Raw genomic sequence first — 57,671 nt, 5'->3', positions numbered from 1 at the left:
ATGATCTTTTGGAAAAGTGAGTTCTCATTTTCCTTTGTCATTTCCATCGTAATAGCACCGCTCATATTAACTGTTCCAGCGAATAGTTCATCATGTAACTGTTTAGTTACAGGAATAGACTCACCACTAATTGCGGATTCATCAATTGCAGTATTGCCACTTACAACTTTCCCATCTGCGGGGATTCGTTCACCGGGTTTTACAATAAGTTGATTACCTACAACTAACTCGCTCACCGAGATTCGTGAAGTAGTGCCATCACTATTTAATCGCAATGCCTCTTCGGGCTGAAGTTCCATGAGAGATGAAATTTCCTTTTTGCTTTTATTCATTGTGTACGTTTCAAGAGCACCACTTACTGCAAATATAAAAATTAGGATTGCTCCTTCTGTCCAATAGCCGATGATAGAAGATCCGATTGCTGCTAATATCATCAGCAACTCTACATTTAACTCTTTTTCTTTAAATGTTTCTACTAAACCTTCTTTGGCTTTTGCATACCCACCTATTACAAATGCTAGTAAATAGAAAATGATCGATGCTGTTTCTTGCTGTGCGTTACTTAATAGCCATGCAATAAGAATCAGTACCCCAGAAAAAAGAGCTGCTACCAATTCCACATGAGACATTAAATTCGAAAGAAATAGTGGGTTAGATTTTTTATTAGTTATCGTTGTCATATAAAAACCTCCTTGATAATGAATTTCAATATTAATAGTCCTTATAAATGAAGAAAATGGACTTCCGAATAGGAAACCCACTTTATATTCATTACTAATTTATAATTATTATAATCTAGTGGTTTTTATAAGTCAACAGATTGAATTAACTTTAAAAAAGCTTAATATTAGTTCGAAGCGAGCGTATTGATGCAGAAACAAGAGAACACTTTTCGCAAGCAATAACAAAGCCTCCTTGACTTGTATTTTTAAGTCAAGGAGGGCTTAGTGCTAATGCTATTTTGTTTTAATCGAACATTCTACTTTAGACACTACAATTGATTAAAATAAAAAAAGGTGATTTCATATATAATAGTTTGTTTTTTAGTTTCATAAGTACTTATGAAATTAACTGAATCACATTAGCTAAAAACTTTTTCTTTATAAGCAGAAAGCTTTTCTAATGAAGACTTGTCCACGTCAGCATGTAAGCTATTTCCATGAGAGTCCATTGTTACAACTGCTGTGAATTTCTCAACACGAAGATGCCACATTGCTTCAGGGATTCCAAATTCCATCAGATCCACACCATCTACACCTTTAATACAATCTGCATAATACTGAGCAGCGCCGCCAATTGCATTTAAATAAACTCCGCCATGTTCGGAAAGAGCAGCAAGTGTTTTTGGACCCATTCCACCTTTTCCGATAACTGCACGGATGCCGAATTTTTTCATAATATCACCTTGGTAAGGCTCTTCACGTATTGACGTAGTTGGACCTGCAGCACGTACATGCCAATCACCAGCATCATCTTTTTGCATAACTGGACCACAGTGATAAATAATTTGTCCATTTAGGTCAACTGGTGCATCATGGCTCATCAAGTGGTGGTGTATTGCGTCACGGCCAGTATACATACGACCAGTTATCGATACGACATCCCCAACCTGTAGTTCACGAATTTGTTCTTCTGTGATAGGAGCTTGTAATTCCACTATTTTTTTTGGAGCTTCTTCTGAGGATTGGTCCTTGAACTCAATTTTCTCTCCATCTTGGTAATGCCATTCGATAATTTCACCAGTTGTTGGGTTAATATTAATCGCCATACGACGGTACGCCCAACAATTGTAAGCAACAGAAACATAGAAACTAGCAGGGATACGGTGCATGACGCCAACTTTACAGCCTAGTAAAGTCGCTTCACCACCGAAGCCCATTGTACCAATACCTAATGTGTTAGCTTTTTCAACTATATATTGCTCTAATTTTGCTAGATCAGGATTTGGATTAGTATCTTCCACATGACGGAATAATTGTTCTTTTGCTAAATCATAACCAGAAGAACGGTCACCACCGATTCCAACCCCGATGAATCCAGCAGAACAGCCTTGTCCTTGGGCCTGATAAACAGAATGTAGAATACATTTGCGAATCCCGTCTAAGTCACGACCAGCACGACCTAAACCTTCTAATTCAGTTGGTAGGCTATATTGAATATTCTTGTTTTCACAGCCGCCACCTTTTAAAATTAGTTTCATTTCGATATAGTCTTTTTCCCACTGCTCAAACTTTACAACAGGGAGCCCGTCTCCTAAGTTATCTCCACTGTTCGCACCAGTTAAAGAGTCAACTGCATTAGGACGAAGCTTTGCATCTTTAGTAGCTGTAGCTATAGCGCGCTTAATAGCAGCTTTAATTTCTATTTGGTTTACGCCAATAGGTGTTTTAATCTTGAAAGTTGGTAAACCAGTATCTTGGCAAATAGGAGAAACATTATCATCGGCCATTTGAATATTATTTGTAATCGTATCCAGACTCATCGCAGCACGTGTACCAGCATTTTCTGCTGCTTTTGCTTTTTTGATCGCACGACGAACATCTTTCGGTAAATTTGTAGAAGTTTCGGTAATCAAATCATAAATACTTTTCTCTAATTGCTCCAATTGCATGATGCAAACGCTCCTTTGATATGTATATAGGTAACAAACATTACAAGTATACTATTTTATTAGGATGAAAAAAAGAGTTGTCGGGGGAATAAATACTTGAGAATACGCTTTTGTGGTAGATGCGACACCGGAAAATTCATTCATCCATCCACATGAGAAGCGTAGTCATCCACGCACGGACCCATCGAACGCCGGAGGAACTGTAGTAGCGCCCGAGCGTTGTGGTTATCCGCTCGAGAATGGCAGTCATCCGCCCGCGAATCCGTCGAGCGCCCGAGGAACAGGAGTATGCGCCCGAGCGTTGTGGTTATTCGCTCGAGAATGGCAGTCATCCGCCCGCGAATCCGTCGAGCGCCCGAGGGAACTGTAGTAGCGCCCGAGCGTTGTGGTTATCCGCTCGAGAATGGCAGTCATCCGCCCGCGAATCCATCGAGTGCCCGAGGAACAGGAGTATGCGCCAAAGCGCAGTGGTTATCCGCCCGAGAACAGTAGTCGTACGCCAAAAACAAAAAAGTTCGGAATGAAGTCATTCCGAACTTTTCGATTATTCTTTTGTGTTTTTAAACTGCTCCATTTTTAATTCAAGGTCATCCATCATTTGGATTAGACGGTCTATATCTTCAAGTTCAGTTGTCTCGGGCTCGATTGTGTCTAATACTTCTAAAAACATTTGTAGTCGATCTTTTAAATAGGATACTTGTTGTTCTGGATTTGAAATATGATTACCCACAGAAAAACACCTCACTTTATATGTATAGGATAAAGGAATTTTCAAAGAAAAGATAGGTCTAAAGAGTTAATTTAATGATTTGTGTATTTACAATCTTTACAATATTCTGTTTATATGATAAATTATCTTTAAGATACATAGAAGGGAGGCCGTAGTGAATAGTCGACCATTCTAATCAGTAGAAGGAGGGTGTTTAGACATTTCACCGGCAAACATGCCGAAAATGCAGTTATGAATATACAAGTGAATAATAGTTATATGTAACGGCTCAGTCCACTATCTTAAAAGATACCGGCTGAGCCTTTTGTTGTGTAAATATTTATATTAACAAGACGTATTCTCTGCTAAACTAATGCTATTAGATAATTAGTTTGGATAAAAAGAGGTATTACTATGCATGAATTTACAGTAGAAGAAAAAAAACGTTTCAGTATTTTAGTCATTATTGTTTCCATATCTGGTTTTTCACAAGGAATGTTGCTACCTTTAATATCTGTTATTTTTGAACAAGACGGGATTAGTGCAACCTTAAATGGGTTGAGCGCTACTGGATTATACATAGGTACATTATTAATTTCTCCGTTTATGGAACCTCCATTGCGAAAATTTGGCTATAAGCCGATTATTATTATCGGTGGGCTTTTTGTTATTGTGTCCTTAATGCTATTCCCTTTGTGGAAAAGTGTAGCGTTTTGGTTTGTTTTGCGGTTATTGATCGGAATTGGTGATCATGCACTTCATTTTTCTACGCAGACTTGGATTACTAGCTTTTCCCCACAGCATCGATTAGGTAGAAATATAGCTATTTATGGATTATCGTTTGGAATTGGTTTTGCGGTAGGACCTCTATTCGTCCAGTTGGTCGAAATTTTTGAAGGTTTACCATTCATTATTTCTAGTATTCTTTGTTTATGCGCTTGGGTCCTTGTGTTCTTCATTAAAAATGAGAAACCAGAAGTTTTTACTGATAGTGCGTCGTTATCAGGGACATGGAAACGATTTGGAGCAGCACTTGCAGTTGCTTGGATAGCATTTATTCCCCCTTTTAGCTATGGCTTTTTAGAATCCTCTTTAAACGCAATTTATCCTGTGTATGGACTTCGAAATGCCTTGGAAATTAAAGATCTATCTTTTATACTTGCAGCCTTCTCTATAGGCGGTGTCGTTTCACAGCTACCGTTAGGAGTATTAAGTGACCGTATTGGTAGAAGAAAAGTGCTTATATTAGTACTAGCATGTGGCGCAGTGACCTTTGGGGTAGCTAGTATGTTCGAAACCTCCGCTCTAGTAGTAGGAAGTTTGTTTTTTATAGCAGGTATATTTGTAGGTTCCACATTTTCACTTGGTATTTCGTATATGACCGATTTAACACCAAAAGAATTATTACCAACAGGTAATCTATTGTGCGGAATATTTTTTAGTTTAGGAAGTTTGTCGGGACCTTTCTTAGGTGGTCTATTTATTCAACTATTTGATGGATTAAGCTTCTTAGTTCTTATAGCACTATTGTTAGGCTCATTGTCATTTCTCATATTCATCTCAAATCCACAGAAGGCAGGTAAATTGCTATGAAGCAACATTCCTCTAAGTTAGGAAATAAAATCACACTATATTTTGTCATTGGAATACTTGTACTTGTGGCATTATTCATCTCTGTCCTTATATATAATACGAATAACACGGTCAAGGATACATTAGGGCAAAATGGTATAAATATAGCGCAAAATATAGCTACGTTAGTTGATACCACAGCCTATGAAGAATTTAAAAAGAACCCTGAACAAAATGAAAAGTATTGGGAGTTAAGAGAAGAGTTAAATGATTTACTAATACAAAATGGCATATTGTATGCGTATATCACGGATATTCCTAAAGAAGGAGAAACAGCAACAATACTTGTCGATGCTGCAGAAAAAGATGATGATAGCGCTTATTTACCAGGAGATATAAGTGAAGGAACGGATTATAAAGCTGTAGAAGGTGCATTAAATGGAACTGGAAGCTACACAGATATAGTCGAGGATGAAGTATATGGGGAATACTTGTCATCATATGCTCCTTTAAAAAACGAAGCTGGTGAAACAATTGGAATTGTAGCAGTTGATATTTCTGCAGCAGATGTCCAAGTAATTCAACAAAAAAGCTTAAAAGAATCTGTTCCCTTTTCTTTGATAATGGTAATTCTTTTAGGAGCAATCATTTCTTTTATACTCTTTCGTTATATTAGAAATTCATTGAAGCCATTAACAAAAATGCAAGATGCTTCTTCTAGGTTTGCAAATGGAGACCTCCAGGGGGCTGAGGAGATATTGAAAACTGTTTCTTTAAAACAGAGTAATGAAATATCGGATTTTGCGATATCATTTCGAAAATCAATTGGACAATTATCCTCTATTCTAACAAATATGAATGGAACAGCAGGTTCACTATTAAAAGTATCTGATGAATTAGAGGAAGTAATGAAGTCAGTTAGAACGTCAAATGATGAAATATCTGAAAGTATTTATAAAATAGCTTCTGGTTCTGAAGTACAGAAAACAAATAATGATGAAGCATTAACAGCTATGGAAGAAATGACTATTGGTATTCAGAGAATTGCCGATTCTTCTACATTAGTAGCCACATCATCCAGTGACATGACAGAACTTGTTACTACAAGTGCAACAAATTCCAAGTCAGTCGTTCAACAAATTAAAAATGTGGAAGCTTCTGTACTCGCAACTGAAAAACATGTAAAAGATTTAGGAGCTAAATATCATTCCATTGAAGAGATGGTTTCAGTTATTACTGGTATTGCCGATCAGACGAATCTTCTTGCATTAAATGCAGCAATTGAAGCTGCTCGTGCAGGTGAAGCAGGTAAAGGCTTTGCAATTGTTGCTGACGAAGTTAGAAAACTTGCAGAAATGTCGAGGAACTCTGCGGAAGAAATTCGTAATCATATACAAGGATTCCAAACAGTAACAGTTCAAGCGCTCGAAGAAATGGCTAAAAGTGCAGAAGATGTTCAGAATGGGTCACTAGCTGTGGAAGAAATCGGAAACGACTTAAATAAGGTGCTTAAATCTGTACTACATGTAAATGAAGAAGTACAGGATGTTTCAGCAGTAACAGAACAAATGTCTGCAAGCTCTGAAGAGGTTCTTGCATCAATGGAGCAGGTTGCAGCCATTGTAAATGTGGCAGTAGAACAGACGAAAACTGTGGCAATATCAGCGGATTACCAAGTATCTACTGTTGAAAATTTAGATAAAACCATTCAAACTTTACAACAATCAGCCGAGGAGCTTCAGAAAACAATTTCCCAATTTAAACTGTAATAACAAAAATACTAAGAGTTGTTCTATTTAAGAACAACTCTTAGTATTTTTAAAATTATGTAACTTTTCTGTCAATAAAACGTATAACTATTAGAATATACGACTTCAAAAAATGAGGTGAAGTGATGTTGAAGATTAATACCGGAAAGAAATATAGATATAGATATATGCTAATATACTTCTTTATAGTTGTTTTTGGGATTTTCACATATTCGTTAGATTTATATCCAGGAGGACATCAAATAGATTATTTTAGTGATACGCAATCAATTACATTAACTAAAAAAGACATTTTTCACTCTGAGCAATATAAGATTAATAAAACAGGGATATCTACATTAAAAGTCGCACTTATAGAATACGAACTAACTTTTCTTAAAGAGATTTGGCTTTTTGGTATTTTTGCAATTGGCATGTTGTTCGTTAACCTTTTAAGCTTACTTGATCAAGATAAAATTAAACCAACACTATTAATTTATGCTATTTATATCATTATCTTTATAGTTGGTTTTTTTGTATATATAGATAGGTTAAATTTTATGAATGAAGTGATTAGGGAATTAATAGTCTGAAGAAAATTACAAAGATTAATATACAGAGTTGTCAGCTGTCTACAAGAAATTAAATTTTGTGATTGAAAAATGAAGCACTAGACTCTCATAAAAGGGAATTTTAGTGCTTTGGTTCCTGATTAAAGTGGAACTTTCAGTGGATATATGCTATAAATAGAAAAATATACCATTAAATGAAAAAGGTTTTATATAATCTTTAAAGGGTAGGAACTCACGTATACATATTTATTTATTCTATATCTTATTGACATATATTAGATAAAGGAAGGAAATGAGATTTTCAAATGGAAGCAAATGAACTTAAAAAGGTTTTAAATGAACTAAAAAGTGGAGAAAGAACTTGGGAAGCAGAACAGGAAGACGTAATTGTGTACTCAATGCTAGAGCATATAGGTTCTACTGATGGTGATCTAAGGGATCAACTAATCTACAGCATGTTTTATCAATTAATTATAGAAAAGAAATTACTAGGGCATGAACTTCTAACGGAATTATTGGAAGTGGCGTTAAATGATTTGTTATACAAAGGAATTGGAGAGAAGGAAACAGATACTGTTTTTACGAGATCTTTTACTACTCTTTTGATAGCACTTATTCTATATAGAGATAACGAAAATGACTTTCTTGACCAAAATATGATACTAAGAGTAAAAGATAACTTGATTGATTATATTAATCTTGAAAAAGACTTAAGAGGCTATGTACCAGGTAAAGGTTGGGCTCATAGTATTGCGCATGTAGCAGATACTTTTGATGAACTGGTAAAAAGCAACAAAGTAGATTCAGAACACTTTGGAGAAATGTTAAATGCACTATGGAACAAATTATTTGTTTTCGATAGTGTTTACATACACGAAGAAGAGGAAAGAATTTTAATTCCAATTTTGGAAATGCTCGAACGAGGTTTGAAAATAAAAGAAATAGAATTACTGATACAACAAATACCAAACGAGTTAAAAAAGAAAAAGAGTATAATTAAGGAAGAAGAATATTGGTTTCTGTACGCGAACTGTAAGTTATTTTTAAAAAGCTTCCTTATTAAAGTTCAAAAAACAACCAAATTAGATCCTTTGAAAAAAAGTATAGAAGATTGTCTTAAATCAGATTGGAATCTTCTATCGTGAGGGTGAGGACAGACAAGTCAGGAAGTCTGTCCTCATCTTCACTTTAATTTTTTATGGTTTTAACACAAATTTAATACTTTCGTCCTCATGATCGTGGAAAGTTTTATAAGCATCACTTGCCTTATCTAGTGGAACACTATGCGTAATAATTTCTTTCGGGTCAAATTCGCCATTCGTAATTTTATCAAACAATAGAGGCATATAATGAATGACGGGTGCCTGTCCCATTTTTAGCGATACATTCCTTTCGAAAATATTTCCTAATGGGAACATATTATATAATGATCCATAAACACCAGTTAATTGAATCGTCCCAAATTTTCTTACTGCATTTATTCCTATATCAATAGCACTTAGAGTTCCACCTTGGAGCTTTAACTTTTGCTCTACTTTTTCGACCATCGACATTTTACCGTCCATCCCTACACAGTCAATGACAACATCTACTCCTCCATTGGTGATCTCTTTAATATGGGAGCCCATATCTTTATATTGTTCAAAATTGTAGACTTCGACGTTATTCATCTTCACAGAGTGCTTTAAACGATAATCTAAGTGATCAACTGCAATTACTCGTTTTGCACCTTTCATCCACGCAAATTTCTGTACCATTAAACCAACAGGACCTGCACCTAAAACTGCAATTGTGTCTCCTTCTTTCATGCCTGAGTTTTCAACACTCCAATAGGCAGTTGGAAGAACATCTGATAGGAATAACAAAGACTCATCCTCTAGTTCACATGATTCCGGTATTAAGAAAGGCATGTAGTTTCCATAGGGGACTCTTAAATATTCAGCCTGCCCACCTGGGAAATTACCATAACGTTCGGTGTAGCCCAGATAAGCACCGGAGTCTAAGGCTGGATTATCATTTGAATTATCACACTGACTTTCCATCTCATTTTGGCAATAAAAACATTCTCCACATGAAACATTAAAAGGAATAACGACTCGATCACCTTTTTTAACTTTTGTTACCGCTGGACCAACCTCTTCCACGATACCCATTGGCTCATGACCAATAACAAAGTCCTTTCGAGTAGGTATTCCACCTCTATAAATATGGAGATCAGATCCACAAATAGCCGTAGTAGTAATACGTACTAGAATATCATCCTGTTTCTCCAGTTTTGCATCTGGAACTTCTTTTACTTGAATATCTTTGGCTCCTTGAAATGTGACTGCCTTCACTTAAACTCCTCCTTTAATTAAATGTTCACACTATTAATTCCCTTAACTTCTTCAAATAAAACGTGTCATACTATATTTAGGTTAAGTGTATTGACTCTGTGGTGCACCCCACAGTTTATAATAAAAAAAAGGGAGGCACAGAATGTATAAGATTAGTGAATTTGTCAACATAACTGGGTTAAGCAAGGAGACCTTACGATACTATGCAGAAGTCAAATTACTCGAACCAGCTTATATTGATCCACTCAATAATTACCGGTACTACGATGATGGCAGCTATTTTCTAGCCATCCTTTTAGTGAAACTGAGAAGTTTTGGATTTACTATACAAGAAATGATTTCTGTAATGGACGATAAATCATTTGCTAACCTTGAAAAAATATTACAGCAAAAAAGAAGTACAATATTGATTCAAATAGATAATCTAACAGCCAAGTTAGGTGAGCTAGATGAATTTTTAGAATCAGGAAGGGAGAATGATTAATGATTAAATGGAGTGAAGAAACAGAAATCAAAGTAAACATCGAAAAAGTATGGAGCTTATTTATGGATAAAAACATACATAAGATTATGGATAAGGTGGAGGAGCACGTTCTAATAGAAAAACAGGAGAATGAGGTTGGCGCGAAGCATAGACAAAGTTACCGTGAAGGGAAGCGAGTAGAGACATATATCGTTGAAACAATGGCATATGAAGATCAACCAGATAAAAAGCACAAAAAAATAAGCTTTGTATTAGGGAAAGCGTTTGAAATTACGTTTAGTTTTACTTTGTATAAATTGGATGATAATCATACAAAATTCATTTATGAGGGTCAAAACAAAGGCATGAATTTTGTAGGACGAGCAATGATGAAACTTGGAAGTGAGAAAAGTAATAATAAAGTGGTTGAAGAATTTATCGAAAGAGTGAATCGAGAAGCGTTGAAGCTATAAAACCAGAAAAGCTGTCGGAAGAGTTTAATTCTCTCCGACAGCTTATATTTATTTTAATTCTAATAGCGTTACCGCTTCGACATGAGCAGTTTGAGCGAACATATCAACGGGTTGAATATACTTGATGTTGTATACATCTTTAAGCGCTGCTAAATCCTTTGCAAGTGTGGACGGGTTACATGAAGTGTAAACAAAGCGTTTTGGTTTAATATCTAATAACGTTTTTAACAGATCATCATCTAAGCCTGCACGAGGTGGATCTACTGTTAATACGTCAGGAACGAATCCTTCGCTTTTCCACTTTTGTAACCAATGCTGTGCTGTACCATGAACGTATTTTGTGTTTTTAAAACCATTTCGTTTCGCATTTTTTTTCGCGTCTTGAATGGATTCCTGAACAATATCCATTCCGCGAACTTCTTTTGCATTTTTGGCAAGCCAAAGTCCTATTGTACCAACACCACAATAAGCATCTACAATTGTTTCTTCACCTGTGAGTGCTGCTGCTTTTTCAATTTCATTGTATAAATGAACTGTTTGTTCCGGATTCAATTGGAAAAAAGCTCTAGCAGATAAGTCAAAAGCTAGTTCTCCAAGTTTTTCATGAATCGTTTCTTTACCATGTAAGTTAAATGTCGTATCTCCAAATACCAGAGAAGTATCCTCTGGATTAATATTCTGACTAATGGACACAATATTAGGGTCGATTGCTCGTATTTTTTGAACTAGTTCTTCTTTATGTGGCATTTTCTTTTGAGTTGTTACAAGTGTAACTTGAATTTGTCCAGTTTTCATACCAGTACGAACGACAATCGTACGGACGATTCCTTTAGAATTTCTACCATCGTAGATAGAAATCTTCAGTTCTTCCAGGAATCTTTTTATTTCATTTGTAATATGGGTAGTGGCTGGCTCTTGAACCGAACATTCGTTAATATCGATTAACATATTGGATTCTTCTGCATATAACCCTGCAATAACTTTATCGCCTAATTCTCTCACTTGGAACTGACTTTTATTGCGGTAATTCCATGGGTTTTCCATACCGATAGTTGGCCTTACATCAATTGTCGGAGCCAGGTCCTTCACATAACGTTCTAAAGCTTGTAATACTAAATCTCTTTTAACATGTAGCTGACTTTCATATGTCATATGCTGCAGCTGACATCCTCCACAAGCTTCATATACCGGGCAGGGGGGATTAACACGATGTGGAGAAGATTCTCTTAATGTTTTAATTTCAGCTTCGGCATACTTGGGGTTTACTACTGTAACCTTTGCAGTGATTACCTCTCCTGGAAGAGCTCCTTTTACAAAAACAACATTGCGCTTAAAAAATCCAACGCCTTCTCCGTTAATACCAAGTCGTTTAATCGTAAGGGGAAATTCTTGTCCTATTTCTATAACTGATTTTTCACTCATAACTTCACGTCCTTTATAATCTTCTTTCTATTATAAAGTAGTTTATTCAGGAAGCAAAGTAAGCGGAATATCCAGATTATTCATGATTAAATCATCCAGAGTACCAAATGTATAACCCATTTTTCTAGCCTCTTTGATGAACATCGGTAAGCCTTCTGCATTATCAGGTGATACGGTATGCATTAAGATAATTGCACCAGGATGTATTTGGGACATTAATTGATCATAGGCATATTTGCCACCTTTTTTCTGATCCTTATGCCAATCAATAAATGCGACAGACCAAAATATATGTTGATGTCCTATTTCATTAGCAGCCTCAAGTACTTGTTCATTAAAAATTCCTTCTGGTGGACGAGTTACAGTAGTTCTTGTTAATGAAGTTAATTCACTCAGACGTTTATCAAATTTTTGTAATTCTTTTTGAATCCCTTCCTTGGAGAGCTTTGCTAAATTAGGGTGACCATAAGAATGGTTGCCGATTTGGTGTCCATCAGTAATCATACGTTTTACTAAAGGAGTAGCACTCTCTAAATAATGACCGGTCAAAAAGAATGTTGCTTGAATCCCTTCTGCTTTAAGGGTGTCCAAAATACTTTCGGTATAGCCGTTTTCATATCCATTATCGAATGTAAAATACAGTACCTTTTTATCCGCAGGACCTTTATAGATTGCACCATGCTTGTTAAGCATAGCATCCATTTCTTCACCAGCTTCGGCTTGCTGTTCATCAGTCGCCTTTTTTAATCCCCAATGGATTTCCTCTGCTTGTGCAGAAAAAGGTTGATACACCAATCCAATACTTAAAATAATCGTAGCAATAATAATTCCTACAAAATGAGATTTCCACATAAAAACGCAACCTTTCTTTTTTAGTAGGTTGCGCCAATGGGAGTTAGTTATTCACTTATAAATATCATGCAATGCACTTTCCAAATTTGGGAAATAGAACGAATAACCTTCTTCTAATAATACTTGTGGGATAACATGCTGACCTTCTAACACGAGTTGGCTTTTTTCTCCTAATGCAAATTTTAAAGCGAAGGATGGAATAGGGAAATAATTTGGCCTTTTTAATATGGCAGCTAAAGTTTCTCCAAAATCCTTCATCTTTTTTGCGTGTGGTGCTGTGAGATTGAATGGACCATTAATAGGATTCTCTATTGCAAAAAGTAATGCACCTGCTACATCTTTTACATGTACCCAAGACATCCAATTATCTCCGGTCCCAACTGGTCCACCAACAAATAACTTATAAGGTAGCGCCATCAATGGAAGTGCACCTTCTGATTTTCCTAAAATAATTCCAAATCTGCCGTAAGCAACCCGAATCTGAAGCTTGTTAGCACCTTGAGCTTTAAGTTCCCAATCTCGAACTGTGCGAGCCAGGAAGTCTGTTCCAATTTCATTGTTCTTTTCGGTGTATCTCGCACTAAGAGAGGCTGGATAGATACCAATTGCACTCGCATTTACTAGAACTTTTGGTTTTACAGTTAAAGCATTTAGAATTCGGAGCACTTCATCTGTCGTTTTCATCCGACTATCGTAAATTTTCTGTTTTTGTAATTCTGTCCAACGTCCATTATTAATGGACTCACCAGCTAAATTTACAAAAGCATCGACGCCTTCTAACTGCTTTTCGGGATTTGCATTTTCCGAAAGCCACTGTACATAAGTTATGCCACGTTCTGTATTATCTTGTTTTGACCGAGTTAGAATAAATACTTCATGTCCTTTTTGTAAAAGTAAATCTGTTAGTTCTCTTCCTACAAAGCCAGTTCCGCCAGTAATTGCGATTTTCATTTGTCTTCAGCCTCCTTCTTAGCATTATCATAACAGTTCAATCATTTATCACCAACCAACTTATCGGTTATAATTGAGGAGTAGAGAAATGGAGAGATTTATATATGCCGGTTATTACTAAAATTGCACGACAAAAAAACAATAACGAACGGTATAATTTATATTTGGATGAAAAGTATGCATTTAGTTTAGATGAAGCAGTACTGATCAAATATCAACTATCTAAAGGAAAAGTTATCGAAGAATTTACATTAGATGAAATTGTTTTTGATGATGAAGTTAGAAAGGCATTTAATAAAGCAATTAACTTTTTAAGCTATCGTATGAGAAGTGAGCATGAAGTAAAACAGAAACTTCTGCAAAATGAGTTTGGCGAAGCTGTCATACTAGAAGCAATTCGTAAGTTATATGAGTTTGGCTTTCTAAATGATGAAAGCTTTACAAAAGCATTAGTGGAAACTCAAAAGAGAAACAGTAAAAAAGGGCCTACTGCAATTCGTCAGGAATTAAAGAAAAAGGGAATTGAAAAAGATTTACAAGAGAAAGTACTAGGTGACTATTCAGAAGAAGAACAAGTAGGTATCGCGGTGACTTTGGCAGAGAAGATTATCAAACAAAGTCAAGATAAGACACCAAGACAAATTAAACAAAAGGTTCAAGATACACTGCAAAGAAAAGGATATAATTTTACTATAATCTCCCAAGCCCTTTCTGCCTTCGAATTAGAAAAAAACGAAGAGGAATGGATCGAAATTATTGCTACCCAGGGAGATAAAATTTGGCGGAAATATGCCTCGAAATATAATGGGAATGATTTACGAAGACGTGTAAAGCAAGCGTTGTATCAGAAAGGATTCCCAGCAGAACAAATAGATCTTTATATTGAAAAAAAGGAGTTGGAAGACCAGGATGAGTGAGAAAAAATATAGTGATATGACTGTTCCAGAACTACGAACAGAGATTGGCAATTTGAAAGAAAAATCACGTAAAGCTGAACAACTAGGTATGGTAAATGAGTACGCAGTGTATGAAAGAAAAGCATTGATGGCCCAAGCCTTTTTAATAGACCCTGCTACTATTAAACAAGGAGAGATGTATCGTATAGTTGGAGATCCAGGAGTGTTTTTTCAAGTGGAATACTTGAAGGGTAGATTTGCATGGGGGTATAGATTAGGCGGAGATAAATATGAGGAAGCCTTACCAATCTCGATGTTAGAATCCTTAGAGGAAGGAAAATAGTATGCAAACAAAAATAGATGAATTAACTTTCGCACTAATTGAGAAGAATGATAAATTATCTGCAGCAAAAGCAAGAGCGTGGATAGAGCTTCTATGGTCAGATTTTGAATCCTCGTATGCAAAGGCCGGATATGATTATAAAGGTGCTGCTGTCACGGAAATGGTCATTAGAAAATGGATAGACGGCTATGGGGAGCAGTTGCATGAATTTGCAAACACGAATGAGAAGTATAAGCATTTATTAGAAACCGATGACTTTACCAATTAAAAACGCTAGGAAATACACCCTAGCGTTTTTCTTACGGATTAAGTATATTAATATTCAGTATGAATATTGGTTTTACAGAACTTTTAAGAATGAATAATGCTACTTATTTCCGTTTCAGGTGGACGCTTTCCGTGGAGTGAGCAATGAGCTATCACCGTCGCTACGCGCCGCGGTGATAGCTCATCTGTCTCACTCGTCCCACTGGAGTCGCCACCAACTCCAGTGGGAATAGCGCGAGCTGAAGACCCTGGACAGAGCGTAGCGAAAATCTTTTTTGCGACGAGCTTGCGCAGGAGCAAGGGAAGCGGCTGAAGCCGTGCCCACGGAAAGCGTCCGCTCGGAGCGGAAATCAACGGTATATCTACGTTTCGAAATAAGTGAAAAGTAAAAATTTACTTACTGTTAGTTATGTGGCATGAAATCTAACTTTTTGTGTAGCTTGTCTTCACTAAAAATCCAACCAGTGTAGGAATTAACTATTTCTAGGTCCTCATTCAAGTGGGCTACAGCTACAAATGGATAATAGTCATTACTACGATATCGAAGATCAATTAACCTTACTTCATAAATATGATCAAATTCAGTGATCTCCCATCGATATATAGGAGAAAACGAAGTAAAGGCACTTAAGTTTTTATCCTTTAATGCTGCTTTTACTAAATCAGATTCGGGAAGCGGTTTACGTTCGAACTTATCATAAATAGTGATGGATCTACCATATGCTCGTCCGACATAATGATGTGTTTTTGAAATTGCGGCTACTCTCCATTGTAGAAATTTCATCGTTGGTGCGACGATAATTTCATCTGCATCGGGAATAGTATGCTTTACAGAATTTTTTACGGCATGCTGTACAGCAAAACGTGAAATATAGTAGACGACTATAATGGCGTACATAGTAAGAAAGGTTGGAACAGGATTTAAGCCAAACATCCAAAGCAGTAGACCAACCACATGAATGCCAAATATAATCGGATCAAATGTATTAATAACCCCTAATGCAACCCATTTCCTTGAAAATGGTCTTAATGCTTGAGTTCCATAGGAATTAAATATATCAACAAAAACATGCACAAACACTGCTAAAAAGGTCCATAACCATAGATGCAGCAAATTGGCTTCTGGCAAAATAAGCCATAACACACCTGCTATTAGGATTGGCCATAAAATAACGGCAGGAATGGAGTGGGTAATCCCGCGATGATGTCGAATATAAACAGCATTATTACGTAATTTCAGAACAGTATCTATATCAGGGGCTTGTGAGCCTATGATTGTACCTGCTATTACTGCAGTCGTTGTAAGAGTACTACCAGCAACTACGGGGTCAATAAGAGATAGACCACCTAGTGCAATACCCATAACGACATGTGTACCTGTGTCCATACAACCAACTCCTTTAGGATTACAACTAACTACATCTTAAAATAGATTTCTTAAAAAACAAAGACACTACTATTCATATACCCATATTTATTGTCAATAATCGCAAGGAAGGATTTTACAGTGAACGAATTATATAAAGAGCAGGTTAGAGATTCTTTAGTTTCATGGTTTTTAGAAGAAAAACGTGATTTACCTTGGAGAAACACAACGGACCCATATAAGATTTGGGTTTCCGAAGTTATGCTTCAACAGACTAAGGTAGATACGGTTATTCCTTATTATGAAAGATTTATCGCAAAATATCCTTCGCTTGAATCACTAGCTTACGCAGACGAAGGTGAGTTATTAAAAGAATGGGAAGGACTGGGATATTATTCACGTGCTCGTAACCTTCAGACTGGAGTTAAAGAAGTCGTAGAACAATATGGAAGTGTTGTTCCGTCTACCAGAAAAGAAATTTCCAAGTTAAAAGGTGTAGGTCCATACACAGCTGGTGCTGTTCTTAGTATTGCTTATGGAGTCCCAGAACATGCTGTAGATGGAAATGTCATGCGTGTACTTTCTCGACTTTTATTAATAAAAGAAGATATTGCGAAACCGAAAACAAAGAAAATATTTGAAGAGGCAGTGATGGATTTAATCGATTCTGAAAATCCTTCTGCATTCAACCAAGGACTTATGGAGCTCGGTGCAATAATTTGTACACCGACTAAACCAAAGTGCTTATTATGTCCTGTACGAGAAAACTGCACTGCATTTTTTGAGGGCATACAGGATGAACTACCAGTAAAAACAATCCAAAAGAAGACGAAAATACATAAAGTAAAAACGGTCGTTGTACGAAAAGGGAATGGCCAAATTTTACTGGAAAAACGACCTTCTAAAGGTTTACTCGCGAATATGTGGCAGTTTCCCATGGTAGAGCTACCAACGCCTAACCATACTGTAGAAGAGGTTGTCGAACATGATTACGGAGTAGCAATAACAAAAGGTCCGTCAATTATTGAATTTAAGCATGTTTTCTCTCATTTGGTATGGGAAATGGAAAGCTTTGAAGGAGTTTTAATAGAGGAAAAAGATCTACCATCACGATGTATTTGGTTAACTATTGAAGAAGTAAATCAACAACCAATGCCAGTTCCAATGTTAAAAATATGGAATGCTTGGAAAGAAAGGGAGATTTAAGATGACAACAAGTAAAGTTGCTTTAGTTACAGGTAGTAGCAGAGGTTTAGGGAAAGCTATTGCTATTGAACTTGCCAAAAATGGCTATGATATCGTCGTAAACTATGCGAGAAGTAAAACTGCTGCCGTTGAAACAGTAAAGGAAATAGAAGCTTTAGGAAGAAAAGCACTTCTTGTGAAGACGAATGTAGGGGATATTGAGAAGATAAGAGTCATGTTCCAAACCATCAAAGAAGAGTTTGGTCGATTAGATATTTTTGTTAGCAATGCAGCATCCGGTGTATTACGTCCTATTATGGAGCTTGAGGAGACACACTGGGACTGGACAATGAATATTAACGCAAAAGGGTTTCTCTTCGGTGCCCAAGAGGCGACAAAGTTAATGCCAGAGGGTGGTAAAATATTAGGAATCAGTTCTCTAGGATCTATTCGCTATTTAGAAAACTATACAACGGTTGGTGTATCAAAAGCTGCTATAGAGTCACTAACAAGATATTTGGCAGTAGAACTTGCTCCTAAAGGTATCGTAGTAAACACTGTTTCAGGTGGTGCACTCGACACGGATGCGCTCAAGCATTTTCCAAATCGTGAAGAATTACTAGAGGATGCACGAGTGAATACACCTGCAGGACGAATGGTAGAAATTGAAGACATGGTAAAAACTGCAATGTTCTTATTATCAGACGACGCATCCATGATTCGTGGCCAAACAATTATTGTAGATGGTGGAAGATCGATAAAAATGTAAGAGCAAGTCAAATTGATTTTCTAACTTGAATTGGTGTAATGAAGTCTCGCTATCTAAGTTGGAAGCGCAATGCAAATGTGCGTCGCAAGAGCACGAAGGGACAGAGCGACTCATTCTTGCAGGCTCATAAGCAGCGAGCTGCAGCGCGAAGCCGGGCAGAAATTTTTTTATTGCTATTATTTGATTATCAAATAGGCTCAAGTTGTATGAATAAAATTTCACTACCTGCACATGATAGTTATGTACGGAGGTGAAAAATCCATGAAGAATAACAGAAACCAGCAGAACCGAAACCAAGAGTTTGCTTCTGAAACTGATATTCAAAAAGTTAAAGAACAAAATCGTCAAGCAGAGTTGAAAAAACAACAAGCTAGCGGTGCACAAGCAAATCGTTCTTCTAACCGAACTAAATAACATGGATTCACCAAAAATCAGCGAGGGTAAAAATACCCTCGCTGATTTTTTTACTATAGTTTTTTACAGTGAATTGCTATAATAAGAAAATAAGTATAAAAATTCTAAATTTGCGCTTGACCCCGTATTAACGAGCACTAGGGCTTCCACTTAGAAAGGGAGGTATTTACCTGCTTGTAAAAACCCGAATGGTCAACTAACAATCCGTGGGAAAATAGAAAATTTCCACGGATTAAGTTTCACTTGATGAAAAGGTGGCTAAATCATGGCGATTCCAAACGAAGGAGAAACTATTCAAATTCACAGCTACAAGCATAATGGCCGAATCCACCGTGTCTGGCAAGAAACGATGGTTTTAAAAGGAACCAAAAATATTGTAATAGGGGCAAATGAACGGACACTTGTAATTGAATCGGATGGTAGAACTTGGATTACAAGAGAACCTTCTATTTGCTACTTTCATGCGGAATATTGGTTTAACATTATTTGTATGCTAAGAGAAGATGGTGTATACTATTACATCAACATGAGTTCTCCGTTTGTCTATAACAATGGAATGCTAAAGTACATTGATTATGATTTAGATGTGAAGGTATTTCCTGATATGACCTACACAATTCTAGATGAAGACGAATACGAGCAACATAAATTAGAAATGAAGTATCCAGAAGAAATTGATGGCATTCTAAATCGTAATGTTGAGAAACTCATTTCTTGGATCAAACAAAGAAGAGGTCCATTTGCACCAGATTTTATCGAGGCATGGACAAGTCGTTATCATTTTCAAAAACAGTTGAATGAGTAGTTAGAGAGAAACCTGTTGAAAACATACAACAGGTTTTTCTCATGGTAGAAAGGAGTTTTAAAATGAGTACGATGAAGAGATATATGCAATTTGTAAAACCGTATAATTTTCAAATTTTCTTAACGATAGTGATTGGGATTATTAAATTTGCAATTCCATTATTTATTCCAATTCTTATTAAGATTGTAATCGATGATATTATCGGAGCAGATTCATTAACAAATGATGAAAAACTAACTCAATTATTTTATTGGCTTGGAGGGACTGCATTAGTATTTCTAATTGTTCGTCCACCAATTGAGTATTATAGACAATATTTAGCACAGCTAGTAAGTAATAAAATATTGTTTGATATACGTAAAAAAATGTATATGCATTTACAAAAGCTAAGCTTGAAATATTATTCAAATACACGTGCTGGGGAGGTTATTTCTCGAGTTATAAACGATGTGGAGCAGACGAAAAACTTTGTCATGATTGGTTTGATGAATGTCTGGTTGGATTTAGCGACTATATTAATCGCTATTGGAATCATGTTAACAATGAATGTAAAGCTTACTTTAGTCACGTTACTTGCATTTCCATTTTATGCGTTCAGTGTAAAATACTTCTTCGGAAGGTTAAGGGACTTAACGAAGGAGCGTTCGCAAGCTTTAGCGGGGGTTCAAAGTTATTTACATGAGCGTGTACAAGGCATGAGTATTATTAAAACGTTCACGTTAGAAAAACATGAACAAAAATTATTTAATGAAACAAATGGAGAGTTTCTAGATGCAGCAGTAAAACAAACAGTTTGGAATGCAAAAGCATTTGCTGTAGTTAACACGATTACAGATATTGCGCCTTTACTCGTTATCGCTTATGCAGGGTACGAAGCTATCCACGGAAGACTTTCTGTTGGTACGATGGCTGCCTTTATTGCGTATATTGAGCGTTTATATAGCCCATTAAGACGTTTAGTCAATTCATCTACAACATTAACTCAGTCATTTGCTTCTATGGATCGTGTATTCGAACTAATGGATGAAGAGTACGATATTATCGATAAAAAAGGAGCTTCTACTTTAGGAATCTCTAGTGGTGAAGTGACATTTTCAAATGTTTCATTTCAATATGAAAAAGATGGACAGATGATTTTAGAGGGTGTCGACTTCCGTGTGAATGCTGGAGAAACAGTGGCTTTTGTAGGTATGAGCGGTGGAGGAAAGTCAACTATTATTAGCTTAATACCTCGGTTTTATGATGTCACTTCTGGACAAGTACTAATTGATGGTAAAGATGTTCGAGATATCACTATTGAATCGTTAAGAAAGCAGATTGGTATAGTGCTTCAAGATAATATACTTTTTAGTGACTCAGTCAAATCTAATATTTTAATGGGAAAACCAGATGCTACAGATGAAGAGGTAATGGAAGCAGCAAAAGCTGCAAATGCACATGACTTTATCATGGAACTACCGGGTGGATATGATACTAAAGTTGGGGAACGTGGAGTGAAGCTATCAGGAGGTCAAAAGCAACGAGTTGCTATAGCACGAGTATTTTTAAAAAATCCACCTATTTTAGTTCTAGATGAAGCAACTTCTGCATTAGATTTAGAGAGTGAATCTTTAATACAGGATTCATTAGAGAGACTAGCTTCAAATCGTACGACCATTATTGTAGCTCACCGTTTATCTACTATTACTCATGCAGATAATATATTTGTTATTGAAAATGGTAAAGTAATGGAGCACGGTTCACATTCCCAATTAATGAAACAAAGAAATATTTATCATAATTTATTCCAAATCCAACAACTTGATAAAGAATAGTTATTCAAACATCTTATAAGTGTTTCTACAGCTTATAAGGTGTTTTTTTCGAACTTAAGAATATAGCACAGTCTTGTGATTTTTCAGAAAAGTATTGCATGTATGAATTTTTTGTGTAAAATATCATTTATAGTATATAAGTTAGAAGATTTGTAATTTTTGTGAAAAGAGGGAACATCATGGGAGAACGACAAACAATTTTAGAAGTGAAAGATCTTCAAACGTCCTTTTTCACAGATGATGGTGTTATTCCATCCGTAGATCATATTGATTTTCATGTTAGAGAAGGCGAAATTTTAGGCATTGTTGGGGAATCAGGTTGTGGAAAAAGTGTGACATCTCTTTCTATTATGGGACTAGTTCCTAGTCCACCTGGAAAAATTACTAGCGGTCAAATATTGTTTGAAGGTAAAGACTTAACAAAGTTTTCGGAAAAAGAAATGCGTAAAGTTCGTGGAAACGATGTTGCGATGATTTTCCAAGAGCCGATGACATCTTTAAATCCTTTGTTTACAATAGGAAATCAATTGCTAGAGGCGATTACCTTACATAAGAAAGACTGGAATAAAAAGAAAGCACATGCAAGAGCTGTGGAAATGTTAAAACTAGTTGGCTTACCGAGAGCAGAAGAGCTTATGAACGACTATCCACATCAGCTCTCCGGTGGAATGAGACAAAGAGTAATGATTGCTATGGCCTTAGTCTGTGATCCAAAGCTTTTAATAGCTGATGAACCTACTACAGCTTTAGATGTAACAATTCAAGCTCAAATACTAAAGTTAATGCGTGAGTTAAATGAACGTCTCAACACAGCAGTAATTTTAATAACGCATGATTTAGGGGTAGTGGCTGAAACTTGTGAAAGAGTTGTAGTAATGTATGCAGGAAAAGTAGTAGAAGAGGGAACTGTTGATACAATTTTCAACAACCCTCAGCATCCGTATACAAAAGGGTTAATCGCTTCTGTTCCAGATATGCGTTATAAAAAACAAAGACTTTACTCTATTCCTGGTAGTGTTCCAAAACCTGGATCTATCAATCAAGGCTGCAGGTTTGCTGCCCGCTGTGAATTTGTATTTGGAAGATGCACGGAGGAAAATCCTCCACTATACGAAACAACGGAAGGTCATAAAACAAGATGCTTCTTATACGATGAGAAGGAGGTTTTGGCAGATGACAGAGCCGCTGTTAAAAGTTGAAGGTTTAAAAAAGTACTTTCCAGTCCGTTCAGGATTGTTAGGAAAGCATACGGGGAATGTGAAAGCTGTTGATGATATTTCTTTTTTTGTAAATGAAGGGGAAACCTTGGGCATTGTTGGTGAATCTGGATGTGGTAAATCTACCACTGGCAGAATGCTTATGAGATTACTAGAACCTACTGAAGGAAAAGTGACATTTAACGGCAAAGAGTTAACGAATATTTCCAAGGATGAAATGAGAAAGGCTAGACGTGAAATTCAAATGGTATTCCAAGATCCATACGCATCTTTGAATCCTCGTCATACGATTGAAAAGATTTTAATGGAGCCTTTAATTGTTCATAATATTGGAGACCCAAAAAGTCGGAAAAAGAAAGTACATGACTTTCTAGAAATCGTTGGTTTAAGTAGCTACCATGCAAAACGTTATCCACATCAGTTTAGTGGAGGACAACGTCAGCGGATAGGAATTGCGAGGGCTTTGATGACTAATCCGAAGTTAATAATAGCGGATGAGCCAGTATCTGCTCTCGATGTTTCGATACAGGCGCAGGTTTTAAATCTCATGCAAGATTTACAGAAAGAGCTAAAGCTAACCTATATATTTATAGCACATGATTTAGGAGTAGTTCGTCATATCAGTGATCGTGTAGGGGTAATGTACTTGGGTAGAATGGTAGAACTCGCTACAAGTGAATCAATGTATGCTGAACCCTTACATCCTTATACAAAAGCTTTGCTTTCTGCGGTACCGGTTCCAGATCCAGAATTTAAACGTGAACAAATTATTTTAGAAGGAGACATTCCAAGTCCCTCAAATCCACCTACTGGGTGTACCTTCCATACAAGATGTCCTTTTAAAATGGATATTTGTGCGAAGGATGTTCCACAATTACAAGAAGCTAAAACTGGTCATTTTGTTGCGTGCCATTTATACAATGAGCAACTGCAACATTGATAATAAATATTATGGAGGGGTCCAAATGAGTAAATCGAAATTATGGTCATTTTTGCTACTGATGTTCGTTGCACTTACTGTAGTACTTGCTGCGTGTTCATCTGACGATTCATCAGACGGCGATACAAAAAAAGATAATGACGAGGGCACGACAGAAACTGCTGAAGAAAAAGTATTAGTCTTCGGTCGTGGGGGTGACTCGGTTACACTAGATCCAGCAGGTGCTACGGATGGTGAATCGTTTAAAGTTACACAAAACGTATTAGAAACACTATTGAACTTTGGTGAACAAGATACAACTATCAATGAAGGGTTAGCTACAAAATGGGAGCCATCTGAGGATGGACTTACTTATACATTCACACTTCGTGAAGGAGTAAAGTTCCATGATGGAACAGACTTCAACGCAGAAGCAGTAGTGAAAAACTTTGAACGTTGGGCAAATGGTTCCGAAGATCTTTTCCCGTATTATAAGTCTATGTTTGGAGGATTTGCTGGTGACGAAAGCCGCGTAATTGATTCAGTTACTGCTGAAGGAGATTACACAGTAATCTTTAAGCTTACTCGTGCTCAAGCACCTTTCTTAAAAAATATTGCAATGAGTCCTTTTGCAATTGCAAGTCCGACTGCATTTGAAGCAGCTGGTGACAAATTTGGTGATAGCCCAGTTGGTACTGGACCATTCAAATTTGTAGAATGGAAACGCAATGATTCTATTACTATTGAAAAGAATGAAGAGTATTGGAATTCAGAAGAGCCTAAATTGGATAAAGTTGTTTTTAAAGCAATTCCAGATAACTCTGCTCGTTTGAATTCTCTATTAAATGGAGAAATAGACTTAGCTGATGGAGTAAATCCTTCAGATGGAACTACAGTTGAATCAGAAACCGCGTTACAATTGTTCGAGCGTCCATCTATGAATGTTGGATACCTTGGTTTAACAAGCACTCGTCCACCATTTGATAATCAAAAAGTTCGTCAAGCTGTAAACTATGCAATTGATAAACAAGCGATTGTTGATGCTTTCTTTGAAGGCCGTGCAGAAGTAGCCAAAAATCCTATGCCATCAACAATCAGCGGATACAATGATGATATTCCTGGATACGAATATGATCCAGAAAAAGCGAAGCAATTATTATCAGAAGCTGGTTTTGCAGACGGATTTGAAATGGAACTATGGGCAATGCCTGTTCCACGTCCATATATGCCAGATGGAGCAAAAGTTGCAGAAGCTATCCAAAAGAACTTAGCTGATGTTGGCATAACTGCTAATATCGTATCTTATGAATGGGCTACTTATTTAGAAAAAGCTAAAAATGGAGAAGCAGATGCATTCTTATTAGGTTGGACAGGTGATAATGGAGATGCAGATAACTTCATCTATGTGTTACTTGACGAAGATAATATCGGAAGCAATAACTATAGCTACTACAGTAACGAAGAGACACATAAGCTTTTAATCGAAGCACAAACAGAAGTAGACGAAGAGAAACGTAATGAACTATATAAACAAGCGCAAGAGATTATTTTTGAGGATGCTCCATGGGTTCCACTTGCCCACTCGACACCTTTACTAGCGGGAGATGCAGAAATAACTAATTTCTTCCCACATCCAACTGGTTCTGATAGATTAAACAAGGTCGACTTTAAGTAATATGCTTAAGGGGGGAGGTCTTCGTGATTTCTCCCCTTTCTTTATTTTAAATTAGAGAGGTGAAGAAAATGCTTCACTATATCGGTAAACGTTTACTACAATTGATACCCGTATTACTTGGTATGACATTTGTTGTATTCATGATCATACGAGCAATTCCTGGTAATCCAGCTCAAGTAATTTTAGGACAATTAGCATCTAAAGAAGCGATAGAAGCATTGGAGATTAAACTAGGCTTAAATGAGCCTTGGTATACACAATACTTTGACTACTTAATCGGTCTCTTTAAAGGTGATTTGGGTGAATCTATGCGAACGGTTCAACCTGTTGCTGAAGAGATTTGGCCATATTTAGCTGCAACAATGGAGCTAGCTTTCTTTGCAATTATTATAGCCGTAATTATTGGAGTGAATGCAGGTATTATATCTGCTTGGTTCCAAAATTCTTGGTTTGATTATATGGCAATGATTTTAGCGCTAATTGGTGTATCTATGCCAATCTTCTGGTTAGGTTTGATGGAACAATGGATTTTTGGTGTTGAATTGCAATGGCTTCCAACGACTGGTCGAGAAGAGGTACGGGATCCCATTAATTCCATCACTAGCTTGTATATTGTCGATACAATTATACAGGGAAGATTCGATCAACTTGGTACTGTATTAAAGCATCTAGTGCTACCAGGTATTGCATTAGCTACAATTCCAATGGCAATTATTGCACGTATGACTAGATCGAGTATGCTGGAAGTAATGAGAGCAGATTATGTTCGTACTGCTAGAGCAAAAGGTCAGAAAATGTTTTTTGTTGTATATAAACATGCATTAAAAAATGCAATCATACCGGTATTAACTGTAATTGGTCTGCAAACTGGACTCTTACTTGGAGGCGCTATTTTAACAGAGACTATATTTGGCTGGCCGGGAATCGGACGGTATATATACGAAGCTATTTCGTTCCGTGATTATCCTGTTATTCAGTCTGGTATACTGGTTGTCGCTTTTATATTTGTAATGATTAATTTATTCGTAGATATTTTGTATGGGTTAGTAGATCCGAGGATCAAATATGATTAAAAGGAGGAATAGATATGTCCGAAATGGTTCCGAATTCGACAAATGATCAAGTAATAGCACCTAAAGAAACGTCGACCGGTCCTTGGCGAGATGCATGGCGAAGTTTCCGTAAAAATAAAGGAGCACTTGCAGGAGCAGGGATTGTCTTATTCTTCGTATTTTTAGCATTTGTTGGTCCTTGGCTTGCACCACAAGGTATTAATGAGCAGCTTTTAACTGATCGCTTAAAACCACCATCTGGTCAGTACTGGTTCGGTACGGATGATTTTGGTCGGGATATATTTTCTCGGATTATTCATGGAGCTAGAATTTCTTTAGTAGTAGGATTTTTCTCGGTTATTGGTTCTGTAGTAGTCGGTAGTATTTTAGGTATTGTTGCAGGTTACTATGGGAAATGGATAGACATGATTATTTCAAGAATTTTTGATATTATGCTAGCTTTTCCAAGTATACTATTAGCAATTGCAGTAGTATCTGTTTTAGGGCCATCTTTACAAAATGCATTGATCGCTATTGCGATTATTAATATCCCTAACTTTGGTCGACTAATACGTTCGAAGGTTCTAAGTATAAAAGAAGAGGAGTACATAACATCTGCTAAAGCTATTGGGATGAGAGATATTCGAATTTTATTTTCTCATATTTTACCTAATTCAATGGCACCGGTTATTGTTGCAGGTACACTTGCAATTGCATCCGCCATTATTGAAGCAGCAGCATTAGGGTTCTTAGGGCTGGGTGCTCAGGCACCAGCTCCTGAATGGGGAAAAATGCTTGCGGATGCTCGTATGTATTTAAGAAATGCTCCGTGGACAATGATTTTCCCAGGACTGGCAATAATGTTAACAGTAGTAGGATTTAACTTGATGGGTGATGGACTCCGAGATGCACTAGATCCTAAGATGAAAAATTAAAATGATGCCACTTAGTATATTTGCTAAGTGGCATGTTTTATTAAAAAAACTATAAAATTTTGTTAACTGGACAGGCAAGACTCATAAGATTTCGTGAAAAGAGAGGCAAGTTGTGACGTTAGTCACGACCAGCCTCTCTTAAAAATCAATTAGTAAAAATATAGCCAAAAATCTGTCCGAAGCCTTTCGTAGACGATAAAAACAGGCTTTAAACTAAATGGATGCTTGCCATTTCTTAATAAGGTGTTTCTTCAATCTGAACAGTTAGTTCTTCACTATGAAAGTTTTGATATGATGTGATCAGTTTATCCACATGTTCTAATTGTTCTTCATATTTTAAAATAGCTGATAGTAAATGTAAGAGGTGGTAGGAGGAAAACTCTTCTTCCATTTGCGTAATGGTAATTTGCTTGACGAAAATATCCATTACCTCTTGTCTTTGTAAAAATGCCTCCGAGTCGTTCTCCTCAATATGCTCCGGTCTTAATTTACCAATGAATTTTAAATGAAGCTGTTCATGATAGGTTAAAAGAGTATCCAATCTTTCCTTTATCATCATCCGAAAATGTTCTGGTAGATCAGTTAATTCATGCTCATGGTGATGTAATTTTTTGAGTACGTCTAAGCTTTTATAAGAAGTGGATATTAACTCGCGGTAAACAACTAATTTTCTACCCTTAGTGTGATTTGCTTTTTTTGTATACCCACGTTCTTCTTTAAAGAAAGAGTATAATTGATCGACTCTAACAAGTCTTTCCTTTAATTGATGAATTGTTTGTTTGGTTGATTGATGATCTGACGCCTGTCTAACAGCTATTCGTAGCCAACGGATTATTTCATCCTGCGTAAAGTGAATGGCATTGAAAAGTTTCTTTTCAAACTTAGGTGGCAAAAATACCAAATTCACAATAAATGCGGAGATAACTCCAACAAGCATTGCTGCAAATCGTAACAATGCAAATACTAAAAAGTCGTCTCCCTGTATTTCCATAATCGCTATAACAGTTACTAAAGCGAGTGAGATAGTTTTCTCTAGCTTTAACTTAAGCATTAGTGTTATCGCAACTATTGCTGCGAATCCAACAGCAATATAATCATTTCCAAAAACCAAGGTGAAAACGACCGCAATGACAGCCCCTATTAAATTCCCTTGAATTTGCTCGGTTACTGTTAAATAGGACCTATAAATAGAAGGTTGAATGGCGAAAATGGCTGCTATTCCTGCAAAAACAGGAGTAGGAAGCTGAAGTAATTCGGCTAAGAATAAAGAGAACACAATTGCTACCCCAGTTTTAAATATTCGTGCTCCTAATTTCATTGAATCCTATCCTTTCGTAAAAACAGTGTACCTGATTATTAGAGTTCGGCAAAGGCATTATTAACTGCCTTGAGTGTTTCGTGAATATCTCTTTCAGTATGGGCAGTTGTTATAAACCAAGCCTCATATTTAGAAGGTGCTAAGTTAATGCCTTGATTTAGCATTAGCTTAAAGAATTTCGCAAACATTTCACCGTCACTTGCTTCTGCTTGCACATAATTTTCTACCCTTACATCTGTGAAGTAAACGGATAGGGCTCCTTTAATCCGATTAATAGTAATGGTTACATTATTTTTCTTGGCAGCTTCTAGAATACCAGCCTCTAGAATTGCACCTAGTCTATCTAATTCATCATATAATCCCGGAGTTTGTAGAACCTCTAAACAAGCAATCCCTGCTTGCATTGACGCTGGGTTCCCTGCCATAGTTCCCGCTTGGTATGCAGGGCCTAGTGGTGCAACCTGTTCCATAATTTCTTTTTTGCCGCCGTAAGCACCAATCGGAAGTCCTCCACCAATTATTTTACCTAAAGCTGTTAAGTCAGGTGTTTGTTCTAACATCGTAGATGCCGCACCGTAATGGAAGCGGAATGCTGTAATTACTTCATCGTAAATGACTAATGCACCTTTGTTTTTTGCGATTTTATGAACTAGAGGAAGGAAACCTTCATTTGGCTCTACCATACCGAAGTTGCCAACGATTGGTTCTACTAAAATACACGCCAATTCCTCTCCCCATTTCTCCATTGCTTCCTCATAAGCTTTTGGATCGTTGAATGGAATAGTGATCACTTCTTTTGCGATAGACTGAGGTACCCCTGCAGAATCAGGTGTACCAAGTGTCGCTGGGCCAGAGCCAGCCGCAACTAGTACTAAATCGGAATGTCCATGATAGCAACCAGCAAATTTCATAACTTTTGTTCTACCAGTGTAGGCACGAGCAACTCGAATTGTTGTCATAACTGCCTCTGTCCCCGAGTTAACAAAACGAACTTTATCCATAGAAGGAATAGCATCCTTTAACATTTTGGCAAAGGTTACTTCATGTTTAGTTGGGGTACCATATAATAGACCTGTTTGTGCAGCTTTTGTGATGGCTTCCGTAATATGAGGATGTGCATGACCAGTAATTATAGGACCGTATGCAGCTAAATAATCGATGTATTTGTTGCCATCAACGTCATAAAAATAAGCACCTTCTGCTCTTTCCATTACGATTGGTGCTCCACCGCCTACAGCTTTATATGATCTTGATGGACTATTTACACCACCAACTATATGTTCTAATGCCTCTACTTGTATCATTTCTGATTGTGTTTGTTTCAATTTAATTGCCTCCGCTCAGTTTGTTTGCCGATAGAAAGTATACCTTTACTATCCAATTATTGTCTAGTGTATTTCTTCTTTAAGTTCTCTTTAATTGTAGACAATTATAAGGAAAAATGCTAAGAAAATTGAACATAGAGACTAACTTCGATACGATATATATAGGAGGGATTATGATGGAAAAACTAGAAGGCTTGATTGCACCTAACTTTTCGTTGAAAAATGAAAAAGGAGAAATTGTTTCATTAAAAGATTTTGCAGGAAAGAAGTATGTAGTTTTATATTTTTACCCAAAGGATGCTACACCAGGCTGCACAACAGAGGCATGTGATTTTAAAAATGCATATACGAGTTTCACTGATTTAAATGCAGTTATTCTTGGAGTTAGTGCGGATGATGAAAAGGCTCATACAAAATTTATAAATAAGCATGGCTTGCCATTTTCTCTTTTAGTAGATGATACGCATGAAGTTTCCGAAGCTTATGGAGTATGGAAGTTGAAAAAGAATTTCGGAAAAGAATATATGGGTATTGAACGTTCTACTTTTTTAATCGATCCTACAGGGACGATCGTAAAAGAATGGAATAAAGTCAAAGTCGATGGACATGTCGAGGAAGCACTACTTACATTAAGATCATTAGTGACTGAAGGGCAATAAGTATGAAAATATTGTTTTCTTTTTTACCAAAACAGGAGCAACAGGATGAATTAATAAAAAAGTTTCCAAATGCAGAATTTGTATTTCAAAAAGGTCTAAATGAAGAATTATTAAAATCATCACAAATTCTAGTTACTTATGGAGAGGACTTATATGCAAGTCATCTTGAAAAAGCTGAACAGCTAAAATGGATAATGGTTGCTTCAGCTGGACTAGAAAAAATGCCGCTACAGGAAATTGCAAATCAAGGTATTGTCGTTACTAACGTGCGTGGAATTCACAAAACACCTATGGCTGAAACAATTTTAGCTCATATACTTTCTATTAAAAAGTCACTGCCGTTAATCAATGAAAATCAGCGTAACGGGGAGTGGTCTAAGCGAGTATTCCCTAATGAATTATTAGGTTCTACTGCGATAATATTAGGCCCAGGTGCTATAGGAGGGGAAGTTGGTCGAATACTGATGGCTTTTGGGGTACATACTATTGGATGTAATAGCAGTGGACGCCCTGCTCCATTTATGGAAGAAGTAGTTACCTTTGATAAATTAAATGAAGTCTTGCCAAAAGCAGATATTGTTATTTCAATTCTACCGAGCACGACACAAACAGTTAGGCTAATCACATACGAGCATTTACAGTCTATGAAACCTACAGCGATCTTTATGAACTTTGGACGTGGAGATGTGGTGAATGAAGAATATCTAATACGTGCATTAAAAGAAGAACAAATTGCATATGCTGTTCTTGATGTATTTGAGAAAGAACCACTTACAGAGGGACACCCATTTTGGAGTATGAACAATGTTATCGTTTCTCCGCATGTCTCTAGTCATTCTTCTCAATATGTGGTGCGGGCATTGCAAATTTTTTCAAGGAATTTAAACGCTTGGTTGGATCAAAAGCCACTTGAGAATGAGATCGACTTGGAAAAAGGCTACTAATCTATGTATTTCTTTCCTAAGGATGTAATAAGTTTGACAGTTCATACATTTTTTAATTATACTTATTGTAACAATTATAATCAAAGAATGAATATGAAAAGAGGTGCATTGCGATGACGGAAGTACATTTAAGAGATGCTTTAGATACATTAAAATCGACTGGTGTACGAATTACGCCTCAACGCCATGCGATACTGGAATTTATTATCCAATCTATGTCACATCCCACAGCGGACGATATATATAAAGCACTAGAAAGTAAATTTCCTAGCATGAGTGTTGCAACGGTGTATAATAACTTACGTGTTTTTAGAGAAGCAGGACTTGTAAAAGAGTTAACCTATGGGGATTCCTCTAGTCGTTTCGATTTTGTTACAAACGATCATTATCATATGATTTGTGATACTTGTGGCAAAATAGTTGATTTTCATTACCCAGGATTAGATGAAGTAGAACATTTAGCTTCTCATTTAACTGGCTTTGAAGTAAGTTATCATCGAATGGAAATATACGGTGTTTGTCCAACATGTAAAGAACATGCAACTAAAGTCCAATAAGCAATACCGAGCGTAGATTAGATTGAGACGCTCGGTTTTTTTATTTGGCTCTGTTAAGAAAAAAGGTTAAACTTTTTTGCTACATGATGGTAAAACTAGATGCCATATTACAAAAGTTAGATGAGCAAAATTAAGTTATAACTAGATATAGTATTACTCATAACCCAGACCAATATATAGTGATGGTCTATTTTTATGTCCAATTGTCAAAGAGATTTTGGAGGTGCAATTTGAAATGTTACACTTAAACTAAAGTAGAAAGTTAGTTTAATAAGAGTAGAAGGAATTGGCAACCTCTTTATAGAAGTATTGATTCTTAGCTAGTATTTAGGGGAGGGGATTCAATGAATTTAGAAAAAATATATGGTGATTTACCAATATTAGAAACAGAACGTCTTATTCTTAGAAAAGTCACTTTAGAAGATATTGAAGATATGCATCTATATGGTTCGGATGAAGAAGTATCTAAGTATGTAACTTGGAATACCCACGAAACAATATCTGATACAACAAAATTTGTTGAATTTGTATTGAATAAATATGAAAACAAGCAGGTTTCACCGTGGGGAATTGAATACAAGGAAAATGGAAAGTTTATCGGGACTATCGATTTTGTGTGGTGGCAACCAAATCATAAAATTGCTGAAATCGGTTATGTCATTTCTAAAAACTATTGGGGAATAGGCTTAACTACTGAAGTAACAAAGGAAATCATAAAATTCGGTTTTGAGGAAATGGATTTAGTTCGTATTCAAGCAAGGTGTGATGTAGAAAATATCGGTTCAGCACGAGTAATGGAAAAAGCAGGAATGACTTTTGAAGGAATAATTAGAAATGGTATATTTGTAAAAGGAAAACATCGGGATTTAAAAATGTACTCTATATTAAAAGAAGAGTTTTAATCATTCTGTAAAAAATGGTGATAAAATTTCTTTTTCAACCACCGGGTGCTTTATTTCAAGTAGGAGTAAAGCCTTTTTTCTTATTGAAATATTGATACTAGGGAGATAATTATGGGATATAAGTTTGAAATTATGACACAGGAACAAGCGGAAGAAATTGCATTTAATTGGCACTATGATGCTGAATACTCTTTTTACGATATGGTGGAAGATAAAGAAGATTTAGTTGAGTTCTTAGACCCACAAAAACGAGGTGAATCAAATTTCATTGTTACTAAAGACAATGATATTATAGGTTTCTTTAGCTTTACTAAAGTAGCTATAAATACTATTGATATAGGGTTAGGGTTGAGACCAAATCTAGTTGGTAAGGGAAACGGAATGAGATTTTTAAAAGCAGGGATAGATTTTGCTGAATTAATATATAAGCCCCAAAAAATAACGCTATCAGTAGCAACTTTCAATCAGAGGGCAATAAAAGTTTATAGAAGAATTGGATTTGAAGAAGTTGATACTTATATGCAGGATACAAACGGAGATATTTTTGAATTTTTGAAAATGGTTTATCAATGCAAAATTAGATAGTAGGTTTTATTCAACTAACTGGAGCTTTGCTTCTTGGTTGGGTAAAGCCTTTTTTCTTATTGAACTATAGAAGCAAGTAAGTTGAACAAAGCAGTTTAGTTCAATAAGAGGTATTATTATACAACTGTCGAATTAGTTGTTACGTAGGGACAATTTAGTCCGCATTTGAGGGGGAGTTATGTTGAGAAAAATACTTCTTTTGCTATTTTCAATGATTTTACTTGCAGCTTGTTCAAATCAAGAAACTATTAAAGCTACTGGTGAGGGAAATTTATGGAATGCACATCTAATATACGAAATAACCGATACTCATCTTTTAGATAGAGGAGGAATTGAATATACAGGTGATGAGGAACTTCTATATGTCACTTATTCGGTAGTTACTGATGAAGGTGGACGTACTGGTGAAGTTGAGCCTCAAGAAGAACAAACAGCAATATCCTTTGGAATGAGCGGAGGGAATAATCCCCCGGCTACTAAAGATGAAGCAATTATATCGTTAAACCATGCTAATATTGAAATTACTTGGCGAACTATTACAGGTGAATATGAAGAACAAATTAACCTTAAAGTAAATTAGTACTGACGAAACTTTTATTGACATACTCGGTCTTCCACTATGTGTTTGCAATAGATTGAGGGAGAGTGAAATCCTATCCCTTTTTTATTTTCCAAGAAGTTATCAAGGTATTAGTATAGAAATCACTGATTATTAAGGGGTTCGTTATGGAGATTTCTTTAATTAGACATGGTAAATCACAATTGATTGAAAATGACAAAATAATTTTTGCAGAGTTTAAAAAGTGGGTTGAAAAATATGACTTTAACGGAGTATTTGAAGAAACAATATATCCCAAAGTGACAATTGAAAAAGTAGCAACTGCAAAGGTTGTAGTTACAAGTGACTTAAAAAGGTCTATTATCTCAGCAAGCTTATTAAAACCAAAAACAAAAACAATTTCCGATCCTTTATTTCGCGAAACAGAATTACCTACTCTCGCTAATCCAACAATATTATTTAATGTAAAATTAAACCCAAATAACTGGGCAGTCATTTTAAGACTACTATGGTTTAGTGGCTATTCTAATGAATGCGAGTCTTTTAGCAAGGCGAAATTGAGAGCAAAGAAGGCTTCACAACAATTAATTGAATATGCCAATGAACATGAATCAGTAGTTTTAGTTGGTCATGGTTTTTTTAATATGTTAATCGCCAAGGAATTGCAAAAAATGGGTTGGAAAGGCAAAAGAAAAGCCGGTGCAAAGCACTGGAATTGTACAACATATTTTGCGTTGAACTAAAGTGGGGTTTCACTGCATTAAGAAGAGACTCTTATGTGATAACGGTACATTTTAGTTAATGAGCTACAAATGAAATTTTATAAATTTATATAGGAAATTAATTAATAATTGGAACTTATATATGTGTTGAACGTATAAAAGTAAATTGATAGGTAAATGAAAAATAAGGAGTTGATAATCCTTGATATTTTACGCAGAAGTCCTACGTTCAATTTCAATAGCAATACTTATGATTAGTTCTTCTTTCTATCTTCGGCATTTGGTAAAGACCAAAAAACAACGAAAACTTTCAGTCTTTGAATTTACAATGTACACAACCATTCAGATTGCATATATCTTCTTTGCAATTAGTTTATTGATTACTGTATTCGTTAAGTGATCGGGAACTATAGAAAAAGTTGTATAGGTATAAAAAAAGTTGGTCGCATGATTTCTACGACCAACCTTATAGTTCTTATTTTGCAGGTTGCGTTCCAAGTCCGTCATCTAAAACAATAGGCTTGAATCCACTTTCTGCTGCGTCAAGTTTACGTTTAAGTCCCCAGAAGAATCCAATAATGATTATTACGGTTACTACTATAGCTGCAATATAAGAAGTTTGCATCGATAAGTTAAACCCAATTTTCGCATTGAAGATATACGTAAATGTCGCCATTGTGATGAAAGTTGCAGGTATTGCTGCAATCCAGAAATTTTTCTTTTGGAGTGCTAGGTACATTGCGCCAACCCAAAGTGCAATTGCTGCTGTGGATTGGTTAGCCCAAGAAAAGTATCTCCATAGGATTGTAAAATCTACTTGTGTAAGTGCAATCGAAATGACAAACATAGGTATCGCTATAACGAAACGTTTTGATACTTTCTTCTGTGCCATCCCGATATAATCTGCAATGATCATACGGGCACTGCGGAAGGCAGTATCTCCGGAAGTGATCGGCAGAACAACAACTCCTAATACAGCAATTGTTCCAACTACAGCTCCAAGAGTTGTTACAGATACTTCTTTAACAATACCAGCAGTACCTACTGTATTTAGTAATGTATTTAAATCTTGACCATTGAAAATTGACATTGCAGCTGCTGCCCAAATCATAGCAATTATTGCTTCTGCAATCATCATTCCGTAGAAAATATAACGTCCTTGAGACTCTCCTTGTGTTGTACGAGAAATTATTGGTGATTGTGTTGCATGGAATCCCGATAATGCTCCACAAGAAATAGTTAGGAACAACAATGGGAAAATAGGTAAGTTATCTGGATGCATATTTTGGAATGATAGTTCTGGAATAGTATATCCTTGAATCAATAAAGCTGCTCCGATACCTACAGCACTGATTAGTAGAAGTGCTCCGAAGATTGGATATAAACGTCCGATAATCTTATCAACTGGTAATATAGTTGCTAAGATGTAATAAGCGAAAATAATAATAATCCAAACACCGACGGACATCCAACCTTTCGTCAAGTCGCCTAGAAGTGCTGCTGGAGAAGAGACGAAAACTGTACCAACTAAAACTAATAGTAAAAGTGCGAAAACGTTTACAACATGTTTGAAAGCTTTTCCTAAAAACTTCCCAGCAAGATCGGGTAAATGTGCCCCTTTGTTACGTAAGGAAATCATTCCTGTTAAATAATCATGAACTGCCCCTGCAAATATAGCACCGAGAACAATCCAGAGAAAAGCGATTGGTCCGTATAGTGCACCCATAATTGGACCGAAGATAGGACCAACTCCAGCTATATTTAATAACTGGATAAGTGAGTTTTTGTTTTTAGACATTGGAACGTAATCGACACCATCGGCAAGTGTATAAGCAGGTGTTTTACGTTCTTCCTTCACACCAAAAACCTTTTCTACGTATTTACCGTACGTGAAGTAAGCTACTATTAACAACACGATGGAAACTAAAAAAGTAATCATTGTCTTCCTCCTAAACTAATTAGTGTTTACAATTATCAGTCTATTTTAAAAACTCATGTAATAGTTAATTTAGGTGTGAGATGTTAAATTATCCGTTTAAGATGTATAAATATCACCTTTACATGTTGTGTTCCTACATTTCTAGCAGCTCCCTTAATTCCTTGACATAATTTCTGCTTAAAGGAATTTGTTCTGAAATCCCGTTTACACGAACATGATAGATACTTGAACTCCATGTGGAAACCTCCACAATTTGATGAACATTTACTAAAAAGCTTTTATGTGTTCGGAAAAAGTGGTGATTTGATAGTTTTTCCTCTAACTCCTTTAATGTATATTTGGAGGTAAATTCTCTTTTTGCGGTTCGAATAACCGTTTCTCGGTCATTACGCGAAATATACAAGATAGAACTAGGTTCTATATAAATAATACGGTCATCTTCGTGTACTGCGAGTTTAAGTATTACAGAGGGTGATACGGATGTTTTTGTAGTTGAATGAATTCGAGTCATCGTCTCCTTTAACCGTTTTTCCTCAAATGGTTTTAATAAATAGTCAAATGCATTTGTCTCAAAAGCATCAAGTGCATAATTTGGAAACGCTGTTGCGAATATAATTATAGGAGGTTTTTTCATTTGCTTCGTAATCCTAGCAAATTCTATACCGTTCATCCCAGTCATTTCTATATCGACAAACACAATATCTGGTTCATATTTAGCCACAAGGAGTAGTCCGCCTTCAGCAGAGTCTGCTTCAGCAATTATTTCTATTTCTTTATAAGTAGAAAGTAAGAAAGCTAGTTCTTCACGGCTAAATCGTTCATCATCAATAATAATTGTTTTATAAGTCATGAAGTTCTTTTCACCCCTTGTTCGTCATCTTTTGGGATAAAGAAGTAAATCTCTGTCCCGTTATCACTGCTTTTAATTGTAAGTCCTTCTGAGCGGTGAATCATTTTTTTGAGTCTTTGATGCAAGTTATAGAGACCAATTCCTGTACCATTTTCAGATTCTACCTTATCACTTAGGAGGGTGGATCTTCTAGATTCATTCATCCCCTTGCCATTGTCTACTACGGAAATATGGATGTAATACTGTTCATCTCTAATAGTGATTTGAATTAAACCATCTTTTTTAATCTTTTGTAGTCCATGCTTAAACGAGTTCTGTACCAAAGTAAGAATAGCCATCGGAGGAATTGAGTATCTGAGAGTGTTTGAATCAATGGAATATTTCACTTGAATCCGATCACCAAATCTTGCTTCTTCTATTAATAGATATGACTTGATGAGTTCGACTTCTTCTTTTAGTGTAACCAAACCAGCTGTTGAGCTTTCTACGTTCTGCCGTATGTAATTTGCAAGTGAAATTAATAAGCTACGTGCACGATCAGGATTGGTGCGTATTAGAGAAACGATTGTGTTCATTGCATTGAACAGGAAATGGGGATTAACCTGTGCCTGTAATGCTCGTATTTCAGCTTCTTTTGCAAGTTCCTGTAATTGATCTAGTTCAGATAATTCTAATTGGTGGCCGAACATGCTTGTTAATCCTTGGACAAGCTCTATTAAGGAAGGAGTCAGCAAATTCTCGTTATGTACATAAATTTTTAATGTAGCCACTGTTCTATTTTTAATCTTAATAGGGGCAATTATTGCAGCACCCAAAGAACAATTGGGATGATTACATAAAATTTCATTTTTCCCTATAGATAGCATGTGACCTGATTGTATAACTTGTCTCGTTGATTCGGTTTGAATAGGACTTCCAGAGCTATGATGATTACTTTCCATACCGACATGAGCCAAGATGGTATCCTTATTTGTCATAGAAACTGCAAGAGATGCAGTTTTGGAATAGATTAACTCACATACTTTTTCAGCCGACTGGAAAGTTAAACCTCCTCTAAGATGATCTAATGTCGTTTCAGCAATTTGTAAAGCTTTTTGAGCGCCATTAGCCTCCGTTCTTTCGTCATCCTTTAAGACACTTCTTATTATAAGAATGAAAAGAGCAGAGCCAATGCCATTTGTTACAATCATAGGGACCATTATTTCTTTTACTAAAATAACGGCTTGAGAGTATGGATCGGCGACTAACAAAATGACAATCATTTGAATAGTTTCTGTTGCTGTACCAACTATTAGGGCAGTCCAAGGCGAGAGGAGAGTTTGTTTACGCAGCTTAGTTCCGATTAGACCTGCTATTAAACCAGCGAGAATGGTTGCAACTCCACATGCAACCGCTGTAAAACCACCGAGAAAGAAGCGATGCACCCCAGCAATTACTCCCGCTCCAAAACCAATTCGGAACCCCCCCAGTAAACCACCAACAACCACTCCGAGAACGCGAGAATTAGCAATAGCCTCTTCATTATTTAAAGCTCTAGACCAGCGATCTTCCGTATTTTCAAATGGATTTACAATAATTCCAGTATAAGTGCCTATGATTCCGAATAATCCGAATATTAATGTGAGAACTATTCTCTGTTTTGTAGACATTTGCGTATGATAATCAAATAACTTTCGGAAAAACTTAAATCTCGTTAAGAGAAAAGCGATTGTCGCAATAATAGCTAAGCGCTCAATCAAAGAAACGATTAACAAATAATCGACCTCCTTTTATATTAAGTTTATTCTATACTAATAAGAGCATATAAAAAACACTTTGCAAAAAGCAAAGTGCTAAGTTATCTTTTTTTATTCAATGCTTCATCAAATTCTTTTCCTTCAAGATTCGGGTCTAGCGTTAATGGTTCTTTACAGTACATGCACATGTCTACTCTACCTAAAACTTTAGTATGTTTGCCGCAGTTAGGACATACAACTGGTACTGCTTTCGTAGATAATAATCCTATCCATCCATAGACTGCAGTACTTGCTAATATAGATAGTAAACCTAGTGTCACGAAGATGGTAACTAGTATGCCATTATCTTTAAAGAATATTGCACCATACATTATGATAAAACCAAAGAATATAAGTCCGAGTGCAAAGGAACGTATACGATTTATTTTGTTTTTATAGGGTTTCATTTTTCAACCTCCTAATTTCTACATACACTATATCATATTTTAGTATAAAGTTATGTTTAGAAACAATTATAGAAGGAAATCTAGAAAAGTTGTCGAAAATTTATAAGAAGAAGGAAATAAAGGAGGCTTCATTTTGGAAGCATTACTGAGACCGATTTATCAAGAAAGAGCTAGTGAACCTAATACGCTAGGTATTATTTTAGTAGAGAAAAGGGCAGAATTTAGCCCTATTACTGATATGTTTGATTCTATTTTATTTATCATAACGAAAGACTCATCTGTACCTGTATTCACAAAGCATTACACGTATGGAGATAAAAAAACTGCACTACATATAATAACAGAGAAGCAGCTAAGAAAGTGGCTACTATTGGGGGCTAATCCGAAGATGGTGGATTGGTTGATCAATGGTCGTGTGGTATTTGATCGAAATGAATATGTGGAAAGTTTGAAGCAAGAGTTATATGTGTTCCCGATAAATGGTAGAAAAGCTCGTATGGGTATTGAGTTTGCTAAATTAACAAGAAGATACTTAGAAGGTAAATTATTTTTTGAACAACATAACTATTTGGATGCTTATAATCATATGGTAGATTCTTTACATCATTTGGCTCGCCTTGCTGTTTTTGAAAATGGTATGCATCCAGAGGTGATGGTATGGAAGCAAGTAAAGCAATTAGATCCTTCTATTTATAAATTGTACGATGAGTTAATCTCAAGTGAGGAAGCTTTAGAAAAAAGGTTAGAACTTCTATTCCTAGCAAGTGATTTCTTAATCCATTCCCGAACAAAGGATGGAGCACAGCACATTGTAGAAGTATTAGGATTAAAAGAGTTTTGGACTATCCAAGAAATTCATGAGCAAGAAGAACTTAAAAACTACTCTGTAGATTTAGAGGTTTTCATCGAGTTTCTAATAGATAAAGGATATATTTTAATTGAAAAACAACAAACAAAAAGTAATGAAATCATGCACAGATACTACAAAGTAAGGATGTAGAAACAACACATAAAAACGGACAATTAAATTTGTTCGTTTTTATTGTTGACATATGATTTTATTCCGTGCTATTATAATAAGCGTCGTCAAAAGCAATACAAACTATTTCAAGTAAATAGAACGAAAAAGTTTTTGAAAAAACTTCTTGACACTTGGTTGATACGGTGGTAAATTAGAGAAGTCGCAAAAAACGACAAAGCAAATTGAACATTGAAAACTGAACATGCAAAACGTTAAGAAATATAGCTTATCAACTAACTTTGTTAGTCTGATAGCAAAACAATTTTGACATCATTAAATGATGATGCCAGCAAAACAAAATGAGCTTTTAAACTAGTTCTATTCGCTGGATGACGAGACGTAGTGCAGTGCGAGGAAGCAATCGAGAGAGGGAAGGAGCGTACTAACGTACGTGACTGACCGAACGAGTGAAGCTGACAAAGCGATGCGCTGCGTAACGTCATCCAGATCTTATGGAGAGTTTGATCCTGGCTCAGGACGAACGCTGGCGGCATGCCTAATACATGCAAGTCGAGCGAATGACGAAGAAGCTTGCTTCTTCTGATTTAGCGGCGGACGGGTGAGTAACACGTGGGCAACCTGCCCTGTAGATTGGGATAACTCCGGGAAACCGGGGCTAATACCGAATAATCCATTTCCTCACATGGGGAGATGTTAAAAGACGGCATCTCGCTGTCACTACAGGATGGGCCCGCGGCGCATTAGCTAGTTGGTGAGGTAACGGCTCACCAAGGCGACGATGCGTAGCCGACCTGAGAGGGTGATCGGCCACACTGGGACTGAGACACGGCCCAGACTCCTACGGGAGGCAGCAGTAGGGAATCTTCCACAATGGACGAAAGTCTGATGGAGCAATGCCGCGTGAGTGAAGAAGGTTTTCGGATCGTAAAACTCTGTTGTGAGGGAAGAACAAGTACGAGAGTAACTGCTCGTACCTTGACGGTACCTCATTAGAAAGCCACGGCTAACTACGTGCCAGCAGCCGCGGTAATACGTAGGTGGCAAGCGTTGTCCGGAATTATTGGGCGTAAAGCGCGCGCAGGCGGTCCTTTAAGTCTGATGTGAAATCCCACGGCTCAACCGTGGAAGGTCATTGGAAACTGGGGGACTTGAGTACAGAAGAGGAAAGCGGAATTCCAAGTGTAGCGGTGAAATGCGTAGAGATTTGGAGGAACACCAGTGGCGAAGGCGGCTTTCTGGTCTGTAACTGACGCTGAGGCGCGAAAGCGTGGGGAGCAAACAGGATTAGATACCCTGGTAGTCCACGCCGTAAACGATGAGTGCTAAGTGTTAGGGGGTTTCCGCCCCTTAGTGCTGCAGCTAACGCATTAAGCACTCCGCCTGGGGAGTACGGTCGCAAGACTGAAACTCAAAGGAATTGACGGGGGCCCGCACAAGCGGTGGAGCATGTGGTTTAATTCGAAGCAACGCGAAGAACCTTACCAGGTCTTGACATCCCGCTGACCGGCCTAGAGATAGACTTTTCCCTTCGGGGACAGCGGTGACAGGTGGTGCATGGTTGTCGTCAGCTCGTGTCGTGAGATGTTGGGTTAAGTCCCGCAACGAGCGCAACCCTTGATCTTAGTTGCCAGCATTCAGTTGGGCACTCTAAGGTGACTGCCGGTGATAAACCGGAGGAAGGTGGGGATGACGTCAAATCATCATGCCCCTTATGACCTGGGCTACACACGTGCTACAATGGACGGTACAGAGGGTCGCAACCCCGCGAGGGTGAGCAAATCCCATAAAACCGTTCTCAGTTCGGATTGTAGGCTGCAACTCGCCTACATGAAGCCGGAATCGCTAGTAATCGTGGATCAGCATGCCACGGTGAATACGTTCCCGGGCCTTGTACACACCGCCCGTCACACCACGAGAGTTTGTAACACCCGAAGTCGGTGGGGTAACCCTTACGGGAGCCAGCCGCCGAAGGTGGGACAGATGATTGGGGTGAAGTCGTAACAAGGTAGCCGTATCGGAAGGTGCGGCTGGATCACCTCCTTTCTAAGGATAATATCGGAATACGAATTTTTATTCGTATCTTAACGTTTTGCAGTTCAGTTTTGAATGTTCATATTATATTATATATGGAAATTCAAAGAGGGCCTATAGCTCAGCTGGTTAGAGCGCACGCCTGATAAGCGTGAGGTCGATGGTTCGAGTCCATTTAGGCCCACCATACCTTTTTAAATTTCGGGGCCTTAGCTCAGCTGGGAGAGCGCCTGCCTTGCACGCAGGAGGTCAGCGGTTCGATCCCGCTAGGCTCCACCAAATTTTCTTATTTGCTCCTGCGATTATTCGTCGCGAAGGAACAAAACCTTTGTTCTTTGAAAACTGGATAAAACGACATTGAAACAATAAACAACAAGAAATTCAAGTTGTGATTATTTACGTAATCATAACGTGTAAGACTTTTTAACTTTTAGGTTAAGTTAATAAGGGCGCACGGTGAATGCCTTGGCACTAGGAGTCGACGAAGGACGGCACTAACACCGATATGCTTCGGGGAGCTGTAAGTGAGCTTTGATCCGGAGATTTCCGAATGGGGAAACCCACTGTTCGTAATGGAGCAGTACATTTGCGTGAATACATAGCGCATCTGAGACACACCCAGGGAACTGAAACATCTAAGTACCTGGAGGAAGAGAAAGAAAAATCGATTCCCTGAGTAGCGGCGAGCGAAACGGGAATAGCCCAAACCAAGAGGCTTGCCTCTTGGGGTTGTAGGACACTCTACATAGAGTTACAAAGGAATGAGTTAGACGAAGCGATCTGGAAAGGTCCGCAGGATAGGGTAAAAGCCCCGTAGTCCAAAATTCATTCTCTCTTGAGTGTATCCTGAGTACGGCGGAACACGTGAAATTCCGTCGGAATCCGGGAGGACCATCTCCCAAGGCTAAATACTACCTAGTGACCGATAGTGAACCAGTACCGTGAGGGAAAGGTGAAAAGCACCCCGGAAGGGGAGTGAAATAGATCCTGAAACCGTGTGCCTACAAGTAGTTAGAGCCCGTTAATGGGTGATAGCGTGCCTTTTGTAGAATGAACCGGCGAGTTACGATTACATGCAAGGTTAAGTTGAGAAGACGGAGCCGCAGCGAAAGCGAGTCTGAATAGGGCGAATGAGTATGTGGTCGTAGACCCGAAACCAGGTGATCTACCCATGTCCAGGATGAAGGTAAGGTAACACTTACTGGAGGTCCGAACCCACGCACGTTGAAAAGTGCGGGGATGAGGTGTGGGTAGCGGAGAAATTCCAATCGAACCTGGAGATAGCTGGTTCTCTCCGAAATAGCTTTAGGGCTAGCCTCAAACGTTAGAATCTTGGAGGTAGAGCACTGTTTGGACTAGGGGCCCATCCCGGGTTACCGAATTCAGACAAACTCCGAATGCCAATGATTTATGTTTGGGAGTCAGACTGCGAGTGATAAGATCCGTAGTCAAGAGGGAAACAGCCCAGACCACCAGCTAAGGTCCCAAAGTATTTGTTAAGTGGAAAAGGATGTGGCGTTGCTTAGACAACCAGGATGTTGGCTTAGAAGCAGCCATCATTTAAAGAGTGCGTAATAGCTCACTGGTCGAGTGACGCTGCGCCGAAAATGTATCGGGGCTAAACAAATCACCGAAGCTGTGGATTGATACCTTTGGTATCAGTGGTAGGAGAGCGTTCTAAGGGCGTTGAAGTCAGACCGGAAGGACTGGTGGAGCGCTTAGAAGTGAGAATGCCGGTATGAGTAGCGAAAGACGGGTGAGAATCCCGTCCACCGTATGACTAAGGTTTCCTGAGGAAGGCTCGTCCGCTCAGGGTTAGTCGGGACCTAAGCCGAGGCCGATAGGCGTAGGCGATGGATAACAGGTTGATATTCCTGTACCACCAAACCACCGTTTGAGTAATGGGGGGACGCAGAAGGATAGGGTAAGCATGCTGTTGGTTATGCATGTCCAAGCAGTAAGGTGTGAATGTAGGCAAATCCGCATTCTGTAACATTGAGCTGTGATGGCGAGGACGTATGTCCGGAGTTCCTGATTTCACACTGCCAAGAAAAGCCTCTAGCGAGGTGATAGGTGCCCGTACCGCAAACCGACACAGGTAGTCGAGGAGAGAATCCTAAGGTGAGCGAGAGAACTCTCGTTAAGGAACTCGGCAAAATGACCCCGTAACTTCGGGAGAAGGGGTGCTCTTTTGGGTGCATAGCCTAGAAGAGCCGCAGTGAATAGGCCCAGGCGACTGTTTAGCAAAAACACAGGTCTCTGCAAAACCGTAAGGTGAAGTATAGGGGCTGACGCCTGCCCGGTGCTGGAAGGTTAAGAGGAGTGCTTAGCGCAAGCGAAGGTGCGAATTGAAGCCCCAGTAAACGGCGGCCGTAACTATAACGGTCCTAAGGTAGCGAAATTCCTTGTCGGGTAAGTTCCGACCCGCACGAAAGGCGTAACGATCTGGGCACTGTCTCAACGAGAGACTCGGTGAAATTATAGTACCTGTGAAGATGCAGGTTACCCGCGACAGGACGGAAAGACCCCGTGGAGCTTTACTATAGCTTGATATTGAATTTTGGTGCAACTTGTACAGGATAGGCAGGAGCCTTAGAGCCCGGAGCGCCAGCTTCGGAGGAGGCGTCGGTGGGATACTGCCCTGGTTGTATTGAAATTCTAACCCATACCCGTAACCCGGGTAGGAGACAGTGTCAGGCGGGTAGTTTGACTGGGGCGGTCGCCTCCTAAAGTGTAACGGAGGCGCCCAAAGGTTCCCTCAGAATGGTTGGAAATCATTCGAAGAGTGTAAAGGCAGAAGGGAGCTTGACTGCGAGACCTACAAGTCGAGCAGGGTCGAAAGACGGGCTTAGTGATCCGGTGGTTCCGCATGGAAGGGCCATCGCTCAACGGATAAAAGCTACCCCGGGGATAACAGGCTTATCTCCCCCAAGAGTCCACATCGACGGGGAGGTTTGGCACCTCGATGTCGGCTCATCGCATCCTGGGGCTGTAGTCGGTCCCAAGGGTTGGGCTGTTCGCCCATTAAAGCGGTACGCGAGCTGGGTTCAGAACGTCGTGAGACAGTTCGGTCCCTATCCGTCGTGGGCGTAGGAAATTTGAGAGGAGCTGTCCTTAGTACGAGAGGACCGGGATGGACACACCGCTGGTGTACCAGTTGTTCTGCCAAGAGCATCGCTGGGTAGCTATGTGTGGACGGGATAAGTGCTGAAAGCATCTAAGCACGAAGCCCCCCTCAAGATGAGATTTCCCATTACGCAAGTAAGTAAGATCCCTCAAAGACGATGAGGTAGATAGGTTCGGGGTGGAAGCGTGGCGACACGTGCAGCTGACGAATACTAATCGATCGAGGACTTAACCAAATTTGTTTAACGTAACAATGTCGTTTATCCAGTTTTGAGAGTACAAAAAAGTATAAAAAAAGCTTGAATTAATTTCTAGTTTTGTTATAATAAATATTGTCTTTCAAATTAATAATGTCTAGTGATGATGGCGAAGAGGTCACACCCGTTCCCTTACCGAACACGGAAGTTAAGCTCTTCAGCGCCGATGGTAGTTGGGGGTCTCCCCCTGTGAGAGTAGGACGTCGCTAGGCTGTATTATTCCGAAGTAGCTCAGTGGTAGAGCAATCGACTGTTAATCGATCGGTCGTAGGTTCGAGTCCTACCTTCGGAGCCATTTTAGGAGAGCTGTCCGAGTGGCCGAAGGAGCACGATTGGAAATCGTGTAGGCGGGTTAAACTGTCTCAAGGGTTCAAATCCCTTGCTCTCCGCCAGATAAGTTTTCTACATAAAAGTATGGCCCCTTGGTCAAGCGGTTAAGACACCGCCCTTTCACGGCGGTAACACGGGTTCGAATCCCGTAGGGGTCACCATTTATTTCAATTTAGTTGACAAAGAGATGCGAAGCTTATCTTATGTAAAATTAGGAGAAGCGAGTAGATCAAGGAAGCAATTGAGAGAATGAAGGAGCGTACTAATGTACGTGACTGATTGAACGAATGAAGCTGAAGCAGAGATGCGAAGCTTATCGTAATTTTACCCAGGAGGATTAGCTCAGCTGGGAGAGCATCTGCCTTACAAGCAGAGGGTCGGCGGTTCGAGCCCGTCATCCTCCACCATTTCTTCAAGAAATAAATTAGTATGCATTCTATTGTCGCGGGGTGGAGCAGTGGTAGCTCGTCGGGCTCATAACCCGAAGGTCGCAGGTTCAAATCCTGTCCCCGCAACCAAATGGTCCCGTGGTGTAGCGGTTAACATGCCTGCCTGTCACGCAGGAGATCGCCGGTTCGATCCCGGTCGGGACCGCCATTTATTTTATTTGAGATTTGAGATAAGCAAGAAGATCGAGGAAGCGATTGAGTGATGGAAGGAGCGTACTAAAGTACGTGACTGACTGAACAAATGAAGCTGACAAAGAGATTCGCAGCTTAGCACAAAACGAAGTAGGCTCAGTAGCTCAGTCGGTAGAGCAAAGGACTGAAAATCCTTGTGTCGGCGGTTCGATTCCGTCCTGAGCCACCATATTTATACGCCGGAATAGCTCAATTGGTAGAGCAACTGACTTGTAATCAGTAGGTTGAGGGTTCAAGTCCTTTTTCCGGCACCACTATACTGGTGGGGTAGCGAAGTGGCTAAACGCGGCGGACTGTAAATCCGCTCCTTCGGGTTCGGCGGTTCGAATCCGTCCCCCACCACCAGTTTTTATTTAGGGGCATAGTTTAACGGTAGAATAGAGGTCTCCAAAACCTTTGATGTGGGTTCGATTCCTACTGCCCCTGCCAAATTATAAGTTAACTTTGAATAATGGCGGTTGTGGCGAAGTGGTTAACGCACCGGATTGTGATTCCGGCATTCGTGGGTTCAATTCCCATCAGTCGCCCCATATTCCTTAGTAGTTAGCTCTTTTTTTATTTGTGGCGGTCGTGGCGAAGTGGTTAACGCATCGGATTGTGATTCCGACACTCGGGGGTTCAATTCCCCTCGTCCGCCCCATTGGGGTATAGCCAAGCGGTAAGGCAATGGATTTTGATTCCATCATGCCCTGGTTCGAATCCAGGTACCCCAGTTTTTTGCGGAAGTAGTTCAGTGGTAGAACACCACCTTGCCAAGGTGGGGGTCGCGAGTTCGAACCTCGTCTTCCGCTCCATTACTTAATTATGGCGGCATAGCCAAGTGGTAAGGCACAGGTCTGCAACACCTTTATCACCGGTTCAAATCCGGTTGCCGCCTCCAATTTTTATAATAACTGCCTAGTAGTATTTTATTTTGCCGGTGTGGCGGAATTGGCAGACGCGCGGGACTCAAAATCCCGTATCCTCTGGATGTGTCGGTTCGACCCCGACCACCGGTATTATTATGTGTTTTACGTCAATATACGTAAAATTAAAGACACCCATTAACACTGTTAGATCAGCGTTAATGGGTGTCTTTTGTTGTAGAGAGAAAAAGAGAGATTTTGAACTAATTTTGCACAATAATCTAAAATCACCTAGTCCTAAAAGGAATTTATGGGAAGGTTAAGTTGAATATAAATTTCTATTACTGTCCCATATTTCTGGAGGCTCTATTAAGACGATAGCAATATGGTAATCATAGTATGATATACTTTAGTAAACATTTTGGAGGGCTATCCGCTTGAGTACTAACTTTGAAGTGAAAAGAACTACCCACCTTTCTAAGCAACAAGTATATGATGGTTTGATTGATCTGGATGCTGCTAATTACTGGATGCAGGGCCTTGTAGGTATTGAACGATTGGATGTTGGACTAATGCAAGTGGGCAGTGAGTGGAAGGAATCAAGAAAGATGTTTGGACAAGTGGCTACGGAACATTTTGAAGTTGTTGAACTCAATGAGCCAGATAAAATTGTTCTTCGCTGTGATGGTAAGAAAGGAACAACTGGTAAAGGAGAATATATTTTTACCTATAAAGTAACTTCATCTGATAACCTTACGGAGATAAAGTTAATCGGAGAAATAAAAGGTCTCACAGGCATAACCAAACTTTTTGGTAAAATGATGGCTGGCACCTTTAAAAAAGCTTCTGCAAAGGATTTAGACGCATTGATAGCATTTTTAGAGAGATAATTAGTAGCAGCAGTCTTAATATGTTTTAGTGATCCTAGTTATAAAATCTGTTAACAGTCATGTAGATATTCTTCAAGTCAATTTAGATTGAAAATTTAACTAGTAAGCACTATATGGAATTGATTTAATTTTCAATCTTTATTACAATGATGAAGAAGGTTTGCGAGTTTTTAATGGTACAAGCTATTTAAATCTAAAATGAATCAAATTGGGGGAGAAATATGGGGAGATTAGTTCATTTTGAAATTCATGTGGATGACATGGACCGTGCAAAGAAGTTTTATGGAGAAATATTTGGGTGGACATTTGAAGACTGGACTGATTATGCGGGGCTTCCTTATTTTGGGGCTATTACTGGCGATGCAAGCCAGCCTGGTATTGATGGAGCTTTAATGAAACGTCAAACACCTCCACCAGGACAACATCAGCCTATGAATGGCTTCTCTTGTACATTGGGCGTGGAAGATTACGATTCTACAGAAACTAAAATACTTGAGTATGGTGGACAGGTGGCAATGCCAAAGTATGCTCTGCCTGGAATGGCTTGGCAGGGATATTATTCTGATACTGAGGGTAACGTTTTTGGGATTCATCAGCCTGATAAGAATGCAAAGTAAATTCTATAAAGTAAGGTAGCTTATTCCTGCGTTTGAGATTTCTCTGATCTCGAACGCATTTTTAAATTTTAAAAAGATTATTGTATGGATAAACATATCATGGCAAAAGTTATATAGTAGAATAGTGAAGGTGATACATAGTGGATAAACTAAACAGAACAATTCTAGATGTAGATACATTTATTCTGTATTTACCAGATGATATTCAGAACATTACAAAGATTTTAAGAGAATTAATTTTAGCTGCTTCACCTGCTCTTGTAGAAGAATATAAATGGTCGATGCCTAACTATTCATATAAAGGGTTAGTTTGTTACCTACAAACAGCTAAAAAGCATGTTAATTTAGGTTTTCATAAAGGAAATGAACTTGTAGAAAAAGACATAAATAATTTATTACAGGGTTCGGGTAAAACAATGAGACATATTAGAATTACAAAAATGGATGATATCCAATCAGAAACTTTTATCTCTCTTATTCAAACTGCTATTACCTTAAATGAAGGAGAATTTAATGACTAATTTTGATGAATTATCAACTGTGAGTGTAGGAATGCTAATAAGAAAGCCAGTGCAGGAGGTATTCGAAGCTTTTATTGATCCAACTATTACGACAAAATTTTGGTTTACAAAGAGTAGCGGGAGATTAGAAAAAGGAAGATGTATTCGTTGGGAATGGGAGATGTACGGAGTTTCAGCTGAGCTCGATGTGAAGGAAATTGAACAAAACAAGCGGATTCTTATCCAATTTGATGATGAAACAACTGCTGAATGGCTATTTACCCAAAGAGAATCAGAAGGAACATTTGTCGAAATTAAAAATTATGGCTTCAAGGGTAATCTAACTGAAATAGCAAATCAAGTAATAGATTCAACCGGTGGCTATACAATTGTTCTTTGTGGCCTTAAAGCATTGCTGGAGCATAATATAAAGTTAAATTTAGTCGCTGATAAGTTTCCAGATGCAAACGTGTAAAATGATGAAAGTAAAAGCAGGCTCTTCTATAGGAGCCTGCTTTTCATAATTTGAACAAATGAACCACATTGCATTTCTTAGTACCTGTCTCAAAAGAGTAAAGCACTTTTTGGTTAGGTTTGGAGGCCATTAATATAAAATTTATCTATGTTGATCTAGAAGAATCTGATTGCCATCTGGATCTTCGATTGTAAAATGTGCAGGACCAACTGTAGTTTCATCAGCTTCGGTCTGAATTTTTATTCCTTTTTGTTTAAGCTGATTTTGAAGTTCACGAACGTCAGTGAAAGATTCTAGGTTTTCCGCGTTGCTATTCCACCCTGGATTAAAGGTTAAAATATTTTTTTCAAACATTCCTTGAAATAAACCGATAATGGTATCTTCATTTTTCATAATTAACCAATTTTGAGTAATCTCCCCTCCAAGAGTTTGAAAACCAAGTTTTTCATAAAAATCTTTTGAAGCATTAATATCTTTAACATTTAAACTTAAAGAAAATACACCTAGTTTCATGTTTCTCCACCTTTCACATTTAATAACTGAAAATTATATCAATTATAAGTATAGAGTAGTCTAATAATATTTACTATAACAAAAAGGTTCACAAGATAGCTTAGTAAGCTTTCCTGTGAACTTATTTCTTATAAAGCTTATCTATCCGACAAACTGTTTTATAAGTTCGTTAAACTTTAATCGTTCTTCCCAGAAAAGCCCATGGCCACTGTAATGAAAGGGGACGAGATGTGAATTTTTTATTGTTTGATTTAGTATTTGAGCTTGTTCATATGGGATCACCTTATCATGTACTCCATGAACGATTAATGTAGGGACTGATATTTTGGGGAGATCTGCATTGAGGTTTTCATCCCTCAAGGTGTTGTTGATTGCTGCGGTAGACCACCCTGCTGCTTGTAATCCTAACCCAGTAAACCAATTAGAGAATGGAGCTGTAATATATTGAAAGAAAAAAGTATCTGTTACTCCTTGCATCATTTTGGGGCGGTCATTTAATGCTTCTGTAAGTAGAGTATTCGCAGTTTCCTTTGTAAATCCAGTGGGAGCCGCGGCATCTATTAAAATTAGTTTTGACACACCAAAAGCATGGCGAGCAGTATAGCGTATAGCGATTGCTCCTCCAGTCGAATGGCCGATTAGTGTAAAATTATCTAGTTGGAGCGTTCGGACTACGGCGTGAATGTCATCTGCTAGTCTGTCGTAATTGTAGCCATTCATAGGTTTATCTGATTTTCCAAATCCTCTCCAGTCTATACCAATGCAGCGGTATCCCATTTGAGGTAAGGCATCAAATTGATATTCAAATTGTTCATGACTTAATGGCCAACCATGTAAAAATACAATTGTCTTGCTTGCACTTGGATTAATATCCTCGACAAATAAGTTTACTCCTTGCTCAACGTTTACAAAGTATCCCACATTAATTCCTCCATAAAAATAGAATTACTAGTATAAGATACTCAAAAGGAAACATATGAGTGAATAGCAAGATGTGTTCTACAAACACAAGTTGCACAAGAAGAATCGCAAGCTGTAGTCCTTTAATCACAAGTCTACTGTCTCACCTTTTTATATAAAATAGAAAATTATTGGCATTCCTTAATCCACATTGTATTAAAGTAGGTTATTTGGTATATTATTAGTAATACAATCTGCGAAGTGACCAAGTAGATGAGAATTGTGAAACAGAAAGTATAGCAAACGCTGAGAGCTATATCACCACTTCTTGTTGAAACCTATCACGGAGATGTTATGCAAACATAACCGATTCGTTTTCGTTACCAAACGTTTAGAGGGCTTAAAAATTTTTTTGAGCTAAACTAAGGTGGTACCACGTCTATTCAGCACAGAGACGTCCTTTTACGAGGATGTCCCTGTGCTTTTTTAATTCAATTTAGCAGTTGGAATTACTCCGCTAATCGAATTAAAATATCTAGCGGGTGATACAGACATTGAAATGGGTAGTACACATTTCAATGTCTGTACGGATTAAGCCGTGGTGTAATGGATTGACTTAAATAGGAGGAATTTAGATGACAAATCAGCAACAAAATGATTTTACAAAATGGTATATCGACACAATTCAGAAAGCAGATTTAATGGATTACACTCCAGTTCGTGGATGTATTGCCTTTAAACCAGATGGCTTTGAAATTTGGGAGCATATTCAAGATGAAATGAACAGACGTTTTAAAGAAACAGGACATCGTAATGCCTATTTCCCTATGCTAATTCCTGAATCCTTTTTTCAAAAGGAGAAGGACCATATTGAAGGATTTGCTCCAGAGCTTCCATGGGTAACGGAAGCAGCAGGTGAGAAATTGGAAGAACGTTTAGCGTTACGTCCAACATCAGAAACGATGATTGGTCATTTGTATTCAGATTGGATTAAGAGTTATCGTGATCTGCCAGTGCTTATCAACCAATGGGCAAACGTGTTCCGTTGGGAAAAGAAAACTCTTCCATTCATTCGTACTTCTGAATTTTTATGGCAAGAGGGGCATACAGCTCATGTAGATGAAGAAGAAGCACGTAACGAAACAATGCAAATGCTTAATATATACAAAGAGGTTGTAGAGGAGCTTTTAGCTATTCCGGTATATGATGGTCAGAAAACACCTTCCGAACGTTTTGCAGGAGCTGTAGATACATATTCTATCGAAGCTATGATGAAAGATGGTAAAGCTGTTCAAGCTGGAACATCTCATTACCTTGGGACAAAGTTTGCGGAAGCATTTGATATCAAATATTTAAACAAAGAAAACAAACATCAGCATGTGCATACAACATCTTGGGGTACATCAACTCGATTAATCGGTTCGGTTATTATGGTACATGGTGACGAGCAAGGGCTTGTATTACCTCCACGTGTTGCACCAACTCAAGTAGTACTAATTCCTGTTGGTCCTTGGAAGAAAAATCCAACGATAATGGAAAAATTAGATGAGCTTTACGCAGCGTTAAAAGCAAAAGGTATTCGTGTACGTCTTGACGATTCAGACCAATCTCCTGGATATAAATTCAACGAGTGGGAGCTTAAAGGTGTACCAGTTCGTATTGAGTTAGGGCCTCGTGATTTGGAAAACAATCAAGCGTTAATAAAAGTACGTGATGAAGCTGAAAAAGTTTCTGTGGAGCTAGCAACGGCTGTTGAATGTATTGAAGGTGCGCTAACAACAATGCAAACACGCTTACTTGATAAAGCTCGTGCATTCCGTGATGAGAACTCCCATACAAATGTAGATTCCCTAGAGCAGTTAAAGCAACATCTTACGGATTCAACAGAAAAAGGAGAAATTCCTGGATGGATTCTTGCAGGATGGTGCGGAGATGACGCTTGTGAAGAGAATGTGAAGAATGAAACGAAATTTACGACACGTAATATACCATTCAATCCACCAGCAGAAAAAGCAACATGTATCAACTGTGGAAAGGATTCTAAACATACGGTATGGTTCGGTCGTGCCTATTAATAATTAGAGATTAACAAAGAAAAATCAACCATTGTTTGCTAAATGGTTGATTTTTTATTCTAAAAAAGAGGATTATGAACACTATCAAAATCCCCTAGTTTTTTATTTTGATCCGGCTACCCAGTTCATACCCCAGCCGTATGCATTATCCATCTCTTTATGCCCTTTATAGTACTCTACTAGACGCTCAATTTTGAAAGTCTCATTATTTACATTTTCAATCATTGCAACTGCACACATAATTTGCCCATTTCTATGTTCATCTAGCTTAACCTCGATATTGGGGCCAGCAGGATATGATAATGTAATAACTCCATCTGCTTCTGCCCAATTAGCTACACCTTTATAGATGAATGAATATACGAGAATACGTTTAATATCGGATATCTTATTTCCATCAATTCTAAGGTTTTCTCCTCCAGATATGGAGCCAGTACGATCATCGCCATCGAGTTCGATATACGGGGATTGTTTTAGTGTGCCAAAAGCATTTCCTAAAGCCTGTATACACCCTTTTTCACCATTATTTAATTCATATAAACAGCCTAAATCTAGATCCACACCTTTAGATTTACCACCTAGTAAGTTGGAAAAGAACCCAGTAGATTTTGAGTTGACCTGTTGATTCCATTGGAGATTTACTAAGATTTCACCAATATTATTATTGTTGCTCTTAGTGAGATTAATAGATTGTCCTTTTTTCTTAAGTTCTATTTTGTTCAAGTTCACCATTAATATATCACTCCTCTTTTATTCAACTATATGCCTTTTAAGGTTAAGCTAATATAGCAGATTCTTTAGATGGTAAGATTACAGGTTGTTCAATATGAGTTGCTCTCACTCCAAACTTAGGAAGAAGAGCCTCCACATGCCCATTTAGTAATAACTTTATAGCATAATAGGGAATATTAATATCTGCAAGGCAACTAATATGCATTCCTCCACTCATACGGGGATTGATCTCAAGTAGTTTGGGTATTCCATCTTTATATTTGACTTGAATGTTATATACATAAGGAAATTTATATTGTGCAGCCATTTTCTCAGCAATTTCGATTAATTCTCTATTATATTCAATCTCACGGATTCGTCCATTTCCTTTTTTTCGAGGTATAGCAACAAGCAAAGTGCCATCTGCATCAGCTAAACAATCAATACTATACTCATGGCCATCTAAATATTCTATTACCATTAGATCCGAGAAATGCTCCTGCGTTTTTAAAATTTTATAAGCAGTATCATAAGAAATCTTTTGGGTAGAAGTTGTATTGTATATGAATGGAATGGTATCAGCGATATCATCTATAATACGGAAACCACTTGCTCCTTCTCCTATTACTGGCTTAATACATAGTTTCGTATCATCCTTACCCAAATCGGCATAAGCCTGTTGGAAACTTGCAGCATTATTTACTATTCTATAGGAAGGTATAGTCACGATAAAATTCCCTACTTTTTCCTGGTCCTGTAAAGACCGATACATCGCTGCTTTATCGTCTATCATGGCCATTAAATCACCATCTGGGCAAACTAACACTTTCACACCAATTTTATTGAACTTGTCTAAGTGTTTAGAAATGAGTACATTCTCTTTTCGCGGTACAAAAATATGTATCTGATTTTGTAGACAATAGTCAATACAAAACTGAAGATAGTCTTCGCCCGCAATATCTGGTTCAGTACTAAATACATCACAGTAATTAAAATACACAGTATCCGGATTAGGATGTGTCCCGTAAATAACAAATTCCTGTTGATCCGGATTATGGCGAATCAGCTCCATATAATGTGACACAGTGGAAAACCATCTATTGAACCAAATATTGAGTACCATTATTATTCTCCTTTACTTTTTAGGAACATAACCAATTAAACTAGTATCAAATTCTCCACCATGTATTTGCGTGAACATGGTAGCCATGGAGTGAAGTAATTTCTTACTTTCCTCAATCTCTAATGAAGGACGTAGAAATACGACTTGTAGAGCCTCTGTAGTATTTTCAGTCACAGCAGTTCGAACAGAATCCACAAATGGGCTACCAAAAGGTCCTATGTCATCTTGAAGAGTAAGTATATTGTGTAATTTATTTTCTCTACCATTTAAACCGTTATATACTGTTTCTTTATTGCCAATTGTAAGTGTTACATCACCTTCAATTTTTGCCACATCATAGATTCCCATTGGAATTTCATATTGCAAAGAGAAAAAGTTATTTACATCCACAGCGGAATGCATCGGTGTGATATAATTTTGTTTTGCAATCCTTCTGTACATAGCTTCCATTGAAGGTCTATAACGATTTGGATCAGCACCAAACTTTTTCCAAAGTGCTCTCCATTCTTTTATCCCATCGAAATCAGTTACGACTTTGTCATCTAGTTCAAAGAAAAGTTGCTCCTGAAATAATTGAAGACGTCCTTTAAGCATTTGAGGCGAAGAAGTAACTATAATTTTGGTATAATGAATAATGCCTATTTTAAAGGTAGGTTCTATTTCAACTATTGAATCATCCAGTTTTACTATCATATCAACCATCCTTACACTTATTTTCTTTAGTGTAGCATAAGAAAGGAGAACATTTGTGAATATCATTCAGTTTCAACAAAACCTCATAGATTACGCTGCATCCATTGGAATTGATAAAATTGGATTTACTTCTGTTTCTCCATTTCATGAATTAAAAAATAGATTGATCAGGCAGCAGGAATTAGGGTATGCTTCCGGATTTGAAGAATCTAATATTGAGAAAAGAGTGCATCCTAAGATGTTGCTTGAAGAATCAAGTAGTATCATATCTATAGCAATTGCGTACCCCTCCAAAATGAAGGATGCTCCACAAAGTGTGAAGGGGGCAAGACGAGGAATCTTTGCTCGTGCGTCATGGGGTATAGATTATCATACCGTTTTACGAGAAAAATTAGCACTTTTAGAATTATATATTTTAACTCATATTCCAGATGCAAAACTCCGTTCAATGGTTGATACGGGAGAACTTTCTGATCGGGCTGTAGCGGAAAGAGCAGGTATTGGATGGAGTGCGAAAAACTGCTCTATTATAACTCCTGAGTTTGGTTCCTATGTTTATCTCGGGGAAATGATTACGTCAATTCCTTTTGCTCCGAGTGAACAGATGGAGGAACAATGTGGTGATTGCCGGTTATGCTTAGATGTTTGTCCGACTGGAGCATTAATACAAGGCGGACAACTTAATGCACAGCGCTGTATTGCTTTTATCACTCAAACGAAAACAATGGTTCCAGACGAATTTCGTACGAAAATAGGAAATCGGATATATGGCTGTGATACTTGCCAAACAGTTTGTCCAAAAAACAAAGGGAAAGCTAATCTCCACCAAGAATCGTTTAAACCAGATCCTAAATTAGTGAAGCCTTTACTTTTACCTTTACTTAAAATGACGAATCGAACGTTCAAAGAAACGTACGGTCATATGTCTGGTGCGTGGAGAGGGAAGAATCCGATCCAGCGAAATGCTATAATCGCATTAGCTCATTTTAAAGAGCAAGAAGCTGTTCCAACGCTTATAGATTTAATGCAAAATGATGCTAGACCAGTGATTAGA

The 57,671-nt window shown here is 37.8% G+C and carries 51 protein-coding genes, 18 tRNA genes, 3 rRNA genes, 1 pseudogene and 1 other annotated feature (2 of these 74 running past the window's edge); of the genes and pseudogenes, 54 read left to right on the top strand and 19 right to left on the bottom strand.

From position 1 onward, the window contains the following. The 3 genes from ACQCPR_RS15400 to ACQCPR_RS15390 form a co-directional block, all read right to left on the bottom strand. Positions 1-680 carry the 5' portion of a heavy metal translocating P-type ATPase gene (locus tag ACQCPR_RS15400; protein ID WP_427137451.1) on the bottom strand. It extends 1,231 nt beyond the left edge of the window, so the window shows 680 of its 1,911 coding nt (coding positions 1-680); the start codon lies at positions 678-680; its stop codon lies off the left edge, out of view. Between the two features lie 401 nt (positions 681-1,081). Continuing rightward, positions 1,082-2,611: a fumarate hydratase gene (locus ACQCPR_RS15395; protein WP_090568415.1), complete on the bottom strand. Its 1,530-nt coding sequence runs from the start codon at positions 2,609-2,611 to the stop codon at positions 1,082-1,084. A 544-nt stretch (positions 2,612-3,155) separates the two neighbouring features. Further along, positions 3,156-3,341: an SE1561 family protein gene (locus ACQCPR_RS15390; RefSeq protein ID WP_090568418.1), complete on the bottom strand. Its 186-nt coding sequence runs from the start codon at positions 3,339-3,341 to the stop codon at positions 3,156-3,158. Between the two features lie 393 nt (positions 3,342-3,734). Between ACQCPR_RS15390 and ACQCPR_RS15385 the strand changes: the two genes are divergently transcribed. The 4 genes from ACQCPR_RS15385 (at position 3,735) to ACQCPR_RS15370 (ending at position 8,357) form a co-directional block, all read left to right on the top strand. Continuing rightward, positions 3,735-4,913 carry an MFS transporter gene (locus ACQCPR_RS15385; protein WP_090568423.1) on the top strand — a complete coding sequence of 393 codons (1,179 nt, stop codon included), beginning with the start codon at positions 3,735-3,737 and terminating at the stop codon, positions 4,911-4,913. Beyond that, positions 4,910-6,661, top strand: a complete 1,752-nt coding sequence (locus ACQCPR_RS15380) for a methyl-accepting chemotaxis protein (protein ID WP_427137450.1) — start codon at positions 4,910-4,912, stop codon at positions 6,659-6,661. The genes ACQCPR_RS15385 and ACQCPR_RS15380 overlap by 4 nt, the downstream gene beginning before the upstream one ends. 125 nt (positions 6,662-6,786) lie before the next feature. After that, on the top strand, positions 6,787-7,233 hold the full coding sequence (locus ACQCPR_RS15375; RefSeq protein ID WP_090568431.1) for a hypothetical protein: 447 nt from the start codon (positions 6,787-6,789) through the stop codon (positions 7,231-7,233). A 284-nt stretch (positions 7,234-7,517) separates the two neighbouring features. Continuing rightward, a complete protein-coding gene (locus tag ACQCPR_RS15370) occupies positions 7,518-8,357 on the top strand; it encodes a DUF2785 domain-containing protein (protein ID WP_427137449.1) in 840 nt (279 codons plus the stop codon). Positions 8,358-8,408: 51 nt separating this feature from the next. Here the strand turns inward: ACQCPR_RS15370 and ACQCPR_RS15365 are convergent, their stop codons facing one another. Continuing rightward, the gene (locus ACQCPR_RS15365) at positions 8,409-9,548 is read right to left on the bottom strand and encodes a zinc-dependent alcohol dehydrogenase (protein ID WP_093495073.1); all 1,140 of its coding nucleotides are present in this window, start codon (positions 9,546-9,548) and stop codon (positions 8,409-8,411) included. Between the two features lie 142 nt (positions 9,549-9,690). Between ACQCPR_RS15365 and ACQCPR_RS15360 the strand changes: the two genes are divergently transcribed. Both ACQCPR_RS15360 and ACQCPR_RS15355 read left to right on the top strand, forming a co-directional pair. Further along, positions 9,691-10,032: a MerR family transcriptional regulator gene (locus ACQCPR_RS15360; RefSeq protein WP_427137448.1), complete on the top strand. Its 342-nt coding sequence runs from the start codon at positions 9,691-9,693 to the stop codon at positions 10,030-10,032. Then, entirely contained in the window at positions 10,032-10,484 is a 453-nt protein-coding gene (locus ACQCPR_RS15355; protein WP_090568445.1) for an SRPBCC family protein, read from the top strand. The genes ACQCPR_RS15360 and ACQCPR_RS15355 overlap by 1 nt, the downstream gene beginning before the upstream one ends. A gap of 48 nt (positions 10,485-10,532) precedes the next feature. Here the strand turns inward: ACQCPR_RS15355 and rlmD are convergent, their stop codons facing one another. Genes rlmD through ACQCPR_RS15340 form a run of 3 tightly spaced genes read right to left on the bottom strand, consistent with a single transcriptional unit; the run spans position 10,533 to position 13,709 of the window. Then, positions 10,533-11,906: a 23S rRNA (uracil(1939)-C(5))-methyltransferase RlmD gene (rlmD, locus tag ACQCPR_RS15350; protein WP_427137447.1), complete on the bottom strand. Its 1,374-nt coding sequence runs from the start codon at positions 11,904-11,906 to the stop codon at positions 10,533-10,535. 42 nt (positions 11,907-11,948) lie between these two features. Next, complete coding sequence (locus ACQCPR_RS15345) at positions 11,949-12,758, bottom strand: polysaccharide deacetylase family protein (RefSeq protein ID WP_427137446.1); 810 nt, start codon at positions 12,756-12,758, stop codon at positions 11,949-11,951. Between the two features lie 51 nt (positions 12,759-12,809). Next, positions 12,810-13,709, bottom strand: coding sequence for a TIGR01777 family oxidoreductase (locus ACQCPR_RS15340; protein ID WP_427137445.1), 900 nt, complete (start codon positions 13,707-13,709; stop codon positions 12,810-12,812). 104 nt (positions 13,710-13,813) lie between these two features. Here ACQCPR_RS15340 and recX point away from each other — a divergent pair, with 104 nt between their 5' ends. From recX to ACQCPR_RS15325, 3 genes are read left to right on the top strand one after another with little or no spacing between them, the layout of a single operon-like run. After that, positions 13,814-14,626: a recombination regulator RecX gene (gene recX / locus ACQCPR_RS15335; protein WP_090568457.1), complete on the top strand. Its 813-nt coding sequence runs from the start codon at positions 13,814-13,816 to the stop codon at positions 14,624-14,626. After that, entirely contained in the window at positions 14,619-14,948 is a 330-nt protein-coding gene (locus tag ACQCPR_RS15330; RefSeq protein ID WP_090568460.1) for a YfhH family protein, read from the top strand. Before recX ends, ACQCPR_RS15330 begins: the two co-directional genes overlap by 8 nt. A gap of 1 nt (position 14,949) precedes the next feature. Next, complete coding sequence (locus ACQCPR_RS15325) at positions 14,950-15,216, top strand: YfhJ family protein (protein WP_090568464.1); 267 nt, start codon at positions 14,950-14,952, stop codon at positions 15,214-15,216. Positions 15,217-15,618: 402 nt separating this feature from the next. On the opposite strand, the gene ACQCPR_RS15320 is transcribed toward ACQCPR_RS15325, so the two are convergent. After that, entirely contained in the window at positions 15,619-16,602 is a 984-nt protein-coding gene (locus ACQCPR_RS15320) for a metal-dependent hydrolase (RefSeq protein ID WP_090568469.1), read from the bottom strand. Between the two features lie 120 nt (positions 16,603-16,722). On the opposite strand from ACQCPR_RS15320, the gene mutY reads away from it, so the two are divergent. The 10 genes from mutY (at position 16,723) to nikC (ending at position 27,366) form a co-directional block, all read left to right on the top strand. Then, complete coding sequence (gene mutY, locus ACQCPR_RS15315; protein ID WP_427137444.1) at positions 16,723-17,787, top strand: A/G-specific adenine glycosylase; 1,065 nt, start codon at positions 16,723-16,725, stop codon at positions 17,785-17,787. 1 nt (position 17,788) lies between these two features. Continuing rightward, a complete protein-coding gene (gene fabL / locus ACQCPR_RS15310; protein ID WP_427137443.1) occupies positions 17,789-18,535 on the top strand; it encodes an enoyl-[acyl-carrier-protein] reductase FabL in 747 nt (248 codons plus the stop codon). A 261-nt stretch (positions 18,536-18,796) separates the two neighbouring features. After that, the gene (locus ACQCPR_RS15305; RefSeq protein WP_241598517.1) at positions 18,797-18,949 is read left to right on the top strand and encodes a gamma-type small acid-soluble spore protein; all 153 of its coding nucleotides are present in this window, start codon (positions 18,797-18,799) and stop codon (positions 18,947-18,949) included. Positions 18,950-19,214: 265 nt separating this feature from the next. Continuing rightward, a complete protein-coding gene (gene ntdP / locus ACQCPR_RS15300; protein WP_090568481.1) occupies positions 19,215-19,754 on the top strand; it encodes a nucleoside tri-diphosphate phosphatase in 540 nt (179 codons plus the stop codon). 62 nt (positions 19,755-19,816) lie between these two features. Beyond that, positions 19,817-21,568 carry an ABC transporter ATP-binding protein gene (locus ACQCPR_RS15295; protein WP_427137442.1) on the top strand — a complete coding sequence of 584 codons (1,752 nt, stop codon included), beginning with the start codon at positions 19,817-19,819 and terminating at the stop codon, positions 21,566-21,568. 179 nt (positions 21,569-21,747) lie between these two features. After that, entirely contained in the window at positions 21,748-22,767 is a 1,020-nt protein-coding gene (locus ACQCPR_RS15290; protein ID WP_093495065.1) for an ABC transporter ATP-binding protein, read from the top strand. Beyond that, on the top strand, positions 22,742-23,725 hold the full coding sequence (locus ACQCPR_RS15285) for an ABC transporter ATP-binding protein (RefSeq protein WP_090568490.1): 984 nt from the start codon (positions 22,742-22,744) through the stop codon (positions 23,723-23,725). The genes ACQCPR_RS15290 and ACQCPR_RS15285 overlap by 26 nt, the downstream gene beginning before the upstream one ends. A 25-nt stretch (positions 23,726-23,750) precedes the next feature. Then, positions 23,751-25,379, top strand: coding sequence for an ABC transporter substrate-binding protein (locus tag ACQCPR_RS15280; protein WP_427137441.1), 1,629 nt, complete (start codon positions 23,751-23,753; stop codon positions 25,377-25,379). A gap of 68 nt (positions 25,380-25,447) precedes the next feature. After that, positions 25,448-26,452 (top strand): ABC transporter permease, encoded by a 1,005-nt coding sequence (locus tag ACQCPR_RS15275; RefSeq protein WP_090568499.1) that lies wholly within the window; start codon positions 25,448-25,450, stop codon positions 26,450-26,452. A 14-nt stretch (positions 26,453-26,466) separates the two neighbouring features. Then, positions 26,467-27,366, top strand: a complete 900-nt coding sequence (gene nikC / locus ACQCPR_RS15270; protein ID WP_090568504.1) for a nickel transporter permease — start codon at positions 26,467-26,469, stop codon at positions 27,364-27,366. A gap of 235 nt (positions 27,367-27,601) precedes the next feature. Here nikC and ACQCPR_RS15265 read toward each other — a convergent pair whose 3' ends face one another. Next, positions 27,602-28,684: an FUSC family protein gene (locus tag ACQCPR_RS15265; protein ID WP_090568508.1), complete on the bottom strand. Its 1,083-nt coding sequence runs from the start codon at positions 28,682-28,684 to the stop codon at positions 27,602-27,604. A 38-nt stretch (positions 28,685-28,722) separates the two neighbouring features. Then, entirely contained in the window at positions 28,723-30,009 is a 1,287-nt protein-coding gene (locus tag ACQCPR_RS15260) for a glutamate-1-semialdehyde 2,1-aminomutase (protein ID WP_093495061.1), read from the bottom strand. A gap of 176 nt (positions 30,010-30,185) precedes the next feature. On the opposite strand from ACQCPR_RS15260, the gene bcp reads away from it, so the two are divergent. The 7 genes from bcp (at position 30,186) to ACQCPR_RS15225 (ending at position 34,958) form a co-directional block, all read left to right on the top strand. Next, positions 30,186-30,668 (top strand): thioredoxin-dependent thiol peroxidase, encoded by a 483-nt coding sequence (gene bcp / locus ACQCPR_RS15255; protein ID WP_090568515.1) that lies wholly within the window; start codon positions 30,186-30,188, stop codon positions 30,666-30,668. A 2-nt stretch (positions 30,669-30,670) separates the two neighbouring features. Then, complete coding sequence (locus tag ACQCPR_RS15250) at positions 30,671-31,612, top strand: D-2-hydroxyacid dehydrogenase (RefSeq protein WP_340930506.1); 942 nt, start codon at positions 30,671-30,673, stop codon at positions 31,610-31,612. Positions 31,613-31,725: 113 nt separating this feature from the next. Beyond that, complete coding sequence (gene perR, locus ACQCPR_RS15245) at positions 31,726-32,169, top strand: peroxide-responsive transcriptional repressor PerR (protein WP_139176021.1); 444 nt, start codon at positions 31,726-31,728, stop codon at positions 32,167-32,169. 344 nt (positions 32,170-32,513) lie between these two features. After that, positions 32,514-33,071, top strand: coding sequence for a GNAT family N-acetyltransferase (locus ACQCPR_RS15240; protein WP_427137440.1), 558 nt, complete (start codon positions 32,514-32,516; stop codon positions 33,069-33,071). Between the two features lie 111 nt (positions 33,072-33,182). Further along, positions 33,183-33,656, top strand: a complete 474-nt coding sequence (locus tag ACQCPR_RS15235; RefSeq protein WP_340930504.1) for a GNAT family protein — start codon at positions 33,183-33,185, stop codon at positions 33,654-33,656. 181 nt (positions 33,657-33,837) lie between these two features. Next, entirely contained in the window at positions 33,838-34,236 is a 399-nt protein-coding gene (locus ACQCPR_RS15230; RefSeq protein ID WP_427137439.1) for a hypothetical protein, read from the top strand. 146 nt (positions 34,237-34,382) lie between these two features. Further along, positions 34,383-34,958: a histidine phosphatase family protein gene (locus tag ACQCPR_RS15225; protein WP_427137438.1), complete on the top strand. Its 576-nt coding sequence runs from the start codon at positions 34,383-34,385 to the stop codon at positions 34,956-34,958. 454 nt (positions 34,959-35,412) lie between these two features. Here the strand turns inward: ACQCPR_RS15225 and ACQCPR_RS15220 are convergent, their stop codons facing one another. The 4 genes from ACQCPR_RS15220 to ACQCPR_RS15205 form a co-directional block, all read right to left on the bottom strand. Then, a complete protein-coding gene (locus tag ACQCPR_RS15220) occupies positions 35,413-36,876 on the bottom strand; it encodes a carbon starvation CstA family protein (RefSeq protein ID WP_340930501.1) in 1,464 nt (487 codons plus the stop codon). 133 nt (positions 36,877-37,009) lie between these two features. Further along, the gene (locus tag ACQCPR_RS15215) at positions 37,010-37,726 is read right to left on the bottom strand and encodes a LytR/AlgR family response regulator transcription factor (protein WP_427137437.1); all 717 of its coding nucleotides are present in this window, start codon (positions 37,724-37,726) and stop codon (positions 37,010-37,012) included. Continuing rightward, complete coding sequence (locus tag ACQCPR_RS15210) at positions 37,723-39,480, bottom strand: LytS/YhcK type 5TM receptor domain-containing protein (protein ID WP_093495051.1); 1,758 nt, start codon at positions 39,478-39,480, stop codon at positions 37,723-37,725. Before ACQCPR_RS15210 ends, ACQCPR_RS15215 begins: the two co-directional genes overlap by 4 nt. Positions 39,481-39,563: 83 nt before the next feature. After that, positions 39,564-39,908 (bottom strand): YgzB family protein, encoded by a 345-nt coding sequence (locus ACQCPR_RS15205; RefSeq protein WP_093495050.1) that lies wholly within the window; start codon positions 39,906-39,908, stop codon positions 39,564-39,566. Positions 39,909-40,041: 133 nt separating this feature from the next. Between ACQCPR_RS15205 and ACQCPR_RS15200 the strand changes: the two genes are divergently transcribed. From ACQCPR_RS15200 to ACQCPR_RS15075, 26 genes are all read left to right on the top strand, one after another. Further along, positions 40,042-40,908 (top strand): nucleotidyltransferase-like protein, encoded by an 867-nt coding sequence (locus tag ACQCPR_RS15200; protein ID WP_427137436.1) that lies wholly within the window; start codon positions 40,042-40,044, stop codon positions 40,906-40,908. Positions 40,909-41,378: 470 nt separating this feature from the next. Continuing rightward, a 16S ribosomal RNA gene (locus tag ACQCPR_RS15195) occupies positions 41,379-42,933 on the top strand. A gap of 98 nt (positions 42,934-43,031) precedes the next feature. Next, positions 43,032-43,108, top strand: a tRNA-Ile gene (locus tag ACQCPR_RS15190). 16 nt (positions 43,109-43,124) lie between these two features. Then, a tRNA-Ala gene (locus ACQCPR_RS15185) sits at positions 43,125-43,200 on the top strand. A 154-nt stretch (positions 43,201-43,354) separates the two neighbouring features. Next, positions 43,355-46,283, top strand: a 23S ribosomal RNA gene (locus tag ACQCPR_RS15180). A 117-nt stretch (positions 46,284-46,400) separates the two neighbouring features. Then, positions 46,401-46,516: ribosomal RNA gene (gene rrf, locus ACQCPR_RS15175) — 5S ribosomal RNA — on the top strand. Together the 16S, 23S and 5S rRNA genes with 18 tRNA genes alongside form the textbook arrangement of a ribosomal RNA operon. A gap of 8 nt (positions 46,517-46,524) precedes the next feature. Further along, positions 46,525-46,599, top strand: a tRNA-Asn gene (locus ACQCPR_RS15170). Positions 46,600-46,604: 5 nt separating this feature from the next. Further along, positions 46,605-46,696: transfer RNA gene (locus ACQCPR_RS15165), tRNA-Ser, on the top strand. Positions 46,697-46,720: 24 nt separating this feature from the next. Next, positions 46,721-46,795: transfer RNA gene (locus ACQCPR_RS15160), tRNA-Glu, on the top strand. A gap of 170 nt (positions 46,796-46,965) precedes the next feature. Next, positions 46,966-47,041, top strand: a tRNA-Val gene (locus ACQCPR_RS15155). A 36-nt stretch (positions 47,042-47,077) separates the two neighbouring features. Then, positions 47,078-47,152, top strand: a tRNA-Met gene (locus tag ACQCPR_RS15150). A gap of 3 nt (positions 47,153-47,155) precedes the next feature. Then, positions 47,156-47,231 (top strand) — tRNA-Asp (locus ACQCPR_RS15145). A 137-nt stretch (positions 47,232-47,368) separates the two neighbouring features. Further along, positions 47,369-47,444: transfer RNA gene (locus ACQCPR_RS15140), tRNA-Phe, on the top strand. 9 nt (positions 47,445-47,453) lie between these two features. Beyond that, positions 47,454-47,529, top strand: a tRNA-Thr gene (locus tag ACQCPR_RS15135). A 7-nt stretch (positions 47,530-47,536) separates the two neighbouring features. Further along, positions 47,537-47,620: transfer RNA gene (locus tag ACQCPR_RS15130), tRNA-Tyr, on the top strand. A 10-nt stretch (positions 47,621-47,630) separates the two neighbouring features. After that, positions 47,631-47,704: transfer RNA gene (locus tag ACQCPR_RS15125), tRNA-Trp, on the top strand. A gap of 25 nt (positions 47,705-47,729) precedes the next feature. After that, a tRNA-His gene (locus ACQCPR_RS15120) sits at positions 47,730-47,805 on the top strand. A 34-nt stretch (positions 47,806-47,839) separates the two neighbouring features. Then, positions 47,840-47,915 (top strand) — tRNA-His (locus ACQCPR_RS15115). Position 47,916: 1 nt separating this feature from the next. Beyond that, a tRNA-Gln gene (locus tag ACQCPR_RS15110) sits at positions 47,917-47,988 on the top strand. Between the two features lie 6 nt (positions 47,989-47,994). Further along, a tRNA-Gly gene (locus ACQCPR_RS15105) sits at positions 47,995-48,069 on the top strand. Between the two features lie 12 nt (positions 48,070-48,081). Continuing rightward, positions 48,082-48,155 (top strand) — tRNA-Cys (locus ACQCPR_RS15100). A 35-nt stretch (positions 48,156-48,190) separates the two neighbouring features. Beyond that, positions 48,191-48,273, top strand: a tRNA-Leu gene (locus ACQCPR_RS15095). A gap of 284 nt (positions 48,274-48,557) precedes the next feature. Beyond that, positions 48,558-49,010: an SRPBCC family protein gene (locus ACQCPR_RS15090; protein ID WP_269921889.1), complete on the top strand. Its 453-nt coding sequence runs from the start codon at positions 48,558-48,560 to the stop codon at positions 49,008-49,010. A gap of 221 nt (positions 49,011-49,231) precedes the next feature. Beyond that, positions 49,232-49,627 carry a VOC family protein gene (locus tag ACQCPR_RS15085; RefSeq protein ID WP_093496437.1) on the top strand — a complete coding sequence of 132 codons (396 nt, stop codon included), beginning with the start codon at positions 49,232-49,234 and terminating at the stop codon, positions 49,625-49,627. Between the two features lie 140 nt (positions 49,628-49,767). Then, positions 49,768-50,148 carry a DUF1801 domain-containing protein gene (locus ACQCPR_RS15080; protein ID WP_427137435.1) on the top strand — a complete coding sequence of 127 codons (381 nt, stop codon included), beginning with the start codon at positions 49,768-49,770 and terminating at the stop codon, positions 50,146-50,148. After that, positions 50,141-50,602: an SRPBCC family protein gene (locus ACQCPR_RS15075; RefSeq protein ID WP_427137434.1), complete on the top strand. Its 462-nt coding sequence runs from the start codon at positions 50,141-50,143 to the stop codon at positions 50,600-50,602. The genes ACQCPR_RS15080 and ACQCPR_RS15075 overlap by 8 nt, the downstream gene beginning before the upstream one ends. 141 nt (positions 50,603-50,743) lie before the next feature. On the opposite strand, the gene ACQCPR_RS15070 is transcribed toward ACQCPR_RS15075, so the two are convergent. Together ACQCPR_RS15070 and ACQCPR_RS15065 are read right to left on the bottom strand one after the other, a co-directional pair. Next, positions 50,744-51,115, bottom strand: a complete 372-nt coding sequence (locus tag ACQCPR_RS15070) for a VOC family protein (protein WP_427137433.1) — start codon at positions 51,113-51,115, stop codon at positions 50,744-50,746. Between the two features lie 141 nt (positions 51,116-51,256). After that, entirely contained in the window at positions 51,257-52,036 is a 780-nt protein-coding gene (locus ACQCPR_RS15065; protein ID WP_427137432.1) for an alpha/beta fold hydrolase, read from the bottom strand. A gap of 226 nt (positions 52,037-52,262) precedes the next feature. Further along, positions 52,263-52,480: a binding site (T-box leader), on the top strand. Between the two features lie 170 nt (positions 52,481-52,650). Here ACQCPR_RS15065 and proS point away from each other — a divergent pair. Next, positions 52,651-54,090: a proline--tRNA ligase gene (gene proS / locus ACQCPR_RS15060; RefSeq protein ID WP_427137431.1), complete on the top strand. Its 1,440-nt coding sequence runs from the start codon at positions 52,651-52,653 to the stop codon at positions 54,088-54,090. Positions 54,091-54,192: 102 nt separating this feature from the next. On the opposite strand, the pseudogene ACQCPR_RS15055 reads toward proS, so the two are convergent. From ACQCPR_RS15055 to ACQCPR_RS15045, 3 genes and pseudogenes are all read right to left on the bottom strand, one after another. Continuing rightward, positions 54,193-54,819 (bottom strand): annotated as a pseudogene (locus ACQCPR_RS15055) (TerD family protein); the annotation flags it as partial. Between the two features lie 46 nt (positions 54,820-54,865). Further along, complete coding sequence (locus ACQCPR_RS15050) at positions 54,866-55,924, bottom strand: ATP-grasp domain-containing protein (RefSeq protein WP_427137430.1); 1,059 nt, start codon at positions 55,922-55,924, stop codon at positions 54,866-54,868. 12 nt (positions 55,925-55,936) lie between these two features. Further along, positions 55,937-56,617, bottom strand: a complete 681-nt coding sequence (locus ACQCPR_RS15045; protein WP_427137429.1) for a B3/B4 domain-containing protein — start codon at positions 56,615-56,617, stop codon at positions 55,937-55,939. A 55-nt stretch (positions 56,618-56,672) separates the two neighbouring features. Here ACQCPR_RS15045 and queG point away from each other — a divergent pair, with 55 nt between their 5' ends. After that, a protein-coding gene (queG, locus tag ACQCPR_RS15040; protein WP_427137428.1) for a tRNA epoxyqueuosine(34) reductase QueG crosses the window boundary here: on the top strand, positions 56,673-57,671 show its 5' portion. Its footprint extends 141 nt past the window's final position; 999 of the gene's 1,140 nt are visible here — the first part of the coding sequence; it begins with the start codon at positions 56,673-56,675; the stop codon falls past the right edge of the window.

Source organism: Psychrobacillus psychrodurans, from assembly GCF_050209195.1.
Classification (GTDB): Bacteria; Bacillota; Bacilli; order Bacillales_A; family Planococcaceae; genus Psychrobacillus; species Psychrobacillus psychrodurans.
The sequence above is the reverse complement of the archived record's forward strand: the minus strand, read 5'-3'. Positions and strand labels throughout refer to the sequence as shown.

Excerpts from the sequence above, each read along its gene's own strand:
- ACQCPR_RS15395 (WP_090568415.1), bottom strand. The coding sequence starts at position 2,611 with ATGCAATTGGAGCAATTAGAGAAAAGTATTTATGATTTGATTACCGAA.
- ACQCPR_RS15385 (WP_090568423.1), top strand. The coding sequence starts at position 3,735 with ATGCATGAATTTACAGTAGAAGAAAAAAAACGTTTCAGTATTTTAGTC.
- ACQCPR_RS15380 (WP_427137450.1), top strand. The coding sequence starts at position 4,910 with ATGAAGCAACATTCCTCTAAGTTAGGAAATAAAATCACACTATATTTT.
- ACQCPR_RS15375 (WP_090568431.1), top strand. The coding sequence starts at position 6,787 with ATGTTGAAGATTAATACCGGAAAGAAATATAGATATAGATATATGCTA.
- ACQCPR_RS15370 (WP_427137449.1), top strand. The coding sequence starts at position 7,518 with ATGGAAGCAAATGAACTTAAAAAGGTTTTAAATGAACTAAAAAGTGGA.
- ACQCPR_RS15360 (WP_427137448.1), top strand. The coding sequence starts at position 9,691 with ATGTATAAGATTAGTGAATTTGTCAACATAACTGGGTTAAGCAAGGAG.
- ACQCPR_RS15355 (WP_090568445.1), top strand. The coding sequence starts at position 10,032 with ATGATTAAATGGAGTGAAGAAACAGAAATCAAAGTAAACATCGAAAAA.
- rlmD (WP_427137447.1), bottom strand. The coding sequence starts at position 11,906 with ATGAGTGAAAAATCAGTTATAGAAATAGGACAAGAATTTCCCCTTACG.
- ACQCPR_RS15345 (WP_427137446.1), bottom strand. The coding sequence starts at position 12,758 with ATGTGGAAATCTCATTTTGTAGGAATTATTATTGCTACGATTATTTTA.
- ACQCPR_RS15340 (WP_427137445.1), bottom strand. The coding sequence starts at position 13,709 with ATGAAAATCGCAATTACTGGCGGAACTGGCTTTGTAGGAAGAGAACTA.
- recX (WP_090568457.1), top strand. The coding sequence starts at position 13,814 with ATGCCGGTTATTACTAAAATTGCACGACAAAAAAACAATAACGAACGG.
- ACQCPR_RS15330 (WP_090568460.1), top strand. The coding sequence starts at position 14,619 with ATGAGTGAGAAAAAATATAGTGATATGACTGTTCCAGAACTACGAACA.
- ACQCPR_RS15325 (WP_090568464.1), top strand. The coding sequence starts at position 14,950 with ATGCAAACAAAAATAGATGAATTAACTTTCGCACTAATTGAGAAGAAT.
- ACQCPR_RS15320 (WP_090568469.1), bottom strand. The coding sequence starts at position 16,602 with ATGGACACAGGTACACATGTCGTTATGGGTATTGCACTAGGTGGTCTA.
- fabL (WP_427137443.1), top strand. The coding sequence starts at position 17,789 with ATGACAACAAGTAAAGTTGCTTTAGTTACAGGTAGTAGCAGAGGTTTA.
- ACQCPR_RS15305 (WP_241598517.1), top strand. The coding sequence starts at position 18,797 with ATGAAGAATAACAGAAACCAGCAGAACCGAAACCAAGAGTTTGCTTCT.
- ntdP (WP_090568481.1), top strand. The coding sequence starts at position 19,215 with ATGGCGATTCCAAACGAAGGAGAAACTATTCAAATTCACAGCTACAAG.
- ACQCPR_RS15295 (WP_427137442.1), top strand. The coding sequence starts at position 19,817 with ATGAGTACGATGAAGAGATATATGCAATTTGTAAAACCGTATAATTTT.
- ACQCPR_RS15290 (WP_093495065.1), top strand. The coding sequence starts at position 21,748 with ATGGGAGAACGACAAACAATTTTAGAAGTGAAAGATCTTCAAACGTCC.
- ACQCPR_RS15285 (WP_090568490.1), top strand. The coding sequence starts at position 22,742 with ATGACAGAGCCGCTGTTAAAAGTTGAAGGTTTAAAAAAGTACTTTCCA.
- ACQCPR_RS15280 (WP_427137441.1), top strand. The coding sequence starts at position 23,751 with ATGAGTAAATCGAAATTATGGTCATTTTTGCTACTGATGTTCGTTGCA.
- ACQCPR_RS15275 (WP_090568499.1), top strand. The coding sequence starts at position 25,448 with ATGCTTCACTATATCGGTAAACGTTTACTACAATTGATACCCGTATTA.
- nikC (WP_090568504.1), top strand. The coding sequence starts at position 26,467 with ATGTCCGAAATGGTTCCGAATTCGACAAATGATCAAGTAATAGCACCT.
- ACQCPR_RS15265 (WP_090568508.1), bottom strand. The coding sequence starts at position 28,684 with ATGAAATTAGGAGCACGAATATTTAAAACTGGGGTAGCAATTGTGTTC.
- bcp (WP_090568515.1), top strand. The coding sequence starts at position 30,186 with ATGGAAAAACTAGAAGGCTTGATTGCACCTAACTTTTCGTTGAAAAAT.
- ACQCPR_RS15250 (WP_340930506.1), top strand. The coding sequence starts at position 30,671 with ATGAAAATATTGTTTTCTTTTTTACCAAAACAGGAGCAACAGGATGAA.
- perR (WP_139176021.1), top strand. The coding sequence starts at position 31,726 with ATGACGGAAGTACATTTAAGAGATGCTTTAGATACATTAAAATCGACT.
- ACQCPR_RS15240 (WP_427137440.1), top strand. The coding sequence starts at position 32,514 with ATGAATTTAGAAAAAATATATGGTGATTTACCAATATTAGAAACAGAA.
- ACQCPR_RS15235 (WP_340930504.1), top strand. The coding sequence starts at position 33,183 with ATGGGATATAAGTTTGAAATTATGACACAGGAACAAGCGGAAGAAATT.
- ACQCPR_RS15225 (WP_427137438.1), top strand. The coding sequence starts at position 34,383 with ATGGAGATTTCTTTAATTAGACATGGTAAATCACAATTGATTGAAAAT.
- ACQCPR_RS15220 (WP_340930501.1), bottom strand. The coding sequence starts at position 36,876 with ATGATTACTTTTTTAGTTTCCATCGTGTTGTTAATAGTAGCTTACTTC.
- ACQCPR_RS15215 (WP_427137437.1), bottom strand. The coding sequence starts at position 37,726 with ATGACTTATAAAACAATTATTATTGATGATGAACGATTTAGCCGTGAA.
- ACQCPR_RS15205 (WP_093495050.1), bottom strand. The coding sequence starts at position 39,908 with ATGAAACCCTATAAAAACAAAATAAATCGTATACGTTCCTTTGCACTC.
- ACQCPR_RS15085 (WP_093496437.1), top strand. The coding sequence starts at position 49,232 with ATGGGGAGATTAGTTCATTTTGAAATTCATGTGGATGACATGGACCGT.
- ACQCPR_RS15075 (WP_427137434.1), top strand. The coding sequence starts at position 50,141 with ATGACTAATTTTGATGAATTATCAACTGTGAGTGTAGGAATGCTAATA.
- ACQCPR_RS15070 (WP_427137433.1), bottom strand. The coding sequence starts at position 51,115 with ATGAAACTAGGTGTATTTTCTTTAAGTTTAAATGTTAAAGATATTAAT.
- proS (WP_427137431.1), top strand. The coding sequence starts at position 52,651 with ATGACAAATCAGCAACAAAATGATTTTACAAAATGGTATATCGACACA.
- ACQCPR_RS15050 (WP_427137430.1), bottom strand. The coding sequence starts at position 55,924 with ATGGTACTCAATATTTGGTTCAATAGATGGTTTTCCACTGTGTCACAT.
- ACQCPR_RS15045 (WP_427137429.1), bottom strand. The coding sequence starts at position 56,617 with ATGATAGTAAAACTGGATGATTCAATAGTTGAAATAGAACCTACCTTT.